Origin of the sequence: Nodosilinea sp. LEGE 06152 (assembly GCF_015207525.1) — a bacterium.
Lineage (GTDB): Bacteria > Cyanobacteriota > Cyanobacteriia > Phormidesmidales > Phormidesmidaceae > Nodosilinea.
In genome coordinates this window covers 164979-206425 of the sequence record NZ_JADEWR010000013.1, presented here as the reverse complement: position 1 = coordinate 206425, position 41447 = coordinate 164979, and the positions used below count along the sequence as shown (strand labels likewise).

Sequence of the window (41447 nt, the reverse complement as noted above, 5' to 3'; positions counted from 1 at the left end):
GCTGTGTGCACAGCCCCATTTCTCTCACGTTCAGTTCTTCAAGGAACTCCAACACAGTATTCAGCAATGAAAGCTTTCCTGGTGTCTTTGGCGCTGTGGACCCACTCTGACCCATCCCGAACTCAGACGTGAAACGCAGCTGCGGCGAAGATAGTGAGGGGGTTGCCCCTCGTCAAAATAGCTCGATGCCAGGTCCTTCAATTAATACCCCCGTGATGTTATCGTCATGGGGGTGTTTTGTCTGATAGTCGGCTTAAGCACAAATAACCTGATGTTATCGGGCTGTTGATCGGTTTCTGGACACTACTGAAACCTACGCACTGCCTTTGATCTATGATTCAATCGTGAACCCTATAAGTTGTAGGGGCGAATGATGGGAGATGGTGTGTTTAAGATTGACCTGCCGAATGCTCGAGCGACCTACAACCTGGGTATTTGCTTGGGGCAGCTTTGCCCGCCGGGCACGGTGCTGCTGCTGTTGGGGGATTTAGGCAGCGGCAAGACAACCCTAGTGCAGGGGATAGGGGCGGGCTTAGGCATTGCTGAGCCGATTAGCAGCCCGACATTTACGCTGATCAATGAGTATTTGGAGGGGCGAATGCCTCTCTACCATGTGGATTTGTATAGGCTGGACTCTGAGCAGGTAGGCTCTTTAGAGCTGGAGAGCTACTGGGATGCCACGGGGTGTGTGCCCGGGTTGCTGGCGATTGAGTGGTCTGAGCGGATTCTAGATTCTCCTAAATCGGCGATTCGACTGAAACTGGGGAGCAAGCCCGGCGGTGGGCGATGGGCTACAGTGCTGACGGCTACAGATGATCAAGTTGCATTATTGGAGCAGGTAATTTGCGATGGCTTACTGGCTGATGAAGTCTGAACCTGACGTGTACAGTATTGATGATCTGAAGCGCGATCGCACTGAGCTTTGGGACGGGGTTCGCAACTACCAGGCCCGCAACTTTCTCACTAGTATGGCCCTAGGCGACAAAGCCTTCTTCTACCATTCCAATACTAAGCTACCGGGGATTGTGGGGCTTATGGAGATCGTAGCAACCAACATCGTTGATCCTACCCAATTTGACTCGTTCAGTAAGTACTACGACCCCAAGTCCTCGCCGGATAGCCCCCGCTGGTATACGGTGACGGTGGGCTATCTGGAGACGTTTGCCCAGGTTATTACTTTAGACCAGCTGAAGGAGAAGTTTACCCCTGATGAACTGTGGGTGGTGCGGCGAGGCAACCGATTGTCGGTGATGCCGGTGGATGAGGTAGTGGCCCAAAAGCTTTTACGTATGGCTAAAACGGTTCAGCTTTAGCCTTTCCTCTCGTTTAATTTATCTGGACATAACTTGTACGATGCATTTACCCGAAGACCCAGAACTACCTATTCAAATTAATATTGTGCCGATGATCGATGTGGTCTTTGCGGTACTAGCGTTTTTTATTCTTTCTAGTTTGCTGCTAACTCGTAATGAGGGATTGCTAGTGGCCTTGCCGAGTGCTGAAACGGCTGAAGCTCAGGCTCAACGGCAGGTTGTTGTGACATTAAACGCGAATGGTGAGGTATTTGTAGGAAATAGGGCTGTAACTGATGAACAGCTTTTAGAAGCAATTCGAACGCTGGGAACTTTAAAGGATGGTGGCCTTATAGTGATTCAAGCAGACCAATCTGTAAGCCACGGTAGGGTGGTGGCTGTTATGGATCGACTGCGATCGCTGCCTGGGGTGCAATTAGCGATCGCAACGGAAGGAAGTCAGCCCTAAGGTAGGCGCTACCTGTGGAAAAGTTAACCCTTTTGCCTCTGGGTTGTGAGATGTCTCGATTCTATAATCTATGAGTCATGGTGAGTACAAGCTTAAGGTCATGATGGAAGTTAGGAAAAGCATTGCGGTTTAGATTATGGCGCTACAACTCATGGCCTTACCAACGCAGCTGTTAATACTAGTCCGGTTTTTGCTGGTGCCTGTGTGCTTTGTATTGGCCTGGGGGCTAGTAGGAATCACAGCCTGGAATCTGGTAACGACTATTCGAGATGGGGTGAATCGCGCTACGGTGATGCACAAGATTCCTTGTGCTGATTGTCGGTACTTTACTGGTGACCATCGGCTTAAGTGCCCTATTCATCCTAAAATTGCCCTTTCTGAATCTGCCATTGACTGCGCTGATTTTGAACAGGCAGGATTCATATAGCCTGTGTGAAAGTTTTTTGACCGACTCTGAAGCTGCTTTTGCTATGCCCAATTGAATTTATGGCTGGTGCATGGAGGCAGGAGCACAGTGGCATTTGAAAGTTGGTTTGGAAAAGGACGAAGTGCGCTTCTGAGGTTGATTTAGGGTTGTTCTCGGGCAATGGGCACAACTCGATTAATAGCTTCTTTAATAAAGGCTTTAATAACCGCGTCGCGTTGATTGAGGCGAAACTGTTGTTCTATGACAGCACCCATACCGCCATCGCCCCAGCTTTGATTTTGGCGGAAGTATTCGACAAAACTTTTACCGGCAATCCGGGTGAGGTAAGCACCGCTTGTGCCCTTTAGTGCTCGGCCAGCTAGTACTGTGGCTAAGTTTGTTTGAAGGCCCAAGGCCAACAGATCTACAGTGCCTTTGACTAGACCTAAACCCGTGAGGGTTTTGGCTACGGACAGAGCCAGGGCTTTGCCTTCCTCAATGCTGACTTCACAACCGTAAACCTGACTAAGCTCAACAACCATTTGAGCGTTGATAGCCGCTGTGGCTAAAAAGTCGAGACCGGGCAGGGGGGTAACGGCGATCGCCCCAGCGCTTAACCACTGATACCGCTCAATGATAGCGTCAGCCTGGGCCTGGCGCTGACTATCGATAATCTGACGGGCGGTTTCTCCGAGCTGCTGAGTTTGCAAAAGTAGGTTGTCAGCTATGAGCGTTTCACCTTCCTGACGCAGCAGGTCGGCTAGGCGTGCTCGCAAGGGCAGCAAGTTTGGCTGCATTTGTAACCAGCCACCGCCGACCTGAGGTAGGGGTTGCGGTAAAGCCGCAACGGCAACAATATCATCGGGGCTAAGGGGGGGGATGACTCGCGATCGCAGCCGTTCTAGCAAAGCTTCTAAATCGGTTTCGGGATAGCGATCGGCCTTGTTAAGTACCAAAAGAACTCGTTTACCCATGCTGATCAGCGCCTGCAGCACGGTGTATTCCGCCTGGCGCAGGTCATCATCGACGACAAACAGAATCAAGTCTGCTCCAGCAGCTACTGTGCGAGCGGCTTGCTCTCTGTCTGTACCGGCGATTCCTGCTTCTGCGATACCTGGAGTATCAACGAGCTGCAGTGCTTTAGATACATTGGGGATTTGCCAAGGATAGGTTTGCTGAGTCTGAGTAGTCCCTAAGGCAGCGCCTACCTGGCCAACGGGTTGCCCTAAAAGTTCGTTAACTAGCGCAGTTTTACCCGCTGACCCTACTCCAAACACGGCAATAGTAAGCGCTTGACTGGGGTTGGAGAACTCCAAACTCCGCGCTTTCTCTTGTAGCGCCTGGCGAGCCACCTGATCTTGAATTTGCTCGACCTGGTTTTGAACAGCGTACAAATTAGCTGCGGCTGCCTCCTGAGGGTAGCGAGGAGCCTGAAGGGAGCTTTGCCGTCGGCGAGGACGCAAAAATGGCCACAGACGGTAAAGGCTAAACCCTGCTGCGCCTACTCCAACCGCTAATATAACCCCCAATACTACCTGAGCTAGTAAGGGCGATATCAGCGCCAATGTGTTGTACAAGCGCAGCAAGGAATCGGCGAGTAGCAGCACTGCCCCCAAGCTCACGAGTAGCCCCACCAGGAGTAATAGCCATCGCCACTGCGCCATACTCACCCTGTTCCATCAACGACAGTGCGTGAAGAATAGCGTAAACTAAGCTCCAAAAACCAGCATGGCAGGGGCATTCACTGAACACCCCTGCCAAAGCAATACTTGGCCTATCTAAGACCTATCCAAAACTGGCCAAGCCTGGGCTTGTGCAGCAGATACAGGCTTAGAGAGGATTATGGGAAAATCGATTGCTGCGGTTAGGCCGTTCACCGTTGCTGCCGCCGTCATCAGTGCGCGGACGAGCTTTGTTAACACGAAGTTCACGACCCAGCCACTCGGCTCCGTCTAGTTCGGAGATGGCCTGGTCTTCCTTCGCTTCATCGGCCATGTCGACAAAAGCAAAACCACGTTTTCGACCGGTTTCGCGATCGATGGGTAAGCTAATACGAGTGACCTCACCGTATTCAGCAAAAACGCTTCTAATATCGTCCTCAGACGCCTGAAAGGACAAGTTCCCAATGTAGATAGTCACGAGTCTCTCCGAACCAAAATACCAGGGTGTTGCGTATTGTACCTGGGGGCTAGGGCACTAAAAGCGATATTCCTTAACCCTCAGGTACAATATTTGTTGCTATCATAGCCGATCGCCCTATGGTCAGTAGTAGCGCATCTCACACCTCTGCACCACTTAAGCCCAACTGTGCAACGCTTTTCCTTAGCTGTGGTCTATTTGATGATTGGACTAAGGCGAAATCGCTGCCGCTTGGCCTGACTTATAGAGTGAGAAGCGTAATGACTACGCTTGTGCCATAAGGTCAACAGGCGGGTCAACCGAGGTAGATTGGATGGACTTTTAGCCGAGTTGCTCATTTTTTAGCGTTAGGCCGTACCGAACAAAGTCAGCTGTTTCTAAGCAGAAATTTTTTGCTCCACGAACAATATGCAGTGCTGGAGAGACCGCAGGGATACTATCCAGACGACCTGGATTGAGATTGCTGACGCTGCTCAAAGGCCAGCCTAAATTGGGTACAGCAGCCAGAGTAATGAGATCTGGATGACGATAGCGGATCTCATTCATATACCCGTCAAAATAGGTGGGTCCGCAGTCTGGATGGTTCTTGGGTCGCTCAAAAGAGGCTTCCATAAACTCAACTAGTTTAGGAATGGCTTTACCCTGACAGGCCCAGAAGTGAGTTTCGCGAATGTTTTGGTGAACATTCACTTGAGAGAAGAACCGATTTGGAGTCGCGTTTATAGATATCTTTTTACTGTTGGCTTCGTCGCCAGCGAAGGGTTGACAGCCAAAGTAGGCAAAATCCCAGTTACGGCTGGCTAGCTCCTCGAGAATGCTGTGCTCCTGACGAATAAGTCGTTGGCTCAAGACACAGTCTTCTTGAAATAGCAGTAACCTTTCAACCTTGTCTTGGGCAGCCTGGCGCAGGATCTCGTAGTTGCTCATGACACAACCCCTAACGCTGGCTTTGGGAAATTGACCGGCCTCATTAAATCTTAGGCCTTTGAACCACTGCACATGGTCATCTATGCCCAACCGTTGAACCTGCCGCTGAATGCTTTTTAGGCGTCTTTGGCGCTCGGGCAGGTACACGATGGCAATGCGATCAAAATAATTTGCGAAGTTCATTGACTTACCCCGATGAGATAACACGTAAGGACAATAGACCGTCGAAAGCAGTTGTCAAAGAACGACAAGCTGATCTAGTGTGCTCATTCCTGAAACCATGAACCTAGCCCCTTATGCCGGGAAGATAGCCAGCTTTACTAAAAGCTAGAAGCCTGAAAGAGGAATGAGAACTATCTTTAGAGGGATGGCTAAAACCCTGCATTGGAGTGCTTTGAGGAAAAATATTCTCTCAAGGCGCATTGAGTCGCACTTAGTAAAAAAGCTACTAAGTGAATCAGAGATCTCTGTGAGAAAGACTAAATGCCGCGAAGGCTAATTAGTACTCAAGCTATGACAAACAACACCAGCATGAGCAGAAAACTAAAGGGTTAGGCTCGTTTTGCATAACTGAGAATTGCGAATGACTGAGCAGATGCTGAAACGACCCAAATACAGCATCAGTGCGATCAGGAATATCCTTCGGTTGTGCCTGGATAGTCTCGCTTGACTAAGCGGATTAATGCCAAGACACACCTGCTTGACATATTTTCTACCACAAAGGATATACTTCGCCAAGTATTGTCGAGCACAGTACCTGCTTGAGTTGGTTAGTGATTTTTGACATGGTGTCCTAGCTCCGTAGGATGTTTCCGCTGTCGCGCATGTGCTAGAGATAAAGACCGCACACAGGGAATTTTGTTCCAAGTGCTCAATATATTGTTGGCCGAATTGTTCAGAGCAGCTGCAATTTCACCGCCATAAAAACTGCGGGATAGCGGCCTGCCCAAGGCCGCTTTTGGTGCGAGAGTTTTTGGGAACGGTGCTTACGTATAGATCGGGCGAGACCGATTGGGACATGATCAGTTAATAACTACTAAAACCAAAACGGCAGGTGATCTACAACTCTGCCCAAGACGTAAGCGTCCCTGGCCCTAAGGCGTGTCATCAATTCTCGCTACGGTTCTTATTCCATCGGCACTGCCACGTCTGACCTAAAAAATAGGCTAGGGGCTGTAGCCACTAATTTCTGCGCTATCATCAGCTAATTGATGACAGCCCCTAGGTTGACTGAGTGAAGTCGCAAGCCTTTCGGCAGGCTTCGTCAATGTGGAACGTCTCTCAAAGGGAGAAAGCTAAAGCCCTTCCGATATGTGCCCTAGCCCCTCTGGGGCAGCTTAGCTCATGGGACGGTTACTCTAAGCCCTGCGTTTCTAAGGCCGACCCAGTGTCTATAGATAATCAGGCCTACTACGTCAGGCGGCTGCAGAGGTTTGCATGCTTATCAGCAGGGGAAAGGTGCAAACGTTAAACCTTCCCCCTTACTACCTGGAATCGTAGAGACAGGATTCTTGCTGAGGCTAGGGCCGAGCGATGTCCTGAACGCTGCCTTGGGCCAATCAGGATGCTGTGCTTTGCGATAGCACCCACTGAACGAGGGTGCGTACTCCAAACCCTGTGCCGCCGGGATTGTTGTAGCCGTTTTCTTTTTCCGTCCAGACGGGACCGGCTACATCTAGGTGTATCCAGGGGGTAGAGGTGACAAACTGCTTGAGAAACAGGGCGGCGGTAATTGAGCCGCCAGGGCGAGGGCCGGTGTTTTTCATGTCGGCCACAATGGATTTGAGCCCGTCGAAGTATTTCTCTTCCATAGGCAAGCGCCAGAATTTTTCGCCAGCGGTGGCGGCGGCGGCGGCGATCGCCTCAGCCAGCTCCTCATTTTCGCTAAATAGTCCGGCGATGTCGTCGCCCAGGGCGATGATGCAGGCTCCGGTGAGGGTTGCTAAATCGACGATCGCATCGACGCCCAGCTTTTCGGCAAAGACCAGGGCATCGGCCAGGGTGAGACGGCCCTCGGCGTCGGTGTTGTTGACCTCAATGGTTTTGCCGTTGGAGGCGGTCAGAATATCGCCAGGACGCATGGCGTTGCCGCTGATCATGTTTTCGGCAGCGGCGCTGATAAAGTGGACTTCGACGCTGGGCTTAAGCTGGGCGATCGCCTTGGCGGCCCCCAGGGTAGCGGCGGCTCCGCCCATATCGATTTTCATCATTTCGATACCGCTGCCTGCCCCCTTAATATTGAGACCGCCCGAGTCAAAGGTGAGGCCCTTGCCTACGATTGCCAGCTTGCGGGTGGGCGTACCGGCGGGCCGGTAGGTGAGGTGGATGAATTTGGGCGGTAGGTCAGAGGCCCGAGCCACCCCCAGATAGGCTCCCATGCCCAGGGCTTCGCACTGCTCCCGCTCCAGAATTTCTAGCTCTAGGCCGTGGGCGGTGGCAATGTCTTGGGCGGTTTGGGCCAAAGTTTCGGGGGTGACTATGTTAGCCGGGGCCGACACCAGCTCGCGGGCCAAAATAACGCCGTCGCAGATGGCCTGAGCCGCTTGAAGGCTGCTATCTTGGTCAGATAAATCGAGTAGATGAATGTGTTCAACGGTGGGTTTGCCGTTTTTGTCTTCCGACTTAAAGCGGTTGTCCTGATGCAGAGCCAGCATGGCACCTTCGGCTAGGGCCTGAGCTGTGAGGGCGGCATCGCTGTGGAGGGTCGGAACGCTGAGGCCGAGGGTGGCACATTTCTCTTTCTTGGCCAGGCGAGCGGCGGCGGCGGCGGCGCGGCGCAGGGTGTCGGCGTTAATAGCATCGGTAGCCCCCAGGCCTACTACCCCCAGCTTGCGAAGCTTAGCCCCGGCTCCGACTCGGGTGATGCCGGTGGAGCCTGCTTTACCGGTAAATTCAACCTCGTCGATGAGTTCTTGCAGCAGCCCAGAAACGTGACTATTGAGTTCGGCTAGGGGACCCGAGAGGGGGAGTGCGTCTTCGCTGAGGCCAAGGATGAGGGCGTCGCCAGACCAGTCTAGACAGGGGGTACCAGATGCGTGAAATTCCATTCAACCTAGGGGCTAGTTTTCTGTGTTTACTATAAACCTACCGCAAGAAACCTAGAACAAGCGGCCAGGGCGAGTTGGCCATAGATGAAACCAGCCGTTGGGAGGTTCGCTAGTATAGGACGGGTTAGCGATTTGCCCCCCAGGTTGTGGGCTGCGCTAGGGTCTCATTTTTTGGCTAATACACCTCAGCAGAGTTGATGGGCGCGCTATGGTGAAACGATTCAAGGCAAATCTGCCCCTAGTGGCGATCGCGGGGATCAGTGCCCTATCGCTAGGTATGGGGGCTGCGCTCATCAATACGGTATCGTCGACCAGCGACCCCTCGGTGATATTAGAAGAGTCACTGCTGCCCGGACTGGGAAATCTGACGGCTAACCATGCAGACGATCCGGTGCTGGCGCTGGCGCTGCAGCTGGCGGAACAACGGCAGGAGGCGCTGATGGCTGCCATTGAGGGCCGGGAACCCTTAAGCCGCAGCCGAGCTAAGTATTTGCTGGCGCTAGATCTAATCAACAGCGATCGCGGCGGCCAAGCCATCCCCCTCCTGGAGGGGCTGGAGGCCGAGTATCCGGCGATGGCTCCCTACGTGGCGCTGGCGCTGGCCCAGGCGCAGCGGGCGGCCGGACAGGGAGCGGCGGCTGAACAAACCCAGCAGCGAATTTTGAATGAGTATGGGGATGATAGTGCGATCGCCCCGCTTCTGTTTGATCTAGGCCAGCAAAATCCAGCCTACTGGGACCAGCTGGTGCAGCGGTTTCCAAATCACCCCAAGGCGGTGGAGGTGGCCCACCAGCGGCTTACGGCTGCCCCCCGCAGGGCCGACGCTCTGCCCATGCTGATGATTATGGCGCGATCGGGGTTGCACCATCCCAATGCCGGGGCGGCTCTGCTGCGGCTCAAGACCGAGTTTGCCAATCAGCTTAGCCCTGAGGACTGGCAGACCGTGGGCTTTGGGCTCTGGCGCATCGACAGCTATGGCGATGCAGCGGTGGCCTACGCCCAAGCGCCGCCGTCGCCCCGCAACCTGTACCGGGCGGCCCGAGGGCACCAGGTGACCGGCAAGCGCGATCGCGCGATCGCCCTCTACAACCAGCTCGATCAGCAGTTTCCCGACGCGCCCGAAACCGCCACCGGGCTGCTGCGCCTGGCCCAGAGCGTGTCGGATCAATCGGCCCTGGGCGTGCTCGATCAGGTAGTGAACCGCTTCCCTGACCGGGCGGCGGAGGCGCTGCTAGAACGGGCCAAAGTTTTGGACAAGCTGAACAGTGCTGAGTCGGCCCAGGCCACCCGCGAACTTATTCTTAAGGAGTACAAGGAGTCCGACGCGGCGGCGGATATTCGTTTGAAAAATGCCCGCAGTGCAGCTGAGCAGGGCGATTTGACCATGGCCCTCAGCTGGGGTGGCGACGTGCTCAAGCACAGCCCCGACAGCGACCTAGCCGCCGATGCCGGCTACTGGGTGGGCAAGTGGGGCCGTCAGCTGGGGCAGGCCGATGTAGCCCAAAACGCCCTCGAGAGCGTGATTGCCCGCCACCCTGAGTCGTACTACGCCTGGCGAGCTGCCGTGGCCCTAGGCTGGAATGTAGGCGACTTTAAGACGGTGCGATCGCAGGTTCCAGCGCTAGCCCCGATGGCTCAGCGCACGCCATTGCCAACGGGGTCTGACAGGCTGCAAGAACTCTACCTGCTGGGGCAGGACCAGCGGGCTTGGGAGCGCTGGCAGATAGAGTACACCAACTATCAAGACCCCACACCGGAGGAGCAGTTTGTCGATGGGCTAATGCGCCTAGGCACCAACGACAATATCAACGGTATCTACCAGGTGTCGAGCCTGAGCCTAGCGGATGACCCAGCGGATCGGAAAGTGGTGCAAGACTTAAAGCAGCGCCCGGACTTTTGGCACGGGGTCTATCCGCTGCCCTACGCCGACTTAATCACCACCTGGTCGGCCCAGCGCCAGCTCAACCCGCTGCTGGTGGCGGCGCTGATGCGGCAGGAATCGCGCTTTGAAGCCAAAATCCGTTCTGGGGTAGGGGCCGCTGGCCTGATGCAGGTGATGCCCGCCACCGCCGAGTGGATCAAGGGCCAGGCCGGACTCGATACCTACGACCTCAACAACCCCGAAGACAACGTTAAGCTGGGCACCTGGTACCTCGACTACACCCACGCTGAGTACGACAACCACTCGCTGTTTGCGGTCGCCAGCTACAACGCCGGACCTGGCGCGGTGGCCAGCTGGATCAAACGGGGAGGCTACGTCGATGCTGACGACTTTGCTGAGAAAATTCCCTATCCAGAGACCAAGGGCTACGTGCAGTCGGTGTTTGGCGGCTACTGGAACTATCTGCGACTCTACGATCCGGCGATCGCCCAGCAGGTCGAAACCCTGCAAAAACGCCACCGGGGGTTTAGGGGCTAGGCCCGGTCGTGGAATTGCCCAGGTGAATTGCCCATTGTTGGCCCATTGCTGATTCAACTATGCCGATACCGCTACGGGGTAAATCTGTATCTGGGGCGATCGCCGCTGGAGTTTTTGCTGCCCTGCTGCCGCTCACCCCCGCTGCTGCGGCCCTATGCCCCGCTCAGCTCACCACTCAGCTCGACACCGCCCTCAACCAGGCCCCCCTAGACACGGCCTACACCGGCATGGTGCTGCAAACCCAGGGGCAAACCCCACGTACGATCTACAGCCGCAACGGCGATCGCCTCTTTACCCCGGCTTCCAATATCAAGCTGCTGACCACAGCGGCGGCGGCGCATCAGCTAGGGGGCTACTACCGCCTGCGCACCTCTGTCTACGGCAATCCCAATGCCGAGGGCATCACCGCGCTGCGGGTAGTAGGGCGGGGCGACCCGAGTTTTACCACGGCGCAAATTGACAGCCTCGCTCAGCAGCTGGCCCAGGCTGGGGTAAGGCAGGTCAGCCGCCTGGTGATCGACGACTCCTATTTTCCCGGCTTTGCCACCAACCCCACCTGGGAATGGGAAGACGCCCAGTGGGCCTACGCCGCCCCGGTCAACAGCCTGATTCTGAACCGCAATGCGATCGCCCTACAGGTGGCCCCAACCCAGGTGGGTAGCCCCTTGAGCCTGACCTGGCTCCAGCCGCTACCCGCTGGCCCACTGCCCTTAATGAATGCCACCGCCACCGTGGCGGCTGGAGCCACCGCTGAGTCTCTAACGCTATGGCGCACGGGCGATACCCCGACGGTGCGGGTGACGGGCCAGATGGCCCAGGGCAGCAGCGCGCAGACCTACAACTTGGCGGTGCTCAACCCGGCTCAGCAGTTTGCAGCGGCGATGGAGCAGGCGCTGCGGCGACAGTCGGTTGCGGTGGGGCAAACGGTGATTAGCCAAAATCCGCTTCCCATTGCAGAGCCAGAGCTGGCGGCGGTGGAGTCGCCCGAGGTGCGAGACCTGATGGGGGTGGCCAACCGTGATAGCGATAACCTCTACGCCGAGGCCCTGTTTAAAACGATGGGGGTGACGGCGGCAGGCAACAGCACCGAGGGGGATAACGTGGCTGAGGCCAGCCGGGCCGGGGGCGAGGTGGTCAAGGCGGCCCTGGCGGAAATTGGGGTGAACGCAGCGGCCCTGCGGTTAGCCGATGGCTCGGGGCTGTCGCGCCACAATCTGGTGTCGCCCGCCGCGCTGGTGGAGACGTTGCAGGTGATGACCACCCACCCCCAGGGGCGATTTTTTCGCGAATCGCTGGCGATCGCGGGCCAGAGCGGCACCCTCAGCAATCGGCTGCGGGGCACGGTGCTGGAGGGGCGCTTGCAGGGCAAGTCGGGGGCGCTGACGGGGAATGTGGCACTGTCGGGCTACCTGCAGCCGCCCAATTACGAGCCGCTGGTATTTAGCATTGTGATCAACCACTCCAACCAGCATGCCAGCCTGCTGCGGCAGCAAATTGACGAGCTGTTGCTGCTGGTGGCGCAGCTGAGCGACGGGTGCTGAGGCTGATTGGAGGCTGATGGGGCGAGCGAGTCAGGCGCAGGCTGATACGAAGTCTGCCTTGAAAAAAAACCGGATCAAAACAGGGATCTCGTAGGGGCATTGCACTGCAATGCCCCCACAAACCGGGTGTAACCAAAAAGGATTTGGTAAATACAGCGATGGCCATCGCGCTTAGGACATCGGCCTCTTCCTGTGGCAAAAACTGGGACAGCGCCATGGCGTATAGCCACCGCTTTAGGGGATACAAGTTATGTCTTAACCGTTCTGGCGATGGCTATAGGTGGTTCCTATGGACTGCCCCTGGCGCTAGCCAACCCCTGCTGGGCCTCTGTCTTAGTGGGGATAGCAGGGCCAAAATTCGATGTGAAAATAGGATCTTTAGAGTAGAGATTGCCTTTGCCTCCTGCCAACTGCCCTGGGCCAGCCTTTGCCCTGTGCAAATACAGGGCTGGTGAGAGCTTTCGTCTATACTCGTTTCATTCCAGAACCGATTTGGCGATCGCGGGAGGTAGTCGGTATGATGACGGCGAAAGAGGCGGCTACGGCTGCGGAACCGGCGACACTGCAGGTTGACGATTCCTTGAGGTTTCAGCAGTTTCAGAAGCTGCTGCGTGATCGCTGGCAGTCCACTGATGAGTTTGACACCCAGGAGCGCCACGTGGTGGTGGTGCCCTCCCTCAGCCTCGACCAGGAAGAGCTGCAAAAAATTGAGGGGGTCAACCACTACGAAGAGCGGCTGTTGTTTTCGCTGATTCGGCTGCGCAATCCCAACACGCGCCTGGTCTATGTCACCTCGCAGCCGCTGCACCCCAGCATTATCGACTACTACCTGGAGCTGCTGCCGGGCATTCCTAGCTCCCACGCCCGCGATCGCCTCACGCTGTTTGCTGCCTACGACGCCTCGCGCAAGCCCCTCAGTCAAAAACTGCTGGAGCGGCCCCGTCTGCTAGAGCGCATTCGCAAGGCGGTCGACCCCGAGCGGGCCTACATGACCTGCTACAACTCCACCCACTGGGAGCGCGAACTCTCCCTGGCCCTGGGGCTACCGCTGCTGGCCCTCGACCCCGACCTGCTGTACTGGGGCACCAAGAGCGGCAGCCGCGAGATCTTTAAGCGCTGCGGCGTTCCTCACCCCATCGGCAGCGAGCTGGTGTTTTCTGAGGCTGAGTTGGCCACCGTCACCGCCGAGGTGTGGGAGCAAGACCCCAGTCTCAAGCGCATTGTGATCAAGCTCAACGAGGGTTTTTCGGGCGAGGGCAACGCTTTGCTCGATTTGCGTAAGCTGCAGGATTTTGCCCCTGGTAACGCAGGCCATGGCGATCGCGTTCGGGCAATCGCCGAGTCGTTCTCCTGCCTCAGCTTTCAGTGCGATACCGAAACCTGGGAGCATTTTGCGGCCAAGATTCCGGTGCTGGGGGCGATCGCCGAAGCCTTTGTCGAGGGTGACCACAAAGAATCTCCCAGCGTGCAGGGCCGCATTACCCCCCTGGGCGAAGTCGAGATTCTCTCTACCCACGATCAAGAGCTGGGCGGTCCCGATGGCCAAATTTTTCTGGGTTGCTCCTTCCCTTCCCGGTCTGATTACCGACTAGAAATTCAGGAAATGGGCCAGCGGATCGGCGAAGAACTAGCCCGCCAGGGGGCGCTAGAGCGCTATGGCGTTGACTTTATTGCTGTGGCCAAAGGCGACCCCCAGGCCCCCGACTGGGATTTGCAGGCGATCGAAATCAACCTACGCAAAGGGGGCACCACCCACCCGCTAATGGCGATGAAGATGCTCACCGAGGGGCAGTTTCACCAGGCGGACGGATTGTTTTACACCAAGCAGGAGCAGGTGCGCTACTACCGCGCCTCCGACAACCTGCAAAAGCCCCACTACCAAGGCCTGCTGCCCAGCGACCTGATGGATATCATCGTCACCAAGCAGCTGCACTTTAACTCCATTAGCGGGGTGGGAGCGGCCTTTCACCTGATGGGCTGCCTGTCGGAGTACGGCAAAGTGGGCCTTACCTGTATTGGCACCAGCCCCGACCACGCCCGCGAAATCTACGATCAGGTGGTGGCCGCCCTAGATGAATCTACGTTAGGGCCTCGCACAGACTAGGGCAGGCTGGGTTATTCATGATCCTAGTGGTCTGGCAAGCCTAAATGTGTAGGTTTGGTGGTGCGCCAGCAGAACCCAACAAGGCTCACTCCTGTTAGGTTCCACTGCGTTTTACCCAACCTGCGGGAATCTGGGTTATTGGTGATCCTGGGCTGACTGTGGCAGGACGGGCCAGAGGCCTATCCGACAGAAGGTTTGCTGTTCAGATCTTTGAGTTTATCTGTGGGAAACTCTGGGAAATAGCCGCCCCGGCTGTCCAATCGCTAAAGACTAAGACCTTGCAGCGGCACTCAAACCTCTAGGGCTTAAGACTGCCCCTCACCTACAATCGCGCGCATGCCCTCTAGCGTGCCTGGAATGCTGCGGGGGTCCATAAACATGACCTTGCTGCTGTCACTGCTGCCAATTTTCAGCCCCATTTCCATATAGTGCTGGGCAATCAGAAACTGTAGCGCTTCACGGGTACCGGGGTCAGTGGCGAGGGTTTTGGCGATCACCTGCATGGCTTCGGCGGTACCCTGGGCCTGCAGCAGCTGCTCCTGGCGGAGCGCCTGAGCCCGCAGCACAATCGCTTTTTGCTCGGCTTCAGCATCTAGAATGGCTGCTTTTTGGCGAGCCTCGGCGTCGAGTACCGCCGACTCGGCCCGACCTCTGGCTGAATTTACCGCCGACTCACGCTCGCCTTCAGAGGTCAGCACGGCGGCCCGCTTTTTGCGCTCAGCCGCCATCTGCAGCTCCATCGATTCTTGCACCGTTTTGGAAGGCACAATGTCGCGCAGCTCGACGCGAGTGACCTTCACGCCCCATGGGTCGGTGGAAATATCTAGCTCACGCAGCAGCAGTTCGTTGATTTCGGAACGGGCGGTAAAGGTTTTATCTAGCTCTAGCTGGCCCATCTCAGAGCGAATTTGAGTCAGCACCAGGTTGACCATCGCCGACTGCAGGTTTTCGACCTTGTAGTAGGCTTTCTCCATATCGACGATGCGCCAGTACACAACGGCGTCTACCGTGATCGACACGTTGTCGCGGGTGATGCACTGCTGGGGGGGAATATCGAGTACTCGCTCGCGAATGGTTTGCTTAAACACCACCTTGTCGAGAAAGGGCACCAAAAAATTGAGGCCGGGGGTGAGCTTTTTGCCGTTGTACTTGCCCAGGGTTTCGACCAGGGCTTCGTCACTTTGGTTGATGATTTTGACGGAGCTAGCGGCGATCGAGCCGCCAAAAATCAGCACGATTAAAAAACTAAAAAAGCCGCCCATAGAGGTAAATCCTTAACTGGTTTGCGATGAAAGGGTTTGCGGTAGTGGTTGGGTGAAATTGGGCTCGCCGTCTAAGCTCTCAGCGCGCTTTCGGGGATGACGTATAGCGTATTGCCCTTGCGCCTCACCACTACTACCGGCTGATCGGCACCAACAGTGATGGTTTCGTCGTCGCAGCGGGCCTGCCAGGAGTTGCCTTCGTAGATGACCCGGCCAGTTTTGCCGGGGGCGATCGCAGTCAGGGTGCGGGCTTCGGTAGACTCTTGCAAACTGTAGGGGGTGCGCTTGGGCACAAACCGTCGCAGCAAAAAAATAAACACCAGCGACAGTGCCACCCAGAGCACAATTTGGAGGCTGAAGATTGGTACCGCCAGGGCAAAAAAGGCCACAATAAAGGCGCTGATGCCCAGGGTAGATTCGACAAAACCCGTGGGCAAAAACAGCTCCATCAGGCAAAAGACAGCCCCCAGAATGGCCCAAAATAAGGGATAGTTCATGGCAACCCGGTAGAGAAACAGAGGCGTTGGCGCAGGGCTGCAACGAATCGGGTCGGCCCGATGGTAGATTGCCCGTCAGAAAGTTTCGCTATCCTCATAGGATTAATCTATCTTTAGGGTCGAGCCTAATGGGGGCTTGATTACGTTGTTTTAAGAGAATCCTGGCGTTGACTTGTGCCGATCGCCCTATGAACCGTGTAGAACGCCGTCCCTCTCGCTATAAGCCCTACCTGTGGGCTGTAGGCACAGACCTCGAAACCCTACCGATAGATGAGTTGGTGGGCCAGCGCTACCGCGTCGTGGCCCCGTACATTTGGCTCGACACCCAGCCCGACCAGCGCCCCAGCGCCCCCGATACTTTTCCTGCCGAGGCGATGCCCTACCTGCGGGCTCACCCCCACCGGCTGCACGTGCCTGGGCTCTACGGCGTGCTAGAGCGCACCGGGGCACCCCCCATTTTGCTGCTAGACAATGCCCCCATTCACCCCCAGGCGGGGGCGCTGCTGCCGGAGTTAGAGGCGGGGTTGTTTAGTGCGCCACCGCTGCGGCAGGCCAACTGGCTCTGGCAGCTGTGGGAACTGTGGGGAATTTTAGGCGAACTGGGACTGGCGCGCAGTCTGTTGATTCCCGGCAATCTGCGGGTTGATGGCTGGCGGCTGCGGCTGCTGGAGCTGGTACCCGATGGGGAGATGGAGCCTCCAGCACTAGCGGATCTGGTGGAGCTGTGGCGATCGCTGCTCTCCCCCCTGCACCTGGCGGTCTCAGAACCGCTGCGCGCGATCGTCAACCGCATCGACGCGGGCGATACCGATCTGGCCAACCTCTCCCTCGAACTCAACCAGATTTTGCTGCGCCAGGCGGCTGCGGTTTCTACCCGCATTGCCCTGGCGGGGGCCACGGCCCAGGGACCAACCCAGCCCCGCAACGAAGACGCCTGCTGGCCCCAGGGCGTTCAAGCCGAAGCCGCTGGTCTACAGCTGGCGATCGTGTGCGATGGGGTCGGGGGCCACGACGGCGGCGAAGTGGCCAGCCAGCTGGCGGTACAGTCGCTGCAAATTCAGCTCCAGGCGCTGCTAGCCGAGGCTCAAAATGAGCTGCGGGTGCTGCCGCCCCAGATCATCGTTCAGCAGCTTGAGGCCGTTATTCGCATTGTCAACGAGCTGATCAACTTTCAAAACGACAACCGGGGTCGGGCGGGTCGCCAGCGTATGGGCACCACCCTGGTAATGGCGGTGGTGATTTCCCAGCGAGTGCAGACTGAGCAGGGTTGGGAGCGGGTTAACGAGGTGTATCTGGCCCATGTGGGCGACAGCCGCGCCTACTGGATTACCCCCGACTACTGCCACCCGCTGACGGTAGATGACGACATTGCCGGACGCGAGGTGGTGGCCTGTCGCCAGACCTTACCTCACGCGATAGAGCGCAGCGATGCCGGAGCCTTAACCCAGGCCTTGGGCACCCGCAGCGGCGAGCACCTGACGCCTCACATCCAGCGCTTTGTGTTCGACGAAACGGGCATTTTGCTGCTCTGTTCCGACGGCCTCAGCGACAACTACCGCATCGAAGACGCCTGGGCCAACTATATTGGCCTAATTATTAAAGACATCGTTACCCTTGACTCGGCGGTGGCCTCTTGGATTGAGCTGGCCAACCAAAAGAATGGCCACGACAACACCACCGTGGTGCTGATGCAGCACAAACTCCTGACCCCGTCTGCCGGGCCGGGCGATCAGGGCATACCGGCTGGGGTTGAGCCAGAAACGGTGCCACCAGCGGGGGCTAAGCTCTACGGCGAAAGCTCGCCTCAAGACGAGTTTGTGGCGGCTCCGGCGGCACCCTCGTCGCCACAGGGCGTACCGCGCTGGATACTGGCGGTGTCTGGCTCGTTACTGCTGGTGGGTCTCCTGGGCTGGTGGCTGGCAAGTCGATCGCCTGAGGTACCTGAGCCACCGACCGCACCACCCGCGGCCCCGGCTCCTTAGATAGAGTGGATGGGYKGGCNNKYTKATRSRYAKSTGRMSSTGSCGAYGRRGMTNNWGAMGKRTTCGTTTACCAATTCTTGGGCTGACGCGGCACAGTCGGCGCTGCTGAGGCCAGTGCAGAGCTGGCTGGTGGAGCACCCTGTGATGGGCTGGTTAGTGGGGCACCCGCTGTGGTCACTGGGGCTAGTGGTGGTAGTGCTGCTGCTGTTCGCGGGGCTGTGGAGCGCGATCGCCCGCCTGACCGAAGGCTTTTGGCTCAATTTGGTCAAGCTGCCCTTTCGACTGAGCGGCTGGATTTTTGGCGCTGTATCGGGGCTGCTGGTGCGACGGTGGGCCAAACCAACCCAGCTCGAGCCTGGGCATGACCGCATAGGAGAAATTGTCGCCCGCCTAGAAACACTGCAGACCGAGCAGGAAACGCTGTTAGAGGAGATGCGGCAGCTGTTGAGGAAGCGGGGGAGTGCGGGATGAGGAGATGGTCCCTGAGCGGAGTCGAAGGGAGAGGATGAGGGGATGGTCCCTGAGCGAAGCCGTTCGCGCTAGCGTCTCCCGTAGGGAGAAAGGGAGGGGATGAGGGAACGGTCCCTGAGCGGAGTCGTTTGTCCTGTGGACAGGCTTCGCCAACACGCTAGCGTCTCCCGTAGGGAGAAGGGGTGTGGATGGACGGTAGCTGCGGAGCGGTTTCCTATGGGTTGGAGGTGGATGAGTGCAAAGTTGAAATTCAAAATTTTGCCTTTTGAATTTTCAACTTTGCACTTTGCCCCGAGCGGGAATGTAATCATGGAGCGTCTGCCTAAAGGGTAGGGGCAAGGTAAGGAAGGGCGGGGTCAATGTTTTTATTTCTGTCTAAGCTGCTGCCGCTGCTGATTTACCCGCTGGGGCTGGCCTGTGTGCTGCTGGTGGCAGCGCTGGTTTTGATCAAACGGCGGCCCCGGTGGGCAACGGGGGCGATCGCCCTGGCTCTGGCCCTGCTGCTGCTGAGCAGCAATAGCTGGGTATCGACAGGGGTAATGCGATCGTTGGAGTGGCGCTACCAGAACTCATTAGATTTGCCGGAGGCCGAGGCGATCGTGGTGCTGGGTGGGTCGATTAAGCCGCAGTTTCCGCCTCGACCGTGGATTGATGTGGCTGAGGAGGGCGATCGCGTGCTGCACGGGGCGCGGCTGTACCTGGCGGGCAAAGCGCCACTGCTGGTGTTTAGCGGCGGTCGCATTACCTGGGGCCAGGGGCAAACCCGCTCTGAGGCGGAGGATATGGCCGAATTGGCGGCAGCCTTGGGCGTGCCCCCCAGCGCGCTGCTGATGGAACCCGATTCGCTCAACACGTTTGAGAATGCGGCCTATACTCAGGTTCTGTTGGCCGATCGCGGAATTGAGCGCATTCTGCTGGTCACGTCAGCGATGCACATGCCCCGTTCGCTGGCCATCTTTAAAAAACAAGGGTTTGAGGTGATTCCAGCCCCGACCGATTTTCATATTGCCCCAGACCCTCAAGACTCGGGCCAAAACACCTGGCAGGGCCAAGCCCTGCGCCTGATGCCCCAAACCGAGAACCTGCATTACCTCACCCGCGCCCTGAAGGAATACCTGGGCATTGGCATTTACTGGCTCAAAGGCTGGCTCTAGCTCCTTAATTTCTGCCTTTCGATGGGTACCGCATGCCGTCTGGGCTGATACGGTTTGCCTGTTTGTTCAGCCAGTATCTTGGCCTTCTTCATGTCCTATGTTGCTCCGCCCCTGCTCCACCAGCAGATGTTTTCCCTCGACCACGCCGCCTGGGTTGACTTGCTGGCCACCACCGAAAATTTGCTCATCATTCAAGACTTAGACGGGGTGTGCATGGGGCTGGTTAAAGACCCCCTCGATCGCGTGGTTGAGATTGGCTACCTGGAGGCCACCCAGCGCTTTGATGGCCACTTCTACGTGCTGACCAATGGTGAGCACACCGGCAAGCGGGGCATGAACGGCATCATCGAGCGATCGCTGGGGGGGGCTGAGCTAGCCCAGCTCGGGCGCTACTACCTGCCGGGGCTAGCGGCGGGGGGCGTGCAGTGGCAAACCCGCGCGGGCGACATTTCCCATCCAGGGGTGAGCGAGGCGGAGCTAGCCTTTTTGGCATCGGTACCCGAAACAATGGGCGATCGCCTGCGCCAGTTTTTTGAGCCGCACCCCGATGTTTTGGCTGGCCCTGTTCTAGAGCAAGCCATTCAGGCGGCGGTGCTAGACAACATGGCTTCGCCCACCGCCAACCTCAACACCTTTTACAGTTTGCTGGGCGACCACCCATCGCTCTATATCGATCTGCAGTACGCCATACAGACGCTGATGGAAGATCTGTTGCGCGATGCCGCTAGCCAGGGGCTGGCCGATTCATTCTTTGTGCACTACGCCCCCAACCACGGGCGTGGCCCCGATGGCACAGAAATTCTCTGGTTTAGCCAGGGCGATGAGTCGGGCACCACCGACTTTCAGTTCATGCTGCGGGGGGCGCTCAAAGAGGCGGGGGTGCTGGCGTTGCTCAACCGCTACTACGCCGCCAGAACGGGACACTATCCCCTGGGCGAAAACTTTAGCGTGCGCCAGGCTCCCCACAGCCACGCAGAGCTGCTGGATTTAGTAATCCAAAACTTTGATCCGGCCCTGATGCCGACCCTGGTGGGCGTGGGCGATACGGTGACCAGCGTGGTGGTGATGGAAGACGGGCAGCCAGTGGCAAAACGGGGCGGCAGCGATCGCAATTTTCTGCAACTCATTCAGGCGATTGGCCAGCACTTCGACACTGGCAACCTGGTCACCTACGTTGACAGCAGCGGCGGCGAACTCAAAAACCGCAAAGCTTTAGTGCTAGACGATCGCGGCGGCACCAGTGTCGTCGTTGAAGGCCCCGGCGACGCTCGGGACGGCGACGATCCGCTGGTGCTCAACGTGGTGTTTCCAGGGGGCTACCGGCAGTACTGCCAGGCCTTTCAAACCGCAGCGGCCAGGCGACACTAAGGGCTGTCATCAATCAACTGCTAACAGCCTGAGAGGCAGCGGTTACTGTCCCTAACCTGGTTTTTGCGTTGGGCGTGGCAACGCTGATGGAACAAGGCCTGTAGCGGGAATCGATGGCACGCCCTAACGCTCAAACAATCTGAGACAATGACCCTGGCAATTCATTCAAAAGACTGGGGAGCGGCGATGGCGACAGCAGAGCAGCAGGTGATTGGCGTCGATTTGGGCGGCTCAGCCATTAAACTGGGGCGCTTTACCCAGTCGGGCCAGTGCCTGGCCGAAGTATCTGTGCCAACCCCTCAACCCTCAACCCCCAAGGCGGTGATGGCCGCCATGGCGGAGGCGATCGCATCCCTTGACCCCAACCGCGAAGCCGTCGCCATTGGGGTGGGCACCCCTGGCCCTGCCGATGCCGCTGGTCGCATTGCCCGCGTGGCCATCAACCTGGCTGGCTGGAACGACGTGCCCATTGCCGACCAGCTAGAAGCTGCAACGGGTCGACCCGTGGTCGTCGCTAACGACGCTAACTGTGCCGGGTTGGGCGAAGCCTGGCTCGGGGCCGGACGGGCGTTTAAGGATGTGCTGACGCTGACGCTGGGAACTGGAGTGGGCGGTGCGATCATTCTGGGTGGCAGGTTGTTTGTCGGTCGCCAGGGCACGGCCGGAGAACTGGGGTTGATTACCCTCAACCCCGAAGGGCCGCCCTGCAACAGCGGCAATCAGGGATCGCTCGAACAACACTGTTCAGTGCAGGCCATTAAACGAGAGACCGGGCTGACCCCAGCGGCGCTGTTTGAGCAGGCAAAGGCGGGGGATAGCGATGCGATCGCGTTTTGGCAGACCTACGGTCGCTGGCTGGGAGCGGGCATTGCCAGCCTGGTCTACGTGCTCACTCCCGAAGCGGTGATTATTGGCGGCGGCATTAGCGCCGCGGCAGAGCTGTTTTTGCCGACGACTCAGGCTGAGCTAGAGCGTCGCGTGCTGCCCAGCTCCCGCGAGGGCATGCAAGTGCTGGTGGCCAAACTGGGCAACCAGGCGGGCATTGCTGGGGCCGCACGTCTGGCGCTGCAGCAGTACGGCGATCGATAGACCCAGGTTCTAGCCTTTGGCGGACGGTCGTATATGGCCAACGGGTGAGGTCGCCAGTTGGTTTGTTTGTAATCCTAAAACTAGGCAAACAGTGCTTCAGGCTCGCTCCTGAGGGCACGGGCTTTGCCAGTTGCAATCCTCATTGGAGGAAAAAAATAATGAGAACGGCTGATATCAAACCTACCCACAACCGTCGCGCGGTTGGACTGTTTTCGACTCGGCAAGAGGCTGAGCAAGCTATGCACCGCCTGCGCGATACAGGCTTTCACATGGACCGCGTTTCGGTCGTGGCTAAAGCTGAAGATGGGTTGAGAGATTTGACCTCAGACAATGACAATTACGACCCCAACAAACCCAAGTCTGAGCAAGCCAAAGGCGGTGCCGGTGCCGGTGCAAAAGCCGGTGCCATAACCGGTGGTGCCATTGGCTTAATTGGTAGCCTGGGCATATTGGCGATTCCTGGCGTAGGGCCGGTTGCAGAGGTTGGGTTCTTGCTAGCCAACACGTTACTCGGTGGCGGTATTGGTGCTGCCAGTGGTGGGTTGCTTGGCGCATTAATCGGCTGGGGCATTCCCGAAGAGCGGGCCAACTATTACAACGAGCGCGTCTACAAGAACGACGATTATCTGGTGCTGGTAGAAGGCAGCGAGCAAGACATTCAGGCGGCTGAAACGGTGCTTCACGAAAACGGCATTCGCGACTGGGGTGTCTACGGCGCTACCGGGTCGCCCACCTACGCAGGCGGCTACTAATACTAGCGGTTAAGTCAGCGCTTAACTTTGAGGGTGCAGTTTAGCTGTGCCCTCTTTTTCGTTGGCCACTAAACCTCTAAGCGGCGTAATAGATTTCAACTATAACTATGCAGCAGTGGCTTTCGCTCTGGAAGTGGTTCAGCCTGGCTGAGGGGCGTTAGCACAAATAGGTAGTTGGGTTGAGACACCCCTTTAAGCTCCTCTTCTGTACATCCGGCAATGTTGTGGATACTCACAATGTATTCGCCGGGGGGAACGTCAAGTAGCGCCCCCGGTTCCTCGTTAGGGTCGAAATCGGGGGAAAGCCGGAGATTACCATAGCCTTCGATCGCCAGTTTGCCAGAGGGTAGGTTGAGGTAGGCACGCTGTACGGGGGGGTAAATTTCCACAGCCTTACGCTCTTGCTCGCTTAAAGGGTTTCCTATAGCCACTTCAAGGGCTATCTCGTCGTCTTGTCGCAGTTCATGAGCGACTAGCAAACCTTTTTCTGTGACCTCAAAAAGCTCAGCATTGATGTCGCTGTTACCGTACCCGCCAAGAATAGAGGGACTAACAGCTTTTATGGCTGCTTGGCTTTGATTGTAATACAAAAATATGACAAGGCCATCGTTGTAGAACTGGGCTGTTTGGGAGTCAGGGCGAACGGTTTTCATAGCACCTGGAGCTTGAGATGACGAAGTACAGATAGCTGTATTTGCTTTAAAGATGCCCATGTGGCCCCCTTGACTACAAAGACTTTGGAGCACATGGGGTTGGCTGGCGATCGCCAAGTGTATGAAGTAGGTGGCTAAAGATTAGTTGAGTTCCTCTGTCAATCCAACCTATGGGCGAGCGATCGCACTGCGGCATAGCGTTCTGACTGAACGGCTGCGAGTAATCTTTGCAATATCACCGAGATCTCCGAATAGTCCGTTCTAGCCGGGTTGTTAGACCGCAAGCACTTAGAAGTCTTCTTCTGAAATCGTGTTCATTTGCACATTACTACTGCTCACTTTATATAGAGCTAACGTTAATCTACTAAATTGAATCCCCCTCTGCGTTGGCACCTCCTCAAGATTGAATGCATCAGTACGCAACAAAGATCCTGAATTCAGATCACGATATCGAACTTCAAAATTCCCTGCCCTTATGTTCTCAACCGTAAATACATCCTTAGCACGAACAAAGAAGACTCGTACTGGCGTCGGAGAGAGAGTATCAAGGGAGAACAACTTTACAAATACGTCTGAGTCATTTTTAGAATTATCGATGGTTACAGACGAGTAACCGTCTGTAAATTCCTGTGAATATCCGTTTATATAATTTGACGTTGACGGAAAAGGAGATCCATTATCTGCAACAGCGGAGCGAACATAAGATGAGCTTGATAAATAAGGAGCTGTCTGAGATGGTGTTGATACTGAGGAACTTGTACTAGGAACTGTCCTTATAAGCAATTCAACTACGCCAAACAACCCACCCCAAAGAGCAATGGTAACAAGATAAACATTTCTCACTTGCCGCCAATTTAGAGGTACTCTTGTAACGAGATACTCGCCTGACTTAAGGACCAAGATATTTAAAGACTTTCGGATAGGAGCTACTCTGAAAGAACCTAGAGGGATAATAGGTATATCGATTAGGACGAACCATTCAGTTGTCACATACGATCCGTCCTCTAAAAGGTCTCTTTTTCCATAGTATTTTGTTCCAATTCTGTTAAAGGTGTACGGCATATCGACTCTTACTTAATCGCAAATTTATCTTTATCTAGAAAAACCTATGTACAATCCTAATTTATCTTCAACTCTCTCCATCAGCAATCCTAAAGTGTTGCCCAGTAGACATCTTCATGGCTGCTTAACGTGAACTGCTAAGAAATTATCCTCAAGCACCTTCGCAGACTAAGTCTAACGTTCCTGGTCAGCGATTTCTGAGATCTTTGCACCACCACAGAGGCTTGGGCCAATCCGCTGCACCAAGGTTGTTGTGCAGCAATCAAAACCGTATTAAATCACACCTCCCCCCTAGACAAAATTAGACGGAATACGTCTAAGAAAGCCCTCATATCTAATTTCAGGCTGCCCTACAAACTCTCCGTCAGGTTCTTGATTGTAAAATAGGAGCATTACTCCAAACTCTTCGTTCCCAAATTTCCTTTGTAAATCTCTCCAGTGTTCAGATAAATAACGAGCACTACCATACGTAGCACTAGAACCAAGACCTGAACAAATAAATACAGTAGTTTTACAATCTATGTCGTAAATTCGCTGAATAAAAGCAGGTTCTACACGGCTACTACGACCTGGAACTACAGGTGAATCCTCAAAATCTTTACGACGAATGCCTATGATACGATTTTCCAGCTTGTCCTTGTCGTGATAAAAATACCAAGGATAGGAGTCAGAATGCTTTTCAAAATATTCTCCTAGATAATAATGTGCCAAACTATTGTAAACACCAGTTCCTAGGACTATTAAGTTATCATCGAACACTGAATCTCTATTGCTAAGCTTAGGAGGGCTTAGTTTGACTGGCACATCAAGTGTTCTTAGCTCAATACTTTCTTGACCTAGCCATTCTTGTAAACTTCTTGGAAGTAGTGCTAATGGTTTGGCTCTCAACTCACGTTGAATTGTTAGTGCACCGTCGTATTCTAACTTTGTAATTGCAGCCCCTCTGTAGCCTTCCCTAATAGGCTCAATTCCTGTCGTTCCTCCTGGCTTTATATTTAATGTCGAAACATATATACAAATTGTTGGCTTTACATTATCAATGCCGAAGAAACGTAAAGCATATTTTCTATTTTTTAAGTAAAGATACACATAGACAATATAGCTTAATGCAGCGATTATTAAGGTGAAAAACAGTGTTGCTGTTAATTCAGCTGCCACATTGAGCAAAAAATCTTTCATACAATAAGTAGGCCCTTGATAATTGGAGTTATTTGTCTAAGCAAGCTGTCTTCCATTTTCTCAGAAATTGAAGCAGTTCCTCAGGTGGCTTTATCCATAAATCAGCATTCGTTGGACGTAGATGCTCGCGAACCAAAATACTTAAGCCTTTATCTTTCAAGAACTTAAAAGCATCTTCATCAGTATTATCATCTCCAAGATAAGTAATCATAGGTATCTCCCTTAAATCTAAGTTAGAGATGATTGATTCTACTGCTGTCCCTTTATTTTTACCAGTTACACGCAACTCAAGTCCTCCGTCAAAATCGTGGAGTTCAAGGTTTTCTATGCTTTCTAGGTTCTCCCATACTCGTCTTACTTGGCTTTGTATGAAGTTGATAGTTTCAGTATCTTTTCCTCGCCAATGAATAGCTAAACTAACAGGCTTCTGTTCAAGTAGCCCTGTCAAACCTAGCTCCTCAATACGCTGCCTAGCTTGAGCAAGTACTTTTTCTAGATAACTATCGGAAAGCTCCAGCGTGTATTTACCTTTGTTTGTGAGATGCTCCCACCCATGCGAACCAAAGATTTCTGGCAAAGGGTTTAAGTTTAAGAGAGGGATCAGATCCTTAATTGCACGTCCACTAATAATAATTAGCTGCGTTGTTTGAGTTTGACAAATCTCATCTAGTAACTCCTTAACACCGGGATAAGGAAATGCTTTATCTCGTTCGACATGGAAAGGAGCAAGGGTTCCATCATAATCAAGCAAAAGTATACGTTCTTGGGCTTTCGAAAGATTGTCGAAAAATGAATCCAAATTTACATTCGGCGATAAAAGCTGCATAGCCATACTGCATATCTACAAGCTCTAATTATAACTTCGCAGCCCTTTCCTTATCCTCACTGTAAACAAATCCTTCGCCACCTACAGTTTCTAGAGCTTCAAGATATGCTGCATAACAATATTATTAAAGAGAAAGCTTCGGCATACTATCCCTGTAAAGGTAGATAGGCTGAAACTTTCCGCATAATGTTCTGATTCTGCGGGATTGCAAAAATTCTTCTGCATATTTCAACAAAGCTGGGCCAATCGCAGCTCGGTCACCAACACCGAGACTATCCATATGCGAGAGCCATCATAAAACTTTGATATATCAGTTTGCCAATACGGTTGAACTTATAGCGTACTTCTAGCAGGGTAAGACTGCGGGGAATGATTTCAGTCGGGAGCTTGGGGAGTTGCACCTCCTCAAGCTCCCTAATCGTCCCAACTTAATAGCGGTAAGCTGCGACGACTGGGTTCATTCTAGATCCGGTCTCTCGCTTTGCCGAAACGAGGGATCTGGATAGTTCCCCGTTTTCTTTATCGAAAATGGAGACAACCCGAATGTTTTTAGACAACACCCCCGAGGGCATTGGCCCCGACAGCTTTGCTTTGCCAACCTATCGACAAGAGACCCTGCGCCACATTTTGCTTGGCGACTACGGTGCGCTCATCGATGGCATTAATCACCTGGTCTCGCTGGGCTACTGCAATCGCATTGCCTGGTCAGAACCCATTCCCACCGGGCGCGGCGGCGAATATATCAGCGTTATGACTCGTCGCCGAGGGGTTACTAGGCCCCAATGCTGACGCTGTAGGTTAGTCAGCGCACCCAGCGGAACCCGGCAGGCTCACGGCGGTTGGGTTCCGCTTTGCTTGGCCTTGCCTGCGGTGTCTGTAGAGCTGTGGTTCTGGAGTTATAGCCGTTGCTTGGCCTTGCAGCGGCATTGTCGCGATCGCAAACCCAGCGCGATCGCCTCACAACGCCGTTGACTTTGCTCACAAGGCTATTGCCGTCTTCAGCAACGCTGTTGTCACCCGTCACAATGGCGTTGCCATGGACTGCAATAGCGTTGCGATCGCCCCCAGGGCTGTTTGCCGCCGCCGCAATGTGGTTTGCGCCTGGGCGAGGCCTGTATCCGTTGGGCATTGTAAACCTAGGCGAGACAGTACCAAGCCAACGGGCTGCATTTTGCCGCATTCCCACCACCCACCCAGGCCGCTATGACCGACATGACCCGCCGCCTCGCGCCCAAGCGCATTGCCCAAGATATTCAAGCCCTAAACAGTCTGAATGTGATCGCTAACTATGCGCCCATGCGGCCAGAGGCGGCGCGTCAAGCCCTGCGGCAGGCCTACGAGACCATGGAGCAGAGCCAGAAAGACGAAGTTTTGATGGAAGCGACCTTAAAGGCTACTCGCGATCGGGCTCGCCAGGCCGAGTGGGCGTTTCACAATGCCGTTTTGGCTATGAAGCAGTCAGTCTTGGGTCAGTTTGGGCCAAACAGCAGCGAAATTCAGGCCATTGGCTACACCAAAGCGTCTAAACGCAAGCGATCGTCCCGCCAAAAGCCGCCGCTGGTGGATGGTGACAATTCCCGCTAATTTGGGAAAGGATTGCGATCGCATCGCTGGAGCAGCAGCCTCAGCGATGACATACCATTCGTCCAAATTCACCCTTCAAAACTGGCCATGTCAACGCCTCTCGATGCTCGTCGCCATGCTCCCGCCACAGAGCGCAACCGCGAGCCTATCCTAGCGGTGCTCCAGCGAGTGCTGCCCCCCAGTGGTACCGTACTCGAAGTGTCGAGCGGCACCGGAGAGCACGCCGTGTACTTTGCGCCGCGTTTGGCTCCCCGGCAGTGGTTGCCCTCCGACCTCGACCCCGGTGCCCGCGCCAGTATTGCCGCCTGGCGAGAGGTGGCTCCCGCTGCCAACCTGCACGCGCCCGTTGCTTTAGATGCTGCTGCTCCCCTGTGGCCCGTCGAATCCGAAAACTTTAGAGATTTGCACCCAGAGCCAGACTTGCAGCAGCACCCAGTTACGGCCCTGGTCAACATCAATATGATTCACATTTCTCCCTGGGCGGCCTGCCTGGGGCTGCTGGCGGGGGCGGGGCGAATTTTGCCACCGGGCGGCATTTTGTATCTCTACGGCCCTTACAAGCAAAACGGGCAGCACACATCCCCCAGTAACGCGGCCTTCGACGCTAGCCTACAGGCTCAAAACCCCGAGTGGGGCGTGCGCGATTTAGAGGCGGTGGTCGCCGCCGCCAAAACCCACAATCTGGCGCTGGTCGAGACTATCGCCATGCCGGCCAACAATCTTTCGGTGGTCTTTAGGGCGATCGGTTAGTCTGACAACCCCTCTGTGATTGCTGTTTCGTTAGACTGTGGCTAACCTGCACTCTGAGGTCGCCATGATTGTCAGCAGCCTTCAGTTTTTAACCAGCGATGCCACGTACCACGATCTGGCCCTGCGCTGCCAGGAGTATCTGCACTACCGACAGGGCTGGGCCGACCAGCGCGAACTGGCCGAAGATATGCTGTTTAACCTGCTGGTTGAATATTTAGTAGAAGCAGGGGTGCCCCGACTCCAGGCCGAGCAGTTTTGCACCGATAGCGACAACCTGACCGAGCTGGCCATGCGCATTTCATCGACCCTTGGCCCTGTGGTTGCCTAGCCGTCTAGCCCTGCTGTGCCGGTGCCGCAGATCAAGGCACAGACAACCTCGCCAGGTTGCGGTCGATATTGGCCAGTCATCAGGGCGGCGATCGCCGCTCCTCCGCTCAACTCCGCCGCCACCCCCAGCTCAAACCACAGCCAGCGGCAGGCGTCGGTCATGGCCGCATCGCTAACCAGCACAAACGAGTCTACGGTGCGGCGAATAATCTCAAAGTTCAGGGGTTCTGTTTGGCGGGGGGCGAGGGTGTTGGCCAGGGTGGAGATGGCCTCTAGCTCAACAATCTGGCCTGCTTCAACACTGGTTTTTAGGGTAGGTGCGCCTACGGGCTCAATGCCGACAATGCGAATATCGGGCTTGAGTGCTTTAGCCGCCAGGCTAACGCCGCCAATGAGACCGCCGCCGCCGATCGCTACCAGCAGCGTATCGACCTGGGGCAGGTCGGCCAAAATCTCCAGGGCCAGTGTGCCCTGCCCGGCCATCACGCGCGGGTCGTTGAAGGGGTGGATGTAGGTTAGCCCTTGGGTATTAGCGGCAGTCATGGCGGCGCGGTTGGCGTCATCCCAGTCGTTGCCCTCGTACAGTACCTGTGCCCCCCACTGGCACAGTCGTTCTGCTTTGGCAGCGGGCACATTGCGGCCCAGGTAGATGGTGGCGGGCACCTGGGCCAGCCAGCCAGCGTAGGCCACAGCCAGCCCGTGGTTGCCCCCCGACGCGGTGATAATGCCGCGCTGTAGGTTGTCGTCGGAGAGGCTTTTGAGGGTGTTCACTGCGCCCCTGGCTTTGAAAGAACCCGTCACCTGTAGACAGTCGAGCTTGAGCCACAGGTCGGGGCAGCCAGGAATGGACTGCTTGAGGGCGCTCGCGGGCACCAGCGGCGTATGCCGAATATAGGGGGCGATGCGATCGCGCGCCGCCTTAACATCATCCAGGGTGGGGGGCAGGATAGGGGATGGCGTAGAAGTCACAGAATTGGAAGTCACAGAATTGCTCTAGATAATTTGCTGGCTGTGGAGAAAGAAGTACACCAGTCGAGCCAGGCTGAGGCCAATAAACGACACCAAAATGACAGTTATAGAGACCGTGACAATATCTCGAACGGCTTTCATGGACGACCTAAAGCGCTATGGTTAATCAGTATTCTCCCCTGGAGAGGGAAGCTGAGGGGCAAATGCTCATGAATCGTCGCAGCTTTTTGGCGGGTGGGCTGACCGTTACGGCCCTGCTAGCCGGGTGCCAGCGTGTGTCAGGCCCTAGCCTGCGGTTGGCTATGCTCACCAACTCGGTACCGGCTCAGCTGCTCAATGCCTTTCAGCAGTTGCCCCAGGGCAGCAACATTGCCGTCACCCCCGAAGACTCGCTGGTGAAGCTGTACGGGTTGCTGCAGCAGTGGCACCGCCAAACTGAAGATTCGCTGTCAACGGCTGACTGGGTCAGCCTGGCCGATTACTGGCTAGCCCCCGCCATTCGCCAGGAGCTGGTGCAGCCGCTAGAGGTATCAACCCTAACCCACTGGAGCGAGCTGGCGGTGGTGTGGCCGGAGCTAGTGCGCCGCAGTGCTGAGGGAATGCTCAACTCTAGCGGCAGCATTTGGGCGGTGCCCTACCGCTGGAGCCACTTGGTGGTGCTCTATGACCGCGATCGCCTCCCCCGCGCCAGCACCCCGCTCGCCACCTGGGCCGATCTGCTGCGCCCCGAACTCCGGCGACGGCTGGTGCTGCCTAACCACCCTCGCCTAGTGCTGGGCCTGGCTCAAAAAGCGTTGGGCGCTTCAGCCAATAGCGAAGACCCGGCAGTTGTGGAGGGCTTAGAGCCGTTTCTGGCCGATTTGCATAGCCAGGTGCGCGTTTACAATTCTGACCACTACCTCGAAATGCTGCTGGTTGGCGATGCCACCGCCGCTGTGGTCTGGTCAGATGACGCGCTGCCCCTGCTGAAGCAGTATCGCAATCTGGCGGTGGCGGTACCGCCCGAGGGCACGCTGCTCAGTGCCCAGCTTTGGGTTCGCCCCCAGGCGATCGCACCTGTTTCCGAGCAGGCTGCCGCTACTGCCCTCAACTGGCTCGACTTTTGCCTAGGTGCCGACTTTGCCACGCAGCTCGCTATCTTTGGGCAAGGCACCTCGACCCGGCTGTGGGGGGCCGAGCGATCGCAGCTACCCGAGCCACTGCAAACGCCCCCTGCCCTCGCGCTAGCCCCCGACGTGGCCGACCAGAGCGAGTTTTTGCTGCCCCTCAGTGCCGCTGCCGAAGACCGCTACAGCCAGCTGTGGCAAAGCTTGCGCAGTTGACTCTAATACAAATTTCGAGTGAATACCCCCGTATGCTGTGCCCCTGCGGGGTTCCTGATTATGAACCGGGGTTTACCAAATCGAATTTGGGGTAATGCCTTGGCTGCTTTCAATCTTTGGGTAAGGGCAAACGCCGTTTGCCCCTGTGAGGAAGGTTGAATGTTTTGATGTATGCCTATGTTCAGCAACCCCTGTAACCAGGTGCTAATTCACATCCGTTTGTGAGGTTACCTCAACACTTTGCAGGCTGTTCTCAGCCGCTGCGGCTTGGGCTTCCTGCTCGCGACGCTCATTCTCTGCTACCAGATTGCGCTGAAGCAGCACAATCAACCCCGCATCCAGGTTGGCTGAGCAGGTTTGAACGTTGTTCTCTAGGGTTTGAGATGCGGTAAGTGGCTCGGTCTGAGTTAGATTAGGCTGCTCAATGAAGTTGCAGGCGTAGAGGCCCATCATCCGGTAACTGCGAGAATTACCCTGAAAAAACCGCACGTTGTAGCCGAAGTCGCGGGCGGCGGTGCCAAACTGGTTGAGCACCGCGTAGCGCTCGTTATAGGTCAGCACCGACCACATCTGGGGGTTGACCATCACATCTACCACCGCCGTGCCCGAATCCTCAACCTGGTAAGAAATCCAGGAGTCTACCAGGCGGCGGCCGCCCAGGTGCGAGGTCAGCGAGTCACGGTTCCACCACAGGCTGGGCAAGGTCATGGCGTCGGCAGAGGCCTCGCGGCTGTCGCTCGATAGCGATCCATCGACAATGCGATCGGTAAAGCTATCGCCATTGAGCAGCGTTGCGGTAGGAAACACCAAAAGCTCACAAAAGGTCTTGTTGAGCTGGGGCGATCGCGCTGGCCAGTAGGGTGTCAGCATTTCGCTGGGGCAGTCTGTTTGGGCCTCAACCGGGCGCGGTGCGGTCATGAGCAGGCTCGCGCCTGCGATCGCCAGCAAAACCCGCCGCCCTAACCCAACTCGCTGCCTCCAGGGAACCACCCGAGCACGGTCCCAATCCTGTCCCTGACCTTGCGCCAGATCCTGTCTTGAGAACTGCCTCGCCGCTGATGAATGGCCTGTTTCTCTGTCCATGATCTCGCCCTCTCAGGGTGCTCTAGTTAAAGATTAAGCGGCTGCGATGCACGTGCTGTAGGGCTACGGTCTGGCTGGCCACCTGCTCTACCATAGAGACGACTTGTTCCGGGCGCAGCAGGTTCCCATCGTTGCGACAGTTACCGACTGCCCTCAGCCAAACTCCGTATTCTCCCTGAATATATTCTAGCCCTGGTGGCAGAGGTTCATCAGCTGTCACCAACGCCAGCTCGTGCAGGCGCTCCCGCAGATTGACAATCTGGGTTTTGCCCGACTTTGTTTGCTTCTCCCACAGAAATTCCTCCAGCGTCATCACCGCATCGATCCACTGGGACCACGGAGCGGCAGTCTCGTGCTCTGGGGTGATTCGCAGGTAGTACTCGGCTCGGTCCAGACGCTTGGTGGCCGAGGGTTCGTCAAGGGACACCTCAGCAACGTCGTACAGCGGAACTTCGGGGGGTAGCTGGGCCGCTAGCTGCTGCAAAAAGTCGGCGGGGGCGATCGCGCGGGTGAGTTCAAAATCGATCACTTCGCCGCTGCTGGTGGCCCCCAGGGGCAGCGCGTTGGCCGGAGACAGCCGAGGGCCGGGGTGAAAGCCACCGGTGAAGGCAATGGGTAGCCCGGCTCGCCGCAGGGCGCGATCGAACAGGCGCACTAGGTCGAGGTGCCCCAGCAGCGCCATCGAACCGAGCTTGCCGAGGGTAACTCGCAGGCGCTGCACCCGCTCAGCACTGGGCTGGCTGTGACCTGCAAAGGCTGGAATGGGCAGCGGCGGCACCACAATATTGTGGCCAAAGTCGGGGCCGCACACGCCGCAGTGGCTGCAGCCCTCAAAGGAGCAGTCGGGTACGGTGGCCTCGTCTAGGGCGCGGTGCAGGTCTTCTTTCAGCCAGGTCTTGTCGATGCCTGTATCAAGGTGATCCCAGGGCAGCGGAGCATCCAGGCTGCTCGCCCCCTCGGCGGTGTCCATCACATTCCATTCGCCCTGGTCTACCTGGCGATATTTCAAAGTCAATCCGGCTTCATCGATAGCCTGGGTCCAGGCTTTAAAGGCGGTTTCCAGGCTTTCCCACCAGCTGTCCATGCCCGCCCCCAGTTCCCAGGCGCGGCGCACCACGGAGCCCAGGCGGCGATCGCCCCGACCGACAAAGTCTTCCATCGCCGAAATGCGCACGTCGGTAAAGTTGACCTTAGCCCAGCGCATGGCCCTAAACTCCTCCCGCAGCAGCCGCTGCTTGCGCAAAAACTCCTCCGTCGACACCGAGTGCCACTGAAACGGAGTGTGGGGCTTGGGGGTGAAGTTAGAAATAGTGATATTGAATGACAAAGGCCGCCGCCCCTGAACCGTGCAGGCCTGGCGCAGCCAGCGTACGGTTTCGGCAATGCCCAGTACGTCGACATCGGTTTCGCCGGGCAGGCCAATCATGAAGTAGAGCTTGACCCGGCTCCAGCCCTGCTCGTGGGCGGTTTTGATGCCGCGCAGCAGTTCCTCGTTGGTCAATCCTTTATTAATGATGTCGCGCATGCGCTGGGTGCCCGCCTCGGGGGCAAAGGTTAGCCCGGTCAGGCGGGTGCCACCGATGATATTGGCAATATTCTCGTCGAAGCGATCGACCCGCTGGCTGGGCAGCGACAGCGAAATATTCTCATCTTTGAGCCGGTTTTTGACCTCTACCCCTACCGCTGGCAGGGCCAAATAGTCGGAACAGCTCAGCGACAGCAGCGAAAACTCGTTGTAGCCGGTTTTGCGCATGCCCGTCTCGATCGCATCGACCACCGCCTCGGGTTCTACATCGCGGGCCGGACGGGTGAGCATGCCCGGCTGGCAGAATCGGCAGCCCCGTGTGCAGCCCCGGCGAATTTCGACCGTCAGGCGATCGTGAACGGTTTCGATGTAGGGCACTAGGCCCATAGCGTAGGCGGGGATCGGGGTGGCTACCCGCCGCAGCACCCGCCTGGGCACATTGGGCCGATTGGGGTGTACCGAGCCGTCGTCGGCCATGGTGTAGAACTGGGGCACGTACACCCCCGGCACCTGGGCCAGATCGAGCAGCAGGGCTTCGCGACTGAGGCCGGCGGCCTTCCCCTCCTCAATCACCAGGGCAATTTCGGGCAGGAGCTCTTCGCCATCGCCAAGGGCGACAAAGTCAAAAAAGTCGGCGTAGGGTTCGGGGTTGGAGGTGGCGGTCTGCCCACCGGCAAAAATTAGCGGCCAGGAGCCCGTGTCTACGTCAAAGGCTCCGGCCTGGTTGCGCTCCTGCCAGGTTAGGGGAATGCCCGACAGGGAGAGCATTTCGAGAATGTTGGTAGCCCCAAGCTCGTAGCTGAGGCTAAAGCCCAAAATGTCGAAATCAACCAGCGATCGCTGCGACTCGACAGCAAACAGCGGCGTTTCGGTTTCCTTTAGCTTCGTGGCCAGGTCGGCGGCGGGAAGATAGGCGCGATCGCACAGCTGTCTAGGTTGGGCGTTTAAGATGCTGTAGAGAATAATGTGGCCCAGGTTAGAAGCCCCAACTTCGTAAACCTCGGGGTAGGTTAGCACCCAGCGAACAGCGGCCTGATCCCAGGGTTTGTGCACAGCGCCTAGCTCGTTACCCAGGTAGCGACCTGGACGAGAGACATCCGCCGTAACCAATGTATTAACTGATACAGACACAACCTAGCTGCCCCAACGTTCACAAGTATGACCTCCATACTATAGCGGGCTGAGGGCGGGCTCTGTCGGGACTGGGGGCTTAGGCTGCCACAGGTAGAGCCTGGGGCAGTTCATCAACCATTTCAAAGGCGCGGTCGAGCTGGGTGAGCTCAAATACGATGCGAATGGTGGGCGGCACAGAGCACAGGCACAGGCGCTTTTGCAGCTGCCGAGCGTGCTTGAGTGCCGACACCAGGGAGATCAACCCGGCACTGTCGAGGGACTCTACCTGGCTCATATCCACAAACAGCCCACTCGCCAGGTCAGACTGAATTCCCTGCATGAGGGAGGTGTGGAAGTCGTGGGCGTTAGAGGCGTTTAGGGAGCCCTGAGCTTGAAAAATAGCCATTTCCTTAGTCATCGTCTGCATACTGGGTACACTCCAGATTATGGATAATGTTAAAAACTATTAAAGCCGTCAAGCTACTTTACGAAGGTAATCGGAATTACTTTAGCTTGGTTACTTTTCATCGACTTATTGGCCGTAACTTGATATAGATTCAGACCCTGTCAATTAAATACCTACGTGAATCTACTGAACATATCTCCAAGGTATGAATTCGCTTGTGATTCAGATCACCAATCCTTGTGGTAGACTTCACCGCTTTTTGGGGGCGTGGTCACTGGCTAGCTAAGGCCCAGGACTCACAATAATCAGTAATCAAGTCACGCTCAGGTGATGGTATGGCCCCCACATTTTCCATTCGTCGACTGGTAGAGCAGGCCCTGCATAGCGGGCTGCTGACCCCTGACATTGAGCAGGGCATCAACTCCGAGCTCACTCGCCTCGGGTACTTACCCATTGGCGACTCTGAAGCTTTAGAACTCCTCATGTACGAAATGGACGAAGGCCGCATTCGGCTGGTTCCAGGGCTGGGTGCCTATGGCGAGCCGGTGCAGCAGCCGATATCTGGCTAACTCAGATAGCGCCTGGAGCGCCAGCGGTGCCAAGTCTGACCCAACTGCTTAGCATTGTCAGGGCACTGCTAAGGTTTCTTGCCGAGGGCTCGGCCATCTTTGTAAAAGCTTCATACGATCTATCCGGATTTTTACGGATCTCTATGACACAGTGGTTTCGGCTCTATGCCGGGTTGGCCCTAGTCGGGGGAACGAGCTGTACGCTGGCGGTCGGCCCACAGCGATCGCACAAATTCACCGATGTCCATGGGTTTCTGATGAGGATCTGGCGTTGGGTTGGGATCTGAGCCCTTAGCCGACAGCGTTGCCAACAGAGGAATCACTTCGGTATCCAGGGCAGGCTGTAGCTGATCTAGGGGCCAGAGCATATCTGGCACAGTGGCTTGATTGAAGTCGGGGGCTGTGGTGCCGAGGGCCGTGCCCAAGGGAGTAATCTCCGTCTCGCTGACCAGCGCCAGGGGGCGGATCCAACCTGTCAGCCGAGACTCTAGCACCTGAATCACCTCGGCGTAGAGGCGGGTCTGGCGACATTCTAAAAATACGATTTGGCCTGCAACCAGAGATGTCATGGGTCGATGCGTAGTGGTCGTCGTATGGTGGTTTTACTGGCAGGGCGGCGGCGGTAGGTCTTGTAGGTCTTAGCGATCGCGGCTGCTGTCTGCTGCTCTATGGTAGCCATTGCGCCAACCCAACAGCATTGGCGAGATTACCTGCGCGCGAGCTTTGCGGCTGCCTGTAGCGTTGGCCAGTGCTTTAACCCAATGCCGCTGTTCTGAGATAACCCTGCGGTAGTGCCCTGGCGTTTAGCGCTGCCTCAGGCCAGTATGAAGAATGTCCTAACCATGCTGGCGATGGCTATAGATTTGGCCTAGTTCATCCCCAGTGCCATGCCAAAGCCATCGTGAAGTTTTATGATGAGGATGGGGTTAGTCGGAAGCGAGCTGCTGTCAGTGTGTCTCCTTAGGTCGCCTTGTTAGGTTTCTGCGATCGGTGCTGCGATTGGCCCCTCGGGCTGTTGTAGGGCGGGCTGTTCTAGACCCAGTGCTCAGGGCTAAGCCAGTGGCACAATCAGCAGTGGCACGGTGCCCATTGCCGAGCTTGCTAGGATTGCCCCTGAACTGTGGTTTCTCCACTTGCCCTTAATCAAGCTCCTTGAATTAGGTGCTTTGAATAGGCCCTTTGAAGTAGGCAAAGAGGTGTTGCTGTGTCAGTTGAGACCATCGAGCGGACAACAACGTCCACAATTAAAAAACCTGCTCCCCGCTACCGGGTGTTGCTCCACAATGACGACTTCAACTCGATGGAATATGTGGTTGAATCGCTGATCAAGGTAGTGCCCAGCCTGACCATGCCTCAGGCGGTCGACATTATGATGCAGGCTCATACCGCTGGCGTGGCCCTGGTTATTACCTGTGCCATGGAACACGCTGAGTTTTATAGCGAAGGGTTGTGTAACCTCGGCCTCAGCAGCACCATCGAACCGGATGAATAAGCGGCTTTGGCCCAAGCTGGCTAGTTTGCCGCCCCTGGGACGGGTGCTGATTTTTTTGCTCATTGTGGTGATTCTCTGGCTGCCCCTGGCGCTACCGCTTTACTGGCTGGCAGGGCAGGGGGCATTGCCCGGTGGTGACCTGTTTCCGACGGCTCTGCTGTACATTATTTTTTTGGTGGTGCTGCCCCGTTGGGAGCGACGGGTGCGAGGTGAGCCACACCCCTGGGCCCAGATCGGGTTTGCTGGCCGCCGAGAACTCGCTCAGGGAATGGCGATCGGAGCTGCCATAGGGGCGTTGAGCATTGCGGTGCTGGCCATAGTGCAGGTGCTATTGGGCTGGGCCGACCTCGACCCCGTTAGGGCACAGGGGCTAAGCCTGCTTCAGATTGGCCTGGTGGGGGCCTTGGCGGCTACTGCCGTAGGCTGGTCGGAGGAAGTACTGTTTCGCGGCTGGCTGCTGCGCGAGCTAGAGCAGGGCTGGTCGCCTGCGGTGGCTCTTGGCGTGACCAGCCTGATTTTTGCGATCGCCCACTTTATTAAACCCCTCGACGCCATTTTGGCGCTGCTGCCCCAGTTCGCGGGGCTGCTGCTGCTGGGCCTGGTGCTGGGGTGGGCGCGGCGGATTCCGGTTGGCCCTGGCAAAACGGGGTTGGGTCACCCGGTGGGGCTGCACGCCGGACTGGTGTGGGGCTACTACCTGCTAGAGGTAGGCAACCTGCTGCTGCCCACCGGCACTGTGCCCGCCTGGGTGACCGGCCTCGACGGCAACCCCCTGGCCGGGCTGCTGGGGCTAACGCTGCTTGCGGGGCTTGGCGCTTTGGTGTTTCGCTGGAGCCGTTTGCTCCGCTAAAGAACGGTTGGCCAGGGCCATCAGCTCGCCCTGAGCACTGCGTACGGCCTCTCCCGCCTGAGGGCGGCGCTGGTGGTAGCTGCCGTCAGCGGTCATATCCCAGGCCTGGCGGTTGTCCTCCAGGCAGAGGGTTAACATTGCTTTGAGTTCTTTTTGAAGGGCAGGCTCAGCAATGGGCACCATGACCTCGACCCGGCGATCGAGGTTGCGGGGCATCCAGTCGGCGCTACCCAGCAGAAAAATCTCCTTGCCACCCTGCTGAAAATAAAGCACGCGGGAATGTTCTAAAAACTGCCCCACAATGCTAATCACTCGAATGTTGTCGCTAACGCCCGGCACCCCTGGCCGCAGGCAGCAGATGCCGCGCACAATTAAATCGATTGTGACCCCCGCTTGGGAAGCCCGGTAGAGGAGCGCGATCAGGTCGGGGTCGACTAGCGAGTTCATTTTGGCGATAATGCGTCCGCCTTTGCCTTTGGTTTGAAAGGCAATCTCTTGCTCAATTAAGGCCACCAGCCGCTGGCGCAGGGTTAGGGGGGCCACCAGCAGCTGGCGGTAAGTCTGCTGGCGCGAATAGCCGGTGAGGTAGTTAAACAGATCAGAAATGTCGGCTCCGATGTCGTCTCGGGCGCTTAGCAAGCCCAGATCGGTGTAGATCCGGGCGGTTTTGGGGTTGTAGTTGCCGGTGCCGATGTGGTAATAGCGTCGAATCTGCTGGCCCTCGCGACGCACAACCAGGGTCACTTTGCAGTGGGTTTTTAGCCCCACCAGCCCGTAAACCACATGCACGCCCGACTGCTCCAGCTTGCGGGCCCAGTTGATGTTGTTCTCTTCGTCGAAGCGAGCTTTGATTTCGACGAGAACTGTGACCTGCTTGCCGTTTTCAGCGGCAGAAATCAGGGAGTTAACAATGGGTGAATCGCCCGAGGTGCGGTAAAGTGCCATTTTGATCGCCAGCACCTGGGGGTCGTGGGCTGCCTGGGTAATAAACCGCTGCACGGTCGCTGAAAAAGAATGGTAGGGGTGGTGCACCAGCTGATCCTGCCGCCGCAGCAGCGAGAACAGGTCTTCGGCTATCTCTAAGGTCGTATCATCGGCGTCTACTTGGGGAGGGCTCAGGCTTTCGATCGCCGAGGGAACTGCGGCTGTCCAAACTGGGGCTTTGAGGTCGGGCAGGGGCAAGGCCATAAAGGTCATCAGATCGCCCAGGCCAATCAACCCATCAATGTCGTAGATGTCGGTTTCAGCCAGGGCCAGTTCTTCCATCAGCATGGCTCGTACCGGGCCGGGTGTGTCCCGCTGAATTTCCATTCGTACCGCTGATCCGCCGCGGCGACGCTTGCGCAGCTCCTGCTCGATCGCCAACATGAGGTCGTCGGCTTCGTCTTCCTCAACAGCCAGATCGGCGTTACGGGTAATGCGAAAGCCGTAGTGCTCTTGCACCACCATGCCGGGAAACAGCGTGGTCAGGTTGGCCGCAATCACCTGCTCCAGGGGCACCCCCAGCCAGCGACAGGGCCTGTCTTCTGAGTCTTGAGCGTCAGGATTGGGCAGTCGAACAAACCGGGGCAGCACTCGGGGCACTTTGACCCGAGCGAAATGCATCTGCTGGGTGCGAGGGTCTTGCACCACCACAGCCAAATTGAGGCTGAGGTTGGAAATGTAGGGAAAGGGGTGACCCGGATCGACAGCTAAGGGCGTTAGAACCGGAAAGATTTGCTCGTCAAAGTAGTCGCGGCAGTAGAGCTGCTGGGTCTCGGTGAGATCGGTGTGGTCGAGTAGCCAAATCCCCTGAGCGGCCATCTGCTGCCGCAGATTGTGAGTAAACGACTGGTGCTGGTTTTCGACCATGGGTCGCAGGGCGGCGCTGATGGCGCTGAGGTGCTCCTCGGGGGATAGTCCATCGGGCGATCGCTTGCTGACCTGGGCCTCGATCTGCTGCTTGAGGGCCGCCACCCGCACCATAAAATACTCGTCTAAATTGGTGCTAAAAATGGCCAAAAACTTCAGCGCTTCGAGCAGCGGGGTGCGATCGTCGAGCGCTTCATGGAGCACGCGACGATTAAACTCAAGCCAGCTGAGCTCGCGGCTGATGTAGTACTGGGAATCGATGAGATTAGGGGCAGCTTTGCTGCTGTGACGTTCACCGCTGGAACGTTCTGTCGTAGCCATCGTTAGGCCTCCCCTGAAGATGACTCCCCGGCTCCGAATACGGCCTCCTCCTGCCCCTGCCACCATTCGCCTAGATCCATCAGCGCCTGATGAAGTGCGGCTAGCTCAGCCGCATAGGTTTCAGGGGCAAGCTCAGACCGCTGCTCTTGCAGGAGCTGAAGCCGCCACTGAATTAGCAGCCAGGGCTTAGACAGCCCATTGGTAGCTTCGATATAGCTGGCCCAGTCTTTGCCGTCCATAGGTGCCTCTTGTGCTGCATTGGGGTGGCCGTTAGACCAGTCGGTCGCTGGTGCATTGCTCCCAGCGCCCTAGCCGCTCACGCTATGGCTAACGCCGACTATGGCCCTAACCACCCGATTGTTAAGGCCGAGTTAACCATACTAACGCGCATCAGGCCGGAGACACAGTCCCCGGCCTGATGCGGTTGAATTAAGGGTTGTAGCTACTGGCGCTGCTTGAAGGAGGTCAACCACTCGCGCAGCTCGGCGGCGGCGACTTCACGCCCGCCCAAGCCAAAGGCGATCGCAATGGCCACGGCGATCGCCCCTAGCAGCAGCCCAAAGGCGAGGTTGACGATATCTGGGGCAACCCCCATCTGCTGCAAAGCCATCGCTCCAACAAAGATCAAGATGGCGATGCGGGCCGC

General features: G+C 56.5%; 39 protein-coding genes and 1 rRNA gene (1 of these 40 only partly in view). 21 read left to right on the top strand and 19 right to left on the bottom strand.

Annotation, left to right across the window (positions count from 1 at the left end; all coding sequences use genetic code 11):
• Positions 1 to 77: 77 nt before the first annotated feature.
• The 4 genes from rrf to IQ265_RS18770 all read left to right on the top strand — a co-directional run bounded on the left by rrf (position 78) and on the right by IQ265_RS18770 (position 1761).
• A 5S ribosomal RNA gene (gene rrf / locus IQ265_RS18785) occupies positions 78 to 194 on the top strand.
• Between the two features lie 179 nt (positions 195 to 373).
• A complete protein-coding gene (tsaE, locus tag IQ265_RS18780; protein ID WP_194056346.1) occupies positions 374 to 874 on the top strand; it encodes a tRNA (adenosine(37)-N6)-threonylcarbamoyltransferase complex ATPase subunit type 1 TsaE in 501 nt (166 codons plus the stop codon).
• On the top strand, positions 849 to 1313 hold the full coding sequence (locus tag IQ265_RS18775) for an EVE domain-containing protein (RefSeq protein WP_194056344.1): 465 nt from the start codon (positions 849 to 851) through the stop codon (positions 1311 to 1313). Before tsaE ends, IQ265_RS18775 begins: the two co-directional genes overlap by 26 nt.
• Before the next feature lie 40 nt (positions 1314 to 1353).
• The gene (locus IQ265_RS18770; RefSeq protein ID WP_194056342.1) at positions 1354 to 1761 is read left to right on the top strand and encodes a biopolymer transporter ExbD; all 408 of its coding nucleotides are present in this window, start codon (positions 1354 to 1356) and stop codon (positions 1759 to 1761) included.
• Between the two features lie 567 nt (positions 1762 to 2328).
• Here IQ265_RS18770 and IQ265_RS18765 read toward each other — a convergent pair.
• The 4 genes from IQ265_RS18765 to IQ265_RS18750 all read right to left on the bottom strand — a co-directional run bounded on the left by IQ265_RS18765 (position 2329) and on the right by IQ265_RS18750 (position 8280).
• Entirely contained in the window at positions 2329 to 3831 is a 1503-nt protein-coding gene (locus tag IQ265_RS18765; RefSeq protein ID WP_194056340.1) for a GTP-binding protein, read from the bottom strand.
• 166 nt (positions 3832 to 3997) lie between these two features.
• Positions 3998 to 4306 carry an RNA-binding protein gene (locus IQ265_RS18760; RefSeq protein ID WP_194056338.1) on the bottom strand — a complete coding sequence of 103 codons (309 nt, stop codon included), beginning with the start codon at positions 4304 to 4306 and terminating at the stop codon, positions 3998 to 4000.
• 321 nt (positions 4307 to 4627) lie between these two features.
• Positions 4628 to 5416 (bottom strand): hypothetical protein, encoded by a 789-nt coding sequence (locus tag IQ265_RS18755; protein WP_194056336.1) that lies wholly within the window; start codon positions 5414 to 5416, stop codon positions 4628 to 4630.
• A 1376-nt stretch (positions 5417 to 6792) separates the two neighbouring features.
• Positions 6793 to 8280 (bottom strand): leucyl aminopeptidase, encoded by a 1488-nt coding sequence (locus IQ265_RS18750; RefSeq protein WP_194056334.1) that lies wholly within the window; start codon positions 8278 to 8280, stop codon positions 6793 to 6795.
• Between the two features lie 208 nt (positions 8281 to 8488).
• Here IQ265_RS18750 and IQ265_RS18745 point away from each other — a divergent pair, with 208 nt between their 5' ends.
• The 3 genes from IQ265_RS18745 to IQ265_RS18735 all read left to right on the top strand — a co-directional run bounded on the left by IQ265_RS18745 (position 8489) and on the right by IQ265_RS18735 (position 14344).
• On the top strand, positions 8489 to 10699 hold the full coding sequence (locus IQ265_RS18745) for a transglycosylase SLT domain-containing protein (RefSeq protein ID WP_194056332.1): 2211 nt from the start codon (positions 8489 to 8491) through the stop codon (positions 10697 to 10699).
• 59 nt (positions 10700 to 10758) lie between these two features.
• Positions 10759 to 12240 (top strand): D-alanyl-D-alanine carboxypeptidase/D-alanyl-D-alanine-endopeptidase, encoded by a 1482-nt coding sequence (gene dacB / locus IQ265_RS18740; RefSeq protein ID WP_194056330.1) that lies wholly within the window; start codon positions 10759 to 10761, stop codon positions 12238 to 12240.
• Positions 12241 to 12757: 517 nt separating this feature from the next.
• Positions 12758 to 14344, top strand: a complete 1587-nt coding sequence (locus tag IQ265_RS18735) for a peptide ligase PGM1-related protein (protein ID WP_194056380.1) — start codon at positions 12758 to 12760, stop codon at positions 14342 to 14344.
• 305 nt (positions 14345 to 14649) lie between these two features.
• Here IQ265_RS18735 and IQ265_RS18730 read toward each other — a convergent pair whose 3' ends face one another.
• Positions 14650 to 15606 carry an SPFH domain-containing protein gene (locus IQ265_RS18730; protein ID WP_194056328.1) on the bottom strand — a complete coding sequence of 319 codons (957 nt, stop codon included), beginning with the start codon at positions 15604 to 15606 and terminating at the stop codon, positions 14650 to 14652.
• A 71-nt stretch (positions 15607 to 15677) separates the two neighbouring features.
• Positions 15678 to 16103: an NfeD family protein gene (locus IQ265_RS18725; RefSeq protein ID WP_194056326.1), complete on the bottom strand. Its 426-nt coding sequence runs from the start codon at positions 16101 to 16103 to the stop codon at positions 15678 to 15680.
• 188 nt (positions 16104 to 16291) lie between these two features.
• On the opposite strand from IQ265_RS18725, the gene IQ265_RS18720 reads away from it, so the two are divergent.
• From IQ265_RS18720 to IQ265_RS18695, 6 genes are all read left to right on the top strand, one after another.
• Positions 16292 to 18085, top strand: coding sequence for a protein phosphatase 2C domain-containing protein (locus tag IQ265_RS18720; protein WP_194056324.1), 1794 nt, complete (start codon positions 16292 to 16294; stop codon positions 18083 to 18085).
• 141 nt (positions 18086 to 18226) lie between these two features.
• Entirely contained in the window at positions 18227 to 18556 is a 330-nt protein-coding gene (locus IQ265_RS18715) for a hypothetical protein (RefSeq protein WP_194056322.1), read from the top strand.
• A 359-nt stretch (positions 18557 to 18915) separates the two neighbouring features.
• Positions 18916 to 19710, top strand: a complete 795-nt coding sequence (locus IQ265_RS18710) for a YdcF family protein (RefSeq protein ID WP_194056320.1) — start codon at positions 18916 to 18918, stop codon at positions 19708 to 19710.
• A gap of 90 nt (positions 19711 to 19800) precedes the next feature.
• Positions 19801 to 21078: a glucosylglycerol 3-phosphatase gene (stpA, locus tag IQ265_RS18705; protein WP_194056318.1), complete on the top strand. Its 1278-nt coding sequence runs from the start codon at positions 19801 to 19803 to the stop codon at positions 21076 to 21078.
• A 186-nt stretch (positions 21079 to 21264) separates the two neighbouring features.
• A complete protein-coding gene (locus tag IQ265_RS18700) occupies positions 21265 to 22167 on the top strand; it encodes an ROK family protein (protein ID WP_194056379.1) in 903 nt (300 codons plus the stop codon).
• 158 nt (positions 22168 to 22325) lie between these two features.
• Positions 22326 to 22919 (top strand): general stress protein, encoded by a 594-nt coding sequence (locus IQ265_RS18695; RefSeq protein WP_194056316.1) that lies wholly within the window; start codon positions 22326 to 22328, stop codon positions 22917 to 22919.
• 95 nt (positions 22920 to 23014) lie between these two features.
• On the opposite strand, the gene IQ265_RS18690 is transcribed toward IQ265_RS18695, so the two are convergent.
• The 4 genes from IQ265_RS18690 to otsB form a co-directional block, all read right to left on the bottom strand.
• Positions 23015 to 23572 carry a hypothetical protein gene (locus IQ265_RS18690; protein WP_194056314.1) on the bottom strand — a complete coding sequence of 186 codons (558 nt, stop codon included), beginning with the start codon at positions 23570 to 23572 and terminating at the stop codon, positions 23015 to 23017.
• 288 nt (positions 23573 to 23860) lie between these two features.
• A complete protein-coding gene (locus IQ265_RS18685) occupies positions 23861 to 24634 on the bottom strand; it encodes a hypothetical protein (RefSeq protein ID WP_194056312.1) in 774 nt (257 codons plus the stop codon).
• A gap of 291 nt (positions 24635 to 24925) precedes the next feature.
• Positions 24926 to 25813, bottom strand: coding sequence for a hypothetical protein (locus IQ265_RS18680; protein WP_194056310.1), 888 nt, complete (start codon positions 25811 to 25813; stop codon positions 24926 to 24928).
• Between the two features lie 28 nt (positions 25814 to 25841).
• Positions 25842 to 26645 (bottom strand): trehalose-phosphatase, encoded by an 804-nt coding sequence (gene otsB / locus IQ265_RS18675; RefSeq protein WP_194056308.1) that lies wholly within the window; start codon positions 26643 to 26645, stop codon positions 25842 to 25844.
• Between the two features lie 522 nt (positions 26646 to 27167).
• On the opposite strand from otsB, the gene IQ265_RS18670 reads away from it, so the two are divergent.
• The gene (locus IQ265_RS18670) at positions 27168 to 27428 is read left to right on the top strand and encodes a hypothetical protein (RefSeq protein WP_228038078.1); all 261 of its coding nucleotides are present in this window, start codon (positions 27168 to 27170) and stop codon (positions 27426 to 27428) included.
• A 13-nt stretch (positions 27429 to 27441) separates the two neighbouring features.
• On the opposite strand, the gene IQ265_RS18665 is transcribed toward IQ265_RS18670, so the two are convergent.
• Positions 27442 to 27768, bottom strand: coding sequence for a hypothetical protein (locus tag IQ265_RS18665; protein WP_194056306.1), 327 nt, complete (start codon positions 27766 to 27768; stop codon positions 27442 to 27444).
• A 74-nt stretch (positions 27769 to 27842) separates the two neighbouring features.
• Between IQ265_RS18665 and IQ265_RS18660 the strand changes: the two genes are divergently transcribed.
• The 3 genes from IQ265_RS18660 (at position 27843) to IQ265_RS18650 (ending at position 29301) form a co-directional block, all read left to right on the top strand.
• Positions 27843 to 28223: a hypothetical protein gene (locus IQ265_RS18660; protein WP_194056304.1), complete on the top strand. Its 381-nt coding sequence runs from the start codon at positions 27843 to 27845 to the stop codon at positions 28221 to 28223.
• 87 nt (positions 28224 to 28310) lie between these two features.
• Positions 28311 to 28973, top strand: a complete 663-nt coding sequence (locus IQ265_RS18655; RefSeq protein WP_194056302.1) for a DUF938 domain-containing protein — start codon at positions 28311 to 28313, stop codon at positions 28971 to 28973.
• Between the two features lie 37 nt (positions 28974 to 29010).
• Positions 29011 to 29301 carry a hypothetical protein gene (locus tag IQ265_RS18650; protein WP_194056300.1) on the top strand — a complete coding sequence of 97 codons (291 nt, stop codon included), beginning with the start codon at positions 29011 to 29013 and terminating at the stop codon, positions 29299 to 29301.
• Here IQ265_RS18650 and IQ265_RS18645 read toward each other — a convergent pair.
• Entirely contained in the window at positions 29298 to 30284 is a 987-nt protein-coding gene (locus tag IQ265_RS18645; RefSeq protein WP_347404984.1) for a threonine/serine dehydratase, read from the bottom strand. The two genes, IQ265_RS18650 and IQ265_RS18645, sit on opposite strands and share 4 nt — an antisense overlap.
• 143 nt (positions 30285 to 30427) lie before the next feature.
• Here IQ265_RS18645 and IQ265_RS18640 point away from each other — a divergent pair, with 143 nt between their 5' ends.
• Positions 30428 to 31591, top strand: coding sequence for an extracellular solute-binding protein (locus IQ265_RS18640; protein WP_194056298.1), 1164 nt, complete (start codon positions 30428 to 30430; stop codon positions 31589 to 31591).
• A 204-nt stretch (positions 31592 to 31795) separates the two neighbouring features.
• Here IQ265_RS18640 and IQ265_RS18635 read toward each other — a convergent pair whose 3' ends face one another.
• The 3 genes from IQ265_RS18635 to IQ265_RS18625 all read right to left on the bottom strand — a co-directional run bounded on the left by IQ265_RS18635 (position 31796) and on the right by IQ265_RS18625 (position 35739).
• Positions 31796 to 32674 (bottom strand): hypothetical protein, encoded by an 879-nt coding sequence (locus IQ265_RS18635; protein WP_194056296.1) that lies wholly within the window; start codon positions 32672 to 32674, stop codon positions 31796 to 31798.
• A gap of 22 nt (positions 32675 to 32696) precedes the next feature.
• Positions 32697 to 35330: a TIGR03960 family B12-binding radical SAM protein gene (locus IQ265_RS18630; RefSeq protein WP_194056294.1), complete on the bottom strand. Its 2634-nt coding sequence runs from the start codon at positions 35328 to 35330 to the stop codon at positions 32697 to 32699.
• 79 nt (positions 35331 to 35409) lie between these two features.
• The gene (locus IQ265_RS18625) at positions 35410 to 35739 is read right to left on the bottom strand and encodes an STAS domain-containing protein (protein ID WP_194056292.1); all 330 of its coding nucleotides are present in this window, start codon (positions 35737 to 35739) and stop codon (positions 35410 to 35412) included.
• 314 nt (positions 35740 to 36053) lie between these two features.
• Here IQ265_RS18625 and IQ265_RS18620 point away from each other — a divergent pair, with 314 nt between their 5' ends.
• A complete protein-coding gene (locus IQ265_RS18620; RefSeq protein ID WP_194056290.1) occupies positions 36054 to 36287 on the top strand; it encodes a hypothetical protein in 234 nt (77 codons plus the stop codon).
• Positions 36288 to 36466: 179 nt separating this feature from the next.
• Here IQ265_RS18620 and IQ265_RS18615 read toward each other — a convergent pair whose 3' ends face one another.
• Complete coding sequence (locus IQ265_RS18615) at positions 36467 to 36856, bottom strand: hypothetical protein (RefSeq protein ID WP_194056288.1); 390 nt, start codon at positions 36854 to 36856, stop codon at positions 36467 to 36469.
• 635 nt (positions 36857 to 37491) lie between these two features.
• On the opposite strand from IQ265_RS18615, the gene clpS reads away from it, so the two are divergent.
• Positions 37492 to 37779 (top strand): ATP-dependent Clp protease adapter ClpS, encoded by a 288-nt coding sequence (gene clpS, locus IQ265_RS18610; RefSeq protein ID WP_017297669.1) that lies wholly within the window; start codon positions 37492 to 37494, stop codon positions 37777 to 37779.
• Entirely contained in the window at positions 37772 to 38629 is an 858-nt protein-coding gene (locus IQ265_RS18605) for a type II CAAX endopeptidase family protein (RefSeq protein ID WP_194056286.1), read from the top strand. The genes clpS and IQ265_RS18605 overlap by 8 nt, the downstream gene beginning before the upstream one ends.
• On the opposite strand, the gene ppk1 is transcribed toward IQ265_RS18605, so the two are convergent.
• From ppk1 to IQ265_RS18590, 3 genes are all read right to left on the bottom strand, one after another.
• Positions 38570 to 40801: a polyphosphate kinase 1 gene (gene ppk1, locus IQ265_RS18600; protein ID WP_194056284.1), complete on the bottom strand. Its 2232-nt coding sequence runs from the start codon at positions 40799 to 40801 to the stop codon at positions 38570 to 38572. The genes IQ265_RS18605 and ppk1 overlap by 60 nt on opposite strands.
• Positions 40802 to 40803: 2 nt before the next feature.
• A complete protein-coding gene (locus IQ265_RS18595; RefSeq protein ID WP_194056282.1) occupies positions 40804 to 41040 on the bottom strand; it encodes a hypothetical protein in 237 nt (78 codons plus the stop codon).
• 203 nt (positions 41041 to 41243) lie between these two features.
• Positions 41244 to 41447, bottom strand: the 3' portion of a protein-coding gene (locus IQ265_RS18590) for a mechanosensitive ion channel (RefSeq protein ID WP_194056279.1). The gene runs 1464 nt beyond the window's last position; the window shows 204 of its 1668 coding nt (coding positions 1465–1668); its start codon lies beyond the right edge, outside the window — the gene reads right to left on this strand; it ends in the stop codon at positions 41244 to 41246.

Excerpts from the sequence above, each read along its gene's own strand:
- IQ265_RS18750 (WP_194056334.1), bottom strand. The coding sequence starts at position 8,280 with ATGGAATTTCACGCATCTGGTACCCCCTGTCTAGACTGGTCTGGCGAC.
- IQ265_RS18735 (WP_194056380.1), top strand. The coding sequence starts at position 12,758 with ATGATGACGGCGAAAGAGGCGGCTACGGCTGCGGAACCGGCGACACTG.
- stpA (WP_194056318.1), top strand. The coding sequence starts at position 19,801 with ATGTCCTATGTTGCTCCGCCCCTGCTCCACCAGCAGATGTTTTCCCTC.
- IQ265_RS18660 (WP_194056304.1), top strand. The coding sequence starts at position 27,843 with ATGACCGACATGACCCGCCGCCTCGCGCCCAAGCGCATTGCCCAAGAT.
- IQ265_RS18700 (WP_194056379.1), top strand. The coding sequence starts at position 21,265 with ATGGCGACAGCAGAGCAGCAGGTGATTGGCGTCGATTTGGGCGGCTCA.
- tsaE (WP_194056346.1), top strand. The coding sequence starts at position 374 with ATGGGAGATGGTGTGTTTAAGATTGACCTGCCGAATGCTCGAGCGACC.
- IQ265_RS18635 (WP_194056296.1), bottom strand. The coding sequence starts at position 32,674 with ATGGACAGAGAAACAGGCCATTCATCAGCGGCGAGGCAGTTCTCAAGA.
- IQ265_RS18640 (WP_194056298.1), top strand. The coding sequence starts at position 30,428 with ATGGTTAATCAGTATTCTCCCCTGGAGAGGGAAGCTGAGGGGCAAATG.
- IQ265_RS18665 (WP_194056306.1), bottom strand. The coding sequence starts at position 27,768 with ATGCCCAACGGATACAGGCCTCGCCCAGGCGCAAACCACATTGCGGCG.
- dacB (WP_194056330.1), top strand. The coding sequence starts at position 10,759 with ATGCCGATACCGCTACGGGGTAAATCTGTATCTGGGGCGATCGCCGCT.
- IQ265_RS18605 (WP_194056286.1), top strand. The coding sequence starts at position 37,772 with ATGAATAAGCGGCTTTGGCCCAAGCTGGCTAGTTTGCCGCCCCTGGGA.
- IQ265_RS18745 (WP_194056332.1), top strand. The coding sequence starts at position 8,489 with ATGGTGAAACGATTCAAGGCAAATCTGCCCCTAGTGGCGATCGCGGGG.
- IQ265_RS18770 (WP_194056342.1), top strand. The coding sequence starts at position 1,354 with ATGCATTTACCCGAAGACCCAGAACTACCTATTCAAATTAATATTGTG.
- IQ265_RS18690 (WP_194056314.1), bottom strand. The coding sequence starts at position 23,572 with ATGAAAACCGTTCGCCCTGACTCCCAAACAGCCCAGTTCTACAACGAT.
- IQ265_RS18755 (WP_194056336.1), bottom strand. The coding sequence starts at position 5,416 with ATGAACTTCGCAAATTATTTTGATCGCATTGCCATCGTGTACCTGCCC.
- IQ265_RS18620 (WP_194056290.1), top strand. The coding sequence starts at position 36,054 with ATGGCCCCCACATTTTCCATTCGTCGACTGGTAGAGCAGGCCCTGCAT.
- IQ265_RS18710 (WP_194056320.1), top strand. The coding sequence starts at position 18,916 with ATGTTTTTATTTCTGTCTAAGCTGCTGCCGCTGCTGATTTACCCGCTG.
- IQ265_RS18775 (WP_194056344.1), top strand. The coding sequence starts at position 849 with ATGGCTTACTGGCTGATGAAGTCTGAACCTGACGTGTACAGTATTGAT.
- IQ265_RS18615 (WP_194056288.1), bottom strand. The coding sequence starts at position 36,856 with ATGACATCTCTGGTTGCAGGCCAAATCGTATTTTTAGAATGTCGCCAG.
- IQ265_RS18695 (WP_194056316.1), top strand. The coding sequence starts at position 22,326 with ATGAGAACGGCTGATATCAAACCTACCCACAACCGTCGCGCGGTTGGA.
- IQ265_RS18685 (WP_194056312.1), bottom strand. The coding sequence starts at position 24,634 with ATGCCGTACACCTTTAACAGAATTGGAACAAAATACTATGGAAAAAGA.
- IQ265_RS18680 (WP_194056310.1), bottom strand. The coding sequence starts at position 25,813 with ATGAAAGATTTTTTGCTCAATGTGGCAGCTGAATTAACAGCAACACTG.
- IQ265_RS18720 (WP_194056324.1), top strand. The coding sequence starts at position 16,292 with ATGAACCGTGTAGAACGCCGTCCCTCTCGCTATAAGCCCTACCTGTGG.
- IQ265_RS18670 (WP_228038078.1), top strand. The coding sequence starts at position 27,168 with ATGGAGACAACCCGAATGTTTTTAGACAACACCCCCGAGGGCATTGGC.
- otsB (WP_194056308.1), bottom strand. The coding sequence starts at position 26,645 with ATGGCTATGCAGCTTTTATCGCCGAATGTAAATTTGGATTCATTTTTC.
- IQ265_RS18595 (WP_194056282.1), bottom strand. The coding sequence starts at position 41,040 with ATGGACGGCAAAGACTGGGCCAGCTATATCGAAGCTACCAATGGGCTG.
- IQ265_RS18655 (WP_194056302.1), top strand. The coding sequence starts at position 28,311 with ATGTCAACGCCTCTCGATGCTCGTCGCCATGCTCCCGCCACAGAGCGC.
- IQ265_RS18725 (WP_194056326.1), bottom strand. The coding sequence starts at position 16,103 with ATGAACTATCCCTTATTTTGGGCCATTCTGGGGGCTGTCTTTTGCCTG.
- IQ265_RS18730 (WP_194056328.1), bottom strand. The coding sequence starts at position 15,606 with ATGGGCGGCTTTTTTAGTTTTTTAATCGTGCTGATTTTTGGCGGCTCG.
- IQ265_RS18765 (WP_194056340.1), bottom strand. The coding sequence starts at position 3,831 with ATGGCGCAGTGGCGATGGCTATTACTCCTGGTGGGGCTACTCGTGAGC.
- IQ265_RS18625 (WP_194056292.1), bottom strand. The coding sequence starts at position 35,739 with ATGCAGACGATGACTAAGGAAATGGCTATTTTTCAAGCTCAGGGCTCC.
- ppk1 (WP_194056284.1), bottom strand. The coding sequence starts at position 40,801 with ATGGCTACGACAGAACGTTCCAGCGGTGAACGTCACAGCAGCAAAGCT.